A 55,666-nucleotide genomic window follows, 5' to 3' on the forward strand; every position below is an offset into this window, starting at 1 on the left:
CTATGCATCGCTTGGAAATCATGATAAGCATGATGGGACTATGCAGGAACTAATCAAGGCATTGGAAAAAGGCGGAATCACTATTCTCTATGACGAGAAGGTAGACGTTCAAGGGCAATTCACGCTCATCGGCCGCAAAGACCGAACCGACCGCAACAGGCTGCCTTTAGACTCACTGATGGAAGGTGTAAACCTTGCGAAACCTACTATTTTATTGGAGCATCAACCATATGAACTGGAGATAGCACAGCAGGAAGGCGTTGACTTGATGGTTTCTGGACATACCCATGGAGGGCAAGTCTTCCCGGGTAACCTCATTACTGATGCGATATATGAAAATGATTGGGGCTATTTCAGAAAGGAACAGATGCAGTCGATTGTGACATGTGGTTTTGGTTTTTGGGGTCCGCCTATCCGGATTGGTACACGCTCTGAAATTGTTTCGATTCAAGTCCAGTTCGAATAGGGGAGTCTAGCACTAACAAACCTATGCTATAGTCTAGATTTCAGAGAGAAGAAACCCAGTAACATCATTCAAGGTTACTGGGTTTTCTAATGTGCGAAATCATCTCTTAAGTTACAGGTAAGTAGTCCATCTTTATCGGATTTTATTGTTCATGAGAAGTAATTGCTCGCTTAAAAATTCAGGCGTTTCTTGAAAACCGCGGGACACCCATTCGATGATCATTCCCAAGATGGCATTGGCCTGATAGCTTGCGGTGTAATCTGGGTGCAAGGAGGATATAGCAGGTGTATTTTCTTCAATGGAATGCTTTAAGTAATCGCGGATGATGTCAAACAAATTATAATAATACATCAGTGGAGCTTTTCTGTTGAAAACAATGGAGTAGAAGGTGTCGAAAGTCTTTACATGATGAAAAATACGGACCATATGCGGCTCTAAATGGGAGAGGTGATTATTCGTTAAATGAAGGGGCTCATAATAGGCCTTCTTCAAATCAATCGTGATTTCTTTAAAATACATTTCGAATAACTCAGGTACATCCTGAAAGTGTAAATAAAACGTACCCCGATTTACGTTGGCTTCTCTGCAAAGCTCCGAAATGGACACCTTTTCAAGCGGTTTTTCTTTCAGCAAGGTTAATAAAGCGGTTTGTAAATTCTTTTTCGTTTTGATTACCCTTAAATCTTTTTTCATAATTTTCTCCTTTATCGGACACAATAGGATGAATCTGTTCATTTATGAACACTTACATCTTTTTTTGTCGATTGCACATACCTTTAGATTCATTATAATTTTTATTGAACAAGTGTTCAATAATTGACACTATTAAAGGGGGATTTTTCATGAAATTACAAGATAAAGTAGCGATCATTACTGGTGCAGCCTCAGGTATGGGGAAAGCCATTGCCGAAGGATATGCAACTGAAGGGGCAAAAGTAGTAGTTTCGGATATGAACTTAGAGGGTGCTAAAGCCGTTGCTGAAGCCATCGTGGCTAATGGTGGAACGGCATTTGCAATCGATACGAATGTAACAAAAGACGAAGATCTAGAGCGCCTATTCGATGAAACGGTAAAAACATACGGCAAACTAGATATTTTAGTGAATAACGCTGGCATCATGGACGGAATGGAACCTGTTAACGAAATCGCAGACAATCGTTGGGATATGATTTTTGCTGTAAACACAACGGCCGTCATGAAATCCATGCGCATCGCGACAAAATTATTCCTGGAACAAGGAAATGGCGTCATCGTAAATAATATTTCTGCAGGCGGTCTACATGGTGGACGTGCAGGCGCAGCATATACAGCTTCTAAACACGCGGTTGTTGGTTTGACTAAAAACACGGCATTCATGTTTGCTGACAAAAACATTCGCTGTAATGGTATCGCACCTGGTGCTGTCATGACGAACATTGGTTCATCGATGACTAGCGTTTCCGAAGTGGGTATGGCTCGTCAAGGTTTAGGTATGGCACTTAACCCACGTATCGGCCAATCAGAAGAAATTGCTAAATTGGCGATCTTCTTAGGATCTGAAGACGCAAGCTTCATTAATGGCCAAGTCGTGACTGCTGATGGCGGTTGGACAACTTATTGATTCAATCTTTATCATCCTTTAGCTTCTTGCAGAGCATCTTAGAGCCCACAAAGCTTTAAGGTGCTTTTTGATTTGTTGGGCTCTGTTAAAAGTTAATGTTGATATTTCAAAAGAAAAGAACCCATATATGAGTTCTTCTCAACCCCTAGCAGATAATGACGAGGGTATTAACTTTGTAGAATCATATCGACGTGAGGGATATTATCTTCTAAATATGTTTCGGAAATAGGTTGAAAACCAAAGGAATTATAGAATTTTCTTAAATGATCTTGGGCTTGAATTTTAACCTTAGTTTCTTTTAATTCGTTTTGGATAAAATCTAATCCTTTCTTTAAGAGTTCCTCTGCGATTCCATCTCCTCTGTATTCTTTTTTTACTAAGACCCTTCCAATAGAAGCTTCTTGATAAGAAACGCCAGCGGGTAGAATTCTTAAATAAGCAACGATTTCTCCATTGTCTTCTTTATAAAGATGATAGGAAAAAGGATCTTTACCATCAACTTCAAGATATGTACAATCTTGTTCCACCACAAAAACTAAAGTTCTTTCTTTTAAAATTTTATATAGTTCCATGTTTGTTAATTCATCAAATTTTTTGAGTTTCCAATTCATAGTATTTCACTATTTCACCTCTTATTTAATATACATACAATACTATCCCGGATTTAACATAAGTAAAAGGCTTCCTTTTTAAATAAATGTGAAGGATGGTGGATGTGATGGTTCTAAACAATAAAATTTTCCAGATAATTTAAGGAGCTTATATTGTATTTTGAACAATATCCGGATAACGGACACACATAAAAAAGTGTCCCTTATCCGGGTTTTTTTTATGTTTCAATAGATGTAATGAGTATGGACGGAGGGTTTATATGAGTAAAAATATATATACTGAATTTCAGATTAAAGAACTTGAAAAGAATCCAAATATCATAAGTGCTTCGGAGCAATCTATCTCCTATCATCCTGCATTTAAAACAAAAGCTGTTAAGGAATATAAAAAGGGGGAAATCCCCCTCACAAATTTTCAAGGGAAACTGTTGGGATAATGCGCCGATGGAAAGTTTTTTTGGCCACTTTAAGTATTTAGCAGAATATAAAACTTGTAGTAATTTAACGGATGTGAAGGAAGAAGTTGATCGAGTTATAGAAGAATGCAATGTGTTTCGATACCAATGGGGATTAAAAAAAATGGCCCCGGTACAATACCGGGACCACCTATTAGCCGTTTAGGCACTTTTTTATACTGTCCGAAAAGTGGGGCATAGTTCACCCAGGGTTTTGAGGTGTTTTTTTGTTTTCTAATGATTTTTAATCTTGTTTAAAGCGCCATGGATAGCGGAGGAAACCCAAGATTGACCAAGGGGGGAGGCTTGCATAAAGAAGAACGGTTTCGAACAGAATAGGAAAAGATAAGAAAAGAAAGGTACCGTTGCCATGTTTTCATTTGTAAAAGGGAATAAGCGCCATTCAGGGATTGACGAACAACAGAAACACAGTCAGAGTCCTTCTAGTGATAATTCACCAGACAATTTGGACACATCAATGAGTGCAAACCTAAAAATTTTGAAAGACAAAACGGGGAACAGTTCGGAAATAGTGATTCGGTCAGTATCTGGACAAAATTTCAAGGTTAAAATATCGATTGTTTATATTAAAGGATTAGTTGACACTCAATCTGTAAATGATTTTTTAATTGAATCCATTCTGAATAATCCTTTGTTACACGAAAAGGACATTCCAAAAGAGGTTATTAAGTTCATCAGTGGAGAGGTAATTGCTCTTGGAGAGATTAAAGAAGTGGGTGACTGGGATTCTTTATTCACGGATTTGATGTCAGGCAACACCATCATTTTTGTAGATGGGATAAGTAAAGCCCTCAGTGCCAGCACGCAAGGTGGAGAGAGGCGTTCCATTCAAGAATCAACAACAAGTATTGCTATTCGTGGTTCAAAAGAGTCCTTTACTGAGTCGATTGAGACCAATATAGCAATGGTTCGTAGAATAATTAACACTCCTGACTTGTGGAGTGAGTCCATGAAGATAGGAAAAAAGACGAAAACAGATGTTTCATTACTGTACATAAATGGCATTGCAAAAAATGAAATCATTGAAGAAGTGCGTAAACGACTAAAAAGAATTACCATCGATAGCATCCTTGAGTCGGGATATATTGAACAGTTAATTGAAGATGAGACAAACACCACTTTTCCGACAATCATTCATACAGATAGGCCAGATAAGATTGCTGGTAATCTACTCGAAGGGAAAATAGCTATATTCATTAATGGTACTCCCTTTGTATTGCTTGTCCCCGCCTTATTTATTAATTTCTTTCATTCTGTTGAAGATTACTATGAACGATTTGACATAGCAACGGCAATCCGCTTTTTACGTATTGCCATTTTCTCGATTTCACTTGTCGGACCTGCCATCTATATTGCTGCTACGACCTCTCATCAGGAGATGATTCCGACAAAACTAGTCATAATCATTGCAGCACAACGGGAAACCGTTCCTTTTCCGGCATTTATAGAAGCACTCATTATGGAAATCACCTTTGAAATTTTAAGAGAAGCTGGTCTACGAATGCCTAAGGCGATAGGTTCGACTATATCCATAGTGGGGGCGCTTGTCATTGGACAGGCAGCTGTTCAAGCAGGCATTGTTTCACCTGCAATGGTCATTGTCGTATCCATAACAGCGATTGCCAGTTTCGCTACACCTTCGTATGAAGTGGCCATATCTGCGCGTATGATCAGATTTATATTTATGATAAGTGCTGCAATATTCGGTTTCTATGGAATTACCTTAGCGTTTATCGTTTTAATTGCTCACTTATGCAGCTTGCGCTCATTCGGCGTTCCTTATATGTCCCCCCTTGCCCCATTCATAAAAGAGGAAGTAGGGGATACTATTTTTCGTAGACCCATATGGGCTTTCAAGAAGAAGCCAAAATTAATAAGCGAACCAAATACCGTACAAGGTGAAAATCAGAAACCTAAACCTCCAGGACCTCGAAACATGGTGAATTCTACTGTAAGAAAAGGTGGTCGCAATGAATCATAAAGCGGTTTTTCTTTATATGATATTAATCACCATATTTCTATCAGGTTGTTGGAATCAGAAAGAGTTAAACGATTTAGCCATAATTTCTGCTATGGCCATCGATAAGAATGATGATGGAACATATACCAAGACAATACAAATAATTAATCCCGGTAACGTAGCAGGAGGGCTCCAGGGGGGCGGTGGCGGGCAAAGTCCCGCTGTTTCCGTATACAGCGCAACGGGACAGAGTGTCCTAGATGCTCATTTCAACGCAACATCCAAGGTATCTCGCAGACTCTATCACTCGCATGCAAACCTACTAGTCATTAGTGAAGAGCTGGCAAAGGAAGAAGGGATTACTACCATTTTAGATGCATTTGAAAGGGATCCGGAAATCAGGACAACATTAAAAGTTGTGATTGCACATGATACAAAGGCAGGAGATTTGCTTAAAACATTGACAGCCATTGATAAAATTCCTGCAGAGAAAGTGAACGGCACATTGAGAATTACTGAAATAGCAAAAGGAGAACAAATAGAGGTAAAGCTTCAGGACCTCATTTCTACACTTACTTCTGACGGACAGGAACCGGTTCTCAGCGGCTTTCGAATGAAGGGTAAGGTTAAACAGGGGAAAGACATGAAGAATGTTCAAAAATCAGAACTCGATACAACCCTGGAGGCGGATGGACTAGCTGTTTTTAGAGAAGGGAAGTTGATTGATTGGTACCAAGGTGAAACGTCCAGAGGGGTGGTTTGGATATTAGACAAAATTAAAGAAACAAATGTGAAACTGGATTGGGGAGGGGAGAGAAATAGTCTTGCATATACTGTTATTCGTCAAAAAGCAAAAGTCTCAGCTAACACAAACAAGCCCCTTCCCGTCATTACGATTCGAATCCGTGCGGAAGGAGACATTCGTGAAGTAAGGAAACCTATAAACCTAGATGATCCTACTATTATCTTGGATTTAGAAAAAGAATTGAGAAAAGAAATCAAAATGGAGTTGGAAAAGGCGGTTAAGAAGACCCAGCAAAATAAAACGGATATTTTTGGATTCGGCGAAGTCATTCATCGGTCGAACCCTAAACAATGGGAAAGACTGAAGAGTGATTGGAATGAAAATTACTTCCCAAAATTAACCGTGCAAGTGGAGGTAGAGGCATTTATAAGACGTAGTGGCCTAAGAAAAAATTCGTATCTTTCAGATATGTAAAAGTCTATGAGCTAATGGAATGGGGTGTGCATTTATTGGAAAAGGCAAAAATTAGTACACATCAGCTGTTCGTGCTTATTGTGTTGTTTGAATTTGGAAGTGCGATATTGGTCCCCCTCGCGATTGAAGCGAAACAAAATGCTTGGCTGGCTATTCTACTTGGTTTGTTAGGCGGATTTTGCATATTTTTGATATACCATGCTTTATATTCCTATTATCCAGATATCCCTTTAACTGAATATCTACAAAAAATACTGGGCAGCTTTATGGGGAAAATATTAGCCTTCTTATACATCCTCTACTTTCTTTATATTTCGGCTAGAGTACTGAGGGATTTTGGAGAACTTCTGATTACAGCATTTTATCCAGAAAGCCCATTATTTCTTATGAATGCACTAATGCTCGTAGTCGTTGTGTATACAGTGAGAAAGGGTATTGAGGTCTTGGCCCGAACCGGTGAACTGATTTTCATTTTAATCGCTTTACTGGGCATCATCGGCTTCATACTAATTAGCATTTCTGGCAGCATCCATATTTCTAATTTACAACCTGTATTGGAAGAGGGACTAAGGCCAGTCCTAAAAACGGCTTTTACTACTCTATACTTTCCTTTCGGAGAAATGATCGTGTTTACCATGATTTTTCCCTTTTTGAACAATCCTAAAAAGGCTAAGAAAACCGGTTTACTCGCAATAGGATTAAGTGGGATGATATTGGCCTTGATTATGGCATTAAATGTAAGTGTTCTTGGTGTGAGTCTACTTTTACGCACACAATTCCCCCTTCTTACTACTATCCAGACAATTGAGTTAGCTGGTTTTTTGGAACGGTTGGATATTACTTTCATGCTATCCTCCGTTTTTGCAGGCTTCTTTAAAGTAGGTGTCTTTTTCTATGCATCTGTGGAAGGTACGGCAAGTTTGTTCAAAATTAAAGAATCAACTTTGTTGGTTTATCCTCTGGGATTCATAGTCTTACTACTATCCATATTAATTGCCAGCAATTTTTCAGAACATGTATATAAAGGACTACAGGTTGTCCCTGTTTATATACATCTTCCTTTTCAGGTAGTTATTCCTGCTTTCCTTCTACTCATTGCTTTTATCAAGAACAAGAAGAGTAAGGATCAGGAGGAATGTGTCTGAAAATTTAGGGGGTCAAAATATATGGGGGAGCGTGAACAGGTTTGAAAGTACTAGGTATCTCGATTTTGATATTTGTATGTTTGATTTTGTTTTCGTTAGGAGTAGATATACTCACAGGATTTGATATACCTACTTCTATCGTACATACGTTTAGTCCATTTCTTGTCGTGGAGATAGCGGAAGTTGTTGTTTTCTCTCTTTTTATTATATATATGGTCTTTATTTCTATTTTGGCCATTTATCGAAAAAAAGAAGCAAGGAACAACAAAAGATAAGCAAACAAAAACGCTCTTAGAGTTATTGAGAAGAAGTGCTTATAAAATTTCATTGGTTACTATTCTTCATCGAGCCAAGTGAATGAAAGAATCATGATAATGGTAGTACTTAAGGTACTGAGATAACTGTTTTTATCTAGATAATATGTAAAAAAATGCATGTTAAGTAGTATAATAAATGCAGACCAATCGAATGGAGGAAAGGTATGATACTACATACATCTATTTCAGGTGAAGGATTTCCACTTGTTCTGGTTCATTCAGGTGGAATGACAGGAGTGAAGGAGTATGAAGAACAATGCGAATTTTTTTCGCAGAGGAATTTTAAAGTGGTACGTCCTGATTTAAGGGGGCACGGTCAATCGGAAGGACCGATTGATCAGTATTTCAGTCACTGTGCAGAAGATTTACATGACACATTAAAGGACCTGCAGATTGAGAAATGTCATATTGCCGGTGTTTCCATTGGTGGAATAGCCGCACTGTTGTTTGCTAAGAAATATCCTGATAAAGTGGCATCCCTAACTTTCTCCGGAATCTTTCCGCATGAGCCAGCTAATTGGGAGGACCTCACGAAACAAGAAACGGAAAATTTTGAACAGCTATTCGAAAATGAAGAAGTGGTTTCAATTTTGGATGAGATTCATGGGAAAAATGACTGGAAAGCGTTACTCCGTTCTTTTCAAGAAGATGATTTTTATCCGTTCGACGAAACGGGGGATGTTTCCAACCTTCGCGTTCCAACTTTATGCCTGTTCGGTGAAGCAGAGGAGAACGAACGGTCAGCTGCCATATCCTATAAACAGCTGAAACCGGATGTCCATGTGTCTATTATTCCTTTGGCCGGTCATTTGGTGCATAGAGATCAGCCAGAATTGTATTCGCAAACTCTTTATACCTTTATCGAATCACTAGATAAAGAGATTATTAGTTAGGAGTGATTTAATGAAGAGTTGGAAGAATCCGATTCTATTGCTTTCGGGAATTGGGGTTTCGTATTTAGGGAATTGGATTTATTTAATTGCACTTAATGTTTCTATTTTGAACTTGACCGGCTCTGCAGCGGCCGTCGCTGGACTGTACATCATACGTCCAATAGCGACATTGATCACGAATACCTGGTCCGGGAGTGTCATTGATCGGGTGAATAAACGTAGATTGATGATAACTATTGATATAGTAAGAGGAGTCTTCATATTCATAATCCCTTTTATCTCATCATTATGGTCTATATATGCGCTGCTTTTATTGATTAATATCGCGGGCTCCTTTTTTGGTCCCAGTTCATCGGTCTACATAACGAAGCTGGTTCCACCTGAAAACCGAAAACGATTCAATTCGATGATGAGTCTGACCAGTTCAGGTGCGTTCTTATTAGGGCCAGCCATTTCAGGGCTTCTCATCATGTCGGTAGGGACGGATTTATGTATTGTGATTAATGCAATTACGTTCTTCGTTTGTGCAGGTTTTATCTACCTTCTTCCTGATGTGGATGGAGATTTAGAAATAGCAGAAGGAAAATCTGTTTCCATGAAAACGCTTTTGAATGATTGGAAAGCAGTCAGGGAATTTACAAAGACAGCCAAGTTCTTCATAACCATATACATACTGTTTCAAAGTGCCGTGCTCATCGGATATTCTTTGGATTCACAAGAAGTCACGTTCATTAAACAGCATTTAGATTTGACGGATAAGGAGTATGGCTTCATTACAAGCCTCACGGGTGCCGGGGCATTGGGAGGAGCGGCCGTTGCGGCTGCACTGTCTAGGAAACTGCCACTTGCATTTTTCGTAGGAGGAGGATTGTTACTCTCGACGATCGGATACCTATTATTTTATGCCTCGGTGGACTTTATAACGGCAACATCCGCCTTTGTGTTTTTAGGTTTCGTGATGTCCTTTGCGAACGCAGGGTACGCTACCTTTTTTCAAAACAATGTACCGGTTGCCATCATGGGGAGGTTCGGCAGTATCGCAGAAATGGTTCAAGGCATGGTTCAAATTGTTTTAACGTTACTACTAGGCTTAATGGCCGATTGGTTTTCATTACAAACCGTTTGTATCGCCTTTTGTATAATTGGAATTATATTTGCAGCCGTCCTAATGATGACCATATTCACCCCTTCCAAGGCCCAGTATTTTAAAGAAAATGAAAAAAGCATGACGGGTTGATGAAAGGATTAGCCTTGTTTACTTAACCCTTGCCTTAAAACTTTAATTCCCGACCAAAGGAACACGGTCATTAAGGCACTTTCACATACACTTATGCCACATACAAATAAGAGCCTTCCGAAATCTTCGAGCTCATTGAAGCCATAGAGCGGAAGTTCCCAATTGTTAAAGATGTTATTATAGCTCCTTATTACAAGTATTATAGGGAACAAAGACCAATAAAATGTATGAATACGTTTAGGCAGATGTAGTTCCATAGCAGTCACCTCCTTTGAGTCATTTTACTATAAAAAGCCGATATGGACTAAGAGAAAACAGGGAGGGGCTATATGAAGGAAATTAGAAAAGCAACAAGTGAGGATATGGAATCAGTATATATGATGGGGTACGATGTTTGGGGAGAAAACATGCCTTCTGACGAATATATAAAGATGTGTAACTGTTCAGTAAAGTACAAGAAGGGAACATGGTACGTGCTAGAAGATTTAGATACAAAAGAGCTAGTCAGTTCTCTTATCGTCTACGAGCTACCTTCATCTGAAAATAGAAGCAGTAGAGGAATTGGTTCGATTGCGACTCCCCTTACACTAAGAAAAAGAGGCTATGCGTCTACCCTAATTGAACAAGTCATACAGGATTTAGAGAGAACTGAAACGTGTACGGACTTTTTCCTATACAGCGATATTGGAACAGCATTCTATCACAATTTTAACTTTATTGAGATGCCTCCTGCTAAGCAAAAATATAAAGATAGCATTTGTATGCACTACTCAAAAGACAAGGATAGTCACATCCCTATTGAAATCCCGGATTACTTTTAAAAACCAAAGTATGAAGGAGGTTAGATATGAATAATAAGAAAAGGCATATGGTAGCTTCGGTATTCGTGACGCTTCTCATTGTCCTCATATGGGCGAATCCATTTAAAGAGGAGGTTTGGGATGCGAATGCAAAGCTGCTAGAAGATAAGATTCTGACGATGGAGATACCGGACGGATCCGTGAATTTGACTGGGTTTACCCCGTTTGAATGGGATAAAGTCTATTCATTTCCCCCTTATTATGCAAAAGAAGATGTCTATGAAACGGTCGGATATAAGTGGGATAGAATTAGCGAAACCGTCAATGAGAGCATGAATCAAATCGTGTTCTTGAAAGAGGGAAAAGTCGTTTGTTACATATATGGCTATCCGGAAAATAATAAATTCGGAATTTCCTTTGACCATGTGTTATATGCAAAGGATAACGAAAAGTTCACGGTGGTCAAAAAAGGAGACGTCACCTATTTGACCTTAGAGGATGAAGAGTGAGTGAATACTAAAAAGGAGCTAGATAGATGCTGAACTACGATGGACGGACCTTTGTATCGATTGATAATACAGCAAACGGAGAGGTTTCGTCGAAAACAATCTTTGAATATAAACAAGAAGAGAATATCCTTTTTGCGACCTATAGTGGAGGGGAAATCGTTAAAGGGACGATGATTGGGATTGTACAGGAAAACGGCTGTTTACAGTTCAATTATAACCATGTAAATAGTAAGCATGAGATCAGGGGCGGGCAATGCTTCTCCACACCTGAAATCCTATCTGATGGGAGAATCAGGTTGCAGGAAAAGTGGAAGTGGTCAGATCATGAACAAAGTGAGGGAGAATCGGTTGTTGAAGAAGTCATTAGCCACAAAAATCCCTAATCCTGCAATAAACTTAACTTTTAATCTGTAACCAATTCAAATAACTCAACTATCAAAATGGTATCATCCTTTAAATCAGTACGGATATCTTTCCAAGCTAATCGGTGATCCTCTTGAAACTTGCTTACGTCATCTCCGTTTCCTTCTCCACGGACCAGTCTTAAATCGGGGGTGCCGAAAGTCGTTTCAAATACTTCCTTTAGTCGCACATTACATCTGGGGTTATTGTTTTTATCATAGACAGTAACCGGTTTGCCGACAGGTTCATAGGTTTCCACCAATTCTGTTTCTGAATATTCCTCTTTGGGCGCACATGTTGCCGTTTTTTCTCCCCTAAGTATTTGTTGAAGTAGCATTTCTCCTATTCCATTATCATTTTCCCAGCCAAAGATCATTTTATGATCTTGTTCTTTTCCTTTAAACATTTGAATGCCTCCGTATCTATTAAAAACGGTTTCTTTTAAGTATGTATACTGTTTCTCATTAGTATCGAGATGGGCTTCATCCCTGTTGGAAGGGATATCCGTATATTCGATGTCCTCTTTAAATTGAGAATGCGTGAAGTCCAATCTTACGCCATTGATCACATTGTAAAAATGCCAGCCGTCAGCTAGCTTGGTTTTCTTAATGGCCCCACCGAATAGGTCATGCATAACCAGCGCCGTTACCCCACATTGCCCTTTTGCCGGGTTATCGCTAGACCATTTTGTACTTGATTCCAATGACCAAGATGTCATCAATATAGTTGTAATCGTTTCAATTTGTAATGGGTTCATTTTTTTCACAATCCCAACTTTTCTATTAAAGTTCTGACCTAAGACGTTATTTATTTTAACATAAATACCCATTTAAAAGAGGGGGAATGGCTAAACATTAACATCACATAAAAATAAGAGAATTATCAGAAAAAAAGGTTGACAACCTGAAGGAAAATACATATATTAATCCTATAAACTTTATTGGAATTAAATGATGTTGGCTTACTGGATAACCGGAGGCTCCTAAATTCACCAGATGGGTGAAGGTGGGGGCCTCTTTTGTTTAAAAAAAGGGGGAGATATACGATTTCGTTAGATATCCTAAAAGCAAGATGAAATAGTGTGGCTGACTAGACTACTGGAGGCCTTCGTTTAATTGAAAAATTAATCGAGGGCCTTTTGTGTGTGATAGCCCCGTTACTAAAGGAGCGTAAAAAAATGAAAAAGACTCGACAGGCCTTATTTTTAGCATGGATTGGTGCATTACTTGTTCTAGTTGGTTGCTCTTCAGGGAAGGAAGTGGAGAAAAACGAGGATGGCTATGAAAAAGTGGAACTGAAGTATCAGGGATACGCAGGAACGGTACTCTATCCAGAACTGGCGGAGGATTTAGGCTATTTAGATCCGATTAAGTTGGATTGGGTGGGAAATGTGAATGGCGGACCGCAGGATATTCAAACGGCTGCGACGGGTCAAACGGATTTCGGTGGAGCCTTTAATGGGGCCATCATCAAATTGAAATCAAGCGGAGCCCCCATTAAATCGGTCATTGGCTATTACGGGAGTGATGAAGACACCTACGTCGGCTATTACACGTTAAAAGGTAGCCCGATAAAAGAAGCACGTGATTTAATCGGTAAAAAAGTCGGGGTGAATACGCTTGGTGCGCATTTAGAATTGGCTCTAAAAGAATATCTGAAACAAAATGGCCTCACGGATGATGAAATCAAACAGGTTACGTTAGTGGTGGTTCCTGCAAGTAATGCTGAACAAACATTACGTCAAAAACAGATCGATGTCGTGGCCCTAAATGGAGCAGCACGTGACAGGGCTCTGGATAATGGAGGCATCAGTAAACTATTTAGTGATTATGATCTATTTGGAACCTTTACGGCAGGAAGCTATGTCTTTACGGATAAGTTCATCAAGGAAAATCCAAATACCGTGAAAAAATTTGTAGAGGCAACAGCAAAAGCGATTGAATGGTCACGTACAACTCCCCGTGAAGAGGTGATAGCCCGTTTTACATCGATTATTGAGAAACGAGATCGAAAAGAAGATTCAGAAACGGTTCAATACTGGAAAAGTCCTGGTGTCGCTGCAAAAGGTGGCTATATTCTAGAATCGGAATTCCAAGTATGGATGGATTGGCTTGAGGATAACGGCGAAATCAAAAAGGGCCAAGTGAAGTTGGATGACGTATACACGAATGAATTTAATCCATATACGAAAGAGCTTGAGACTAAATAAACGGGGTGTGGATATGGCGGATAAAATTCGATTTGATCAAGTGACAAAGGTGTTTACGGTACGGGATACCGAAAAGGGTAAGGGCTCCAAGAAGGAGTTCACGGCCGTAAAGGACTTGAACTTCTCTGTGAAAGATGGCGAATTCTTAACGTTGGTCGGGCCAAGTGGCTGCGGTAAATCCACTTTACTGGATTTACTTGGCGGATTGACGAAGCCGACTGCCGGAAGGATTCTTCTTGATGGGAGAGAAATCACGGGTCCCGGATTGGACCGCGGAATCGTGTTCCAGCAATACGCCTTGTTTCCGTGGAAGACAGCGCGAGGGAATGTCGAGTTTGGTCTAGAAGCCAAGGGAGTCTCGAAGAAAGAACGGAAAGAGTTGGCACAATACTACTTATCTTTAGTGAGTTTAGAGGGTTTTGAAGATCGGTTTCCTCATGAATTGTCAGGCGGGATGAAGCAGCGCGTCGCCATCGCTAGGAGTCTCGCCTATAATCCGGATGTGCTACTCATGGATGAACCGTTTGCTGCGCTGGATGCACAGACAAGGGAAACTCTGCAGAGTGAATTAGTACGGATTTGGGAGAAGACGAAGAAAACGATCATCTTCATTACACATGGCATTGATGAGGCGGTGTACTTAGGGCAACGAGTGGCGGTCATGTCCACCAATCCTGGGACGGTCAAGTATATGGTGGATATCCCATTGGATTCACGGTTGAACGAGGTAGACATCCGGTCACATACAGAGTTTGTAAAAGCGCGACATCATATTTGGAGCCTGCTTCATGAAAAGGTTTATCAGGCGGCTTCCATTTGATATTTTTAAAAGGAGTGATTCATAGATGTCCAGTTTAGAAAAAGCTATAACTGTCCCCATTGAGAGAAAGCGGCCCATCTCTTTATCGTTTACCTGGCTGCGAAAACTTGTGAAGCAGACAGCCGTGATCGTCCTATTACTGGTTCTTTGGGAGATTGCACCAAGAATCGGGTTGGTTGATTCGGTATTCTTCCCACCTTTTTCATCAGTGGTAGTAGGATGGTGGGGGTTGGTGACATCAGGAGAATTATTTGCCCATTTTCAAGCAAGTTTCATGCGTTCGTTCATCGGGTTTGGTCTGGCCCTTTTGATTGCAATCCCCTTAGGTTTGATGATTGGATGGTTTCCCTTGGCCAAGGATCTGTTGAATCCTGTACTAGAATTATTCCGGAATACGGCGGCGTTGGCATTATTGCCTGTTTTTATCCTCCTTCTCGGAATCGGTGAAATATCCAAGATAGCGATCGTCCTGTTCGCCTGTACGTTTCCCGTCCTTTTGAATACCATCAATGCTGTTCAGAATGTGGATCCATTGCTCATCAAGTCAGCACAATCGATGGGATTATCTTCTCGTAAACTATTCTATAAGGTCATTTTGCCGGCTTCTATTCCGACTATTTTTACCGGAATACGCATGGCGGGAACGGCGTCGATTCTCGTGCTGATTGCAGCTGAAATGGTAGGCGCCAAGGAAGGCTTGGGGTATTTAATCAATTACGCACAAATGAATTTCCAAATCGCTGAAATGTATGCAGGTATTATAACGATTTCATTACTTGGTTTGTTACTGAATTATGGGCTAGTGTCCCTGGAAAAGAAATTCTCCGCTTGGAAGATTAATCAATAAATAATATAAGAAAGAAGGAATAGATGATGACAAATAATAAACGCGAAATGAAGTTAGGTGCATTTTTCATGATCCCTGGTCACCATGTGGCAGGTTGGCGACATCCAGAGGCAGAAGTGCACAATATATTGAACTTTGATTTTCTTAAAAGGCTGGCCCAAACAGCTGAACGCGGAAAGTTCGATATGCTGTTTGTTGCCGATATCAATGCGTTTCAGCATAACGGTTCTAAAAACGTTCAAAGGGCGGACATTAGTTTTGAACCGTTCACGCTGTTATCGGCCCTTTCAGCGGTGACGGAAAAAATCGGGCTCGTTGGCACGGTGTCCACGACGTATAACGAACCCTACCATGTAGCGCGTAAGTTTGCTTCGCTCGACCATTTAAGCAATGGGCGTGCCGGCTGGAATGTCGTCACATCCAATACGGATGCCGAAGCAAAGAACTTCAATTCTGATCATCATCTTTTACATGAAAGACGCTATGAACGTGCCGAGGAATTTGTGGATCTTGTAGAAAATCTTTGGGATAGTTGGGAAGACGAGGCGTTAGTCATGGATAAGGAATCAGCACAATTTGCCGATGGTTCGAAAATCCATAGCGTCAATCATAAAGGGGAATGGTTCTCCGTTGAAGGCCCACTGAATATTTCCCGTCCGGTCCAAGGCCATCCCGTTGTCGTTCAAGCGGGTTCATCCGAAGCGGGGAAAGAGCTTGCGGCGCGTACGGCAGAAGTGATTTTCACAGCGTGGCAAACATTAGAAGAAGCGCAAGGCTTCTATGCGGACGTGAAAGGAAGGATGGCGAAATATGGCCGCTCTCCTGAGGAACTGAAAATCATGCCGGGTGTGTTCCCAATCATTGGGGCAACAGAAGAAGAAGCGGAAAAGAAAAAGCAGCTATTCCAAGAATTGATCCCAGAGGAAGCCGGCGTTGCTCTTTTATCGGCCATGATCTCTGTGGATTTAAGCGGATACCCCGTTGATGGGCCACTGCCTGACCTGCCGGAAGTGGAGCAAGTCAATGGAGGGAAAAGCCGTTTTACCCTATTGAAGGATCTTGCTGAACGCGAAAACCTGACCATACGCCAGTTATACCAAAGAACAGCCGGTGCCAGAGGACATCGAGAAATCAAAGGAACACCGGAGCAAATCGCAGACCAACTGCAGGAATGGTTTGAAAATGGAGCAGCGGATGGATTCAACGTCATGCCTCCATATTTGCCAGGCGGCCTTGAAGATTTCGTCGATCACGTCATCCCGGAATTGCAAAAACGTGGACTGTTCCGTACCGAATACACAGAAGATACATTACGCGGGAATTTAGGACTAAGTCGACCAGCCAACACGCTCGTGAAGTCTGTCAAAGAAATAGTGTAACGGTAGGTGTTTCAAGACCGGGCGCTTTATGCTCGGTTTTTTTGTTTGCCTCCTAGTCATCCACTAATAGTTCACCCCAACCATTGATTATAGTAAGCTATTATTCCTAATATCGCCCCAATCGTCGAACCCAATACTAAACCAAATACTGCCCATTTTACTTTGCTTTTTTCCATAGAGAGTGCCTCCTAATTTACATGAGTTTATAACTTTTTTTATATACATTTTTCGCAAACTCAATAATAATTTAACATAAAAATCCAGTTTTGCTGAAACTTGTTTTTTTGACTTCGCAAAGATTACATAAGGAAAGACTTTTATCTACATAGACAAGTTAAATAGTGCACAGTTGGAGAGTATAGGAGTTTTCATTTATATATAAAATATCCCATTAATACCTTTTGTAGGATACAATACTATTATCGTTTGCTGCAGGAATAAAAGGAGCTGAAGTACATTGATAAATCGACAAGCATGTGTACCGGAGTTGTCAGTGTCGGATATAAACCATAGTCTTTCATTCTATTTGGACATTCTTTTGTTCAAGGTGGACTATCAACGTCCAGAAGATAAATTCGCCATGATTTCATTAGATGATTGTCAATTGATGTTGGAAGAAACGAATGAACACTGGAAGACGGGAGAGTTGGTTTACCCATTTGGGAGAGGAATTAATTTTCAAATACAAGTCAGGGAAATCGATGAATTATATCAGCGTATAAAGGAACATCAGTATCCCATTAAGGCGGAGATTCAGGAGAACTGGTACCGGGCAGATCATGTAGCAATCGGACAAAAAGAATTTCTCATCATGGATCCTGACGGTTATTTATTAAGGTTCGCGAAACATCTTGGGATTAGGAAATTGGAGGATAATTCAGTTATGAAGAATTTGGATGAAAATTAAATCAAGTTATTGACAAATACACCTAATTCCTTGTATTATATATTTATCTTGAATTAAAGATAACTTAAATAAAAATATTCAATACGAGGAGATTTTATATAATGAATGTATTAGTAGTAAAAGCAAACAACCGTCCAGCAACAGAAGGAATCTCAAGCAAAATGTACGAAACGTTCATGGCTTCATTAGAAGGCAAAGACCTAAACGTAACAACTTACGATGTATATGAAGAAGATACACCATACTTCGGGCAAGAGCTTTTCAACGCTTTCGGTAAAGTACAAACAGGCGAAGAATTAACAGACATTGAATCCCGTCTATTAGCTGCCAAACAAAAAGCAATGGATGCAATTACAGCTGCAGATGTAGTAGTATTCGCATTCCCATTATGGAACTTAACAATCCCTGCTAAATTGCAAACGTTCATTGATTATGTTTATGCAGCAGGATTCGCATTCAAATATGATGCAAATGGTAACATGGTTCAATTAATGACAGACAAAAAAGCGATCTTCCTAAGCGCTCGCGGCGGAATTTACTCAACACCAGAAGCGGCACCAATGGAAATGGCTGTTAACTACATGCGCAACGTATTCGGTGGCGTATTCGGAATGAAAATCATCGATGAAGTCATCATCGAAGGCCACAATGCAATGCCTGATAAAGCGCAAGAAATCATCTCTTCAGGTCTAGAAGAAGTAAAAGCTTCTGCTCAACGTTTAGTAGAACTATCTGTACAAGCATAAAACAGACACGGCCCACGAAGCTTTTAGCTCGTGGGCCGTTTTTTTTATCGTTCCGCTAAGTCTTTAATTTCCTGGAGTAGGTTTGGGTGTTTTTCTTTTGAAAGGTATAGATTCATTTTTTGTTTCTTTTTATCAGTAAATTGATATTGAATACTTCCGTCTCTGAAAAAGATCATATCAAACTGTTTGTGAGACGTATATTCGGTTCTAGATACAGAAACCAGAAAATTTTGTTGCTGATTTAATTTCTCTATCCTCTTGTTAAACGATTTACTAGGCGACTGGAAAACCTCTTGTGCATTAAGTTTTTGCATCAACTCAGGAATCTTTTTCTTATCATTTATGAATATTGCATTGGTTTCGGAAATTCCTCCGTTTTCATCAATTGGTTGTATATAGATAAATGCATACTCATTAACATTTGGTATATTCAATACGATACTTTCGCTGTTTTCTTGCTTGTTTACACAACCACTTAAAAAAACTAGGCTAATGATTATATAGAGCAAAGTTCTCCTACCAGTCATACTAACCACCCTTATAAACACCAATTTTTATTGTTTGAAATTAATGGTAAATCACATTCTGGTATTTTACAAACAAAATTTAAGAGGTCTAAAAAAGACCAGCCATTTACTGTACATATTCCTTTATGAAAGAACAGGCTGTAAATGAAGAAGATCAACCTTTATAATTACAAGTACTATCCATGAAGGGGTGTTCCATTTGTTCTTAAAACTTACAAAAGACCAACAGCAATTAATGATTTCTGATATTCAATATTTCTTTTCACAAGAAAGAGATGAAGAAATCACGGAGTTTGCAGCAGAAAGAGTATTGGATTTCGTTAAAGAGTCACTTGCTCCTCATTTCTATAACGCTGCCGTCCATGACGTTAAACATGTAGTGGAACAACAATTTTCTTCCGTAGAAGATGAAATTTTATCGTTAGAACGCCCGATAAAAAGATAAAGGTATGCCAAGAGTGAATCTAAAAACAGGTTCACTCTTTTTTTGTGTGTTTGTTTTTGAATTTGGTCCTGAGCCAAGAATGAAATGCCGACTCCTGGATATTCTATGAACGAAAGGGGTGTAGCCCATGAAAAAGCGCGACAAACATGAAGAAGAACCGATTGTAGCCGATGGAATTACCACGCAAGAGGAGCTGGATGAAAGCGCCACTCCGGAAGAAGTTGCAAAAGGTGACTACACAAAAGTTGTCACACTGTCACTCGATGAAAATGATCCGAGCTAAAAGGAAAGTCAGCAGGCCCTGTGGGTTTGTTGGCTTTCTGTCTAGGTCCATTAGAAAATGAGCTTGGAAATGTTTCTCCAAGCTCATTTTCAATTCGTCCATTTTAAAAAAACATATCAACTCAAAGAAGAGTGTTGATCATCATAGGCTTTTGACCAGTGAAATGGTTGTATTTCTTTGAGGGTTTTATATACTAGCCTCTCATCTGGATGAGTAATAGCTGCTTTTAGATCAGGACCCCAATAAAGGAGTCTTTCTTGACATACCCCACAAGGAGTTAGAACTTTGAATTCAGCCTTTTCGTCATCTCTTACAACACAAATAGAATGTGTGATTTTTGTATTAAGCTTATGTGCTTCAAGGATTGCACCAGTTTCCATACACAATTCTGTCGATGCATTAATGACCTCTGGAGCAACACTTGTTAAGATCTTACCATCTTCCGTATACATAGCTGCTGCACCGCCCCAACCAGAAGGGTATCTCTTTGTAATCAGTTCTATAGCAGCTTGATACAATCTTTCCTCAATGTTCATTGTTGTTCCCCCATTACCATCGCCAAATTACCACGAATGACTTACCCCTTTGATTTAAATGAGGGGCTTATATAATTTTATACTATTTTAACATAAATACCCAATAATTTTTTGCGTGTTTTTTTAAAACCTTCAAGTAGATTCATTCAATACGTCCGATGGTTTCGTTTAACTTCTGACGGTATTTATCCTTCCAAGTTTGCTCATCCTTGACTAGTTCGTCACAGAAAGAAGCCACGTCCTCACCTGTAAGATCAGTGACTTTCTTGCTTTCCGCTGCACCTTCTTCGAAGAGGTCGAGAATACTGGAAAAGATACGATGAGTACCTTCCCAGTCGATTGGACTGTCGCCAGCGGTCCACATATACTTTTGGATGGCTTTGTAAGCGTTGCGGTACTCACTTGGAAGAGCCTTTGCCCGGGCCTCCAGCGCTTTCCATTCCCTCTTGTCATCGAAACTTCCCACTATCTTTTCTAAAAAACTCATTTTACTTCGCCCCTTTCAATCTGTTTAATTTCATTCATTTTATTCGAAAGGAATTCCCATTTTGTCCAGAAGACTTGAAGTTTTTCTTGTCCAGCTGTATTGAGGGTGTAAAACTTCCTAGGTGGTCCCATCGTGGATGGCTTTTTTTCGATGTCTACCAGATTGTTTTTCTCAAGCCTCATCGTAATCGTATAAACAGTGCCTTCCACTACATCAACGAAGCCAAGTTTTTGTAGTTGTTGTGTAATTTCGTAGCCATACGTTTCGCCCCGGCTGATGATTTCGAGTACACAACCTTCAAGCACCCCTTTCAGCATTTCTGTCAGATTTTCCATAAGGATTCACCTCATATGTTGGTTGTTTTACGAATTGCTAATTAGTATTACTTACTACCAGTATATAGTATCACATAGTAGTCATATGTCAAGTTATTCCAATTGCATATTGAATGTAGTTAAATAAAATGGAATGGAAAAAAATCTTAAAATCCATATTGACAGCTAAAGTGTATTACGGGTATAGTACAGATATAAGGTGTATGAACCACTTAATACATACACTTGAGACCAAGTGTGAAATCAGATTTTTATAAAATTTAGGGGTGGTTTAATGAACGTTTCGTTTAATGCCCGAGAGCCAGTTTATTTGCAAGTGGTGAGGCATTTCAAAGAACAAATCGCCATTGGTGAGTTAGTTGCGGGACAGGAAATCCCTTCGCGCCGGGAATTGGCGGCAACTTTGAATATTAATCCGAATACGGCTCAAAAGGCGTATAAAGAAATGGAGGAACAAGGTTTGATTCATACAGAAAGAAATTTCCCAAGCCGCATCACTACGAATGAAGAGATGCTCCACGATGTCCGTCAGGAACTGATCTTTGCTGCCGTAGATTCTTTTGTAGAGGCCATTCGTCCCATAAATGTACCAGTTGATGAGCTGCTTCAGGTCGTGAAAGAAAAATATGCAAAAGAGGGGGAAGAGAAATGATCGAAGTGAAGCAAATCTCTAAGAAATACGGCCGAAAGAAAATCCTGGATGGTATGTCTTTTACCGCGAACAAAGGGGAAATCACCTGCCTGATTGGAATAAATGGGGTAGGGAAAACGACGACACTGAAGGCGATTATGGGTTTGACGCCGTATCGTGGGGAAATTCTGATTGATAATGAAAAAATTGATAATAGAAGTTACGAGAAGATTACCTTCATTCCGGACGCTCCCATTATGCTTCCGCAAATGACCATCAAGCAGGCAATGGTTTTCATGAGCGATTTCTATACGACTTGGAATCAATCAAGAGCCAATGAGTTGCTGGATTTTTTCAAATTAGAGGAAAGCACAAGGATTTCAGATTTATCAAAAGGGAACACCGCAAAGGTTAACCTGATGTTGGGTCTATCCCTTGATGTGGATTACATATTGATGGATGAACCATTTTCCGGCATTGATATATTTAGCCGGGAGCAAATTGCCGATGTCTTTGCCAGTCACCTGATCGAGGACAGGGGTGTCATCATCACGACCCATGAAATCGGTGATATTGAACATCTAATCGATAAGGTCATCTTACTTGGAAACGGAAATGTATTGAAGGAGTTCAATACGGAAGAAATGCGGGAAGAGGAAGGAAAATCAGTAGTCGATGTGATGAGAGAGGTGTATCAAGGATGATGCGTTATATGAAGCTAGTCAATTTTGAAATCAACCGTTTTAGTAAAATCTATCTTTCGCTGTTGTTGATGACGATCCTTTCACAATTTGCGGCAGTGATCATTAAGGTACAAGGGTTTTTGAACAATGCTGACCAAACCATGTTGGAAGAAAAATTAACCGAAGCTGCTTATATAGAAACTTTTGGGGGAGTAAACTTTAACTTGGTATCCGGATCGCTCTGGTTTTTAGGACCGATTGCTCTCTGTGCCGTTGCCCTTATTTTCTACATCTTCCTTATTTGGTACCGTGATTGGTTCGGGAAAAACACCTTTATTTATCGTCTGTTGATGCTTCCGACTACGAGACTATCCCTTTACCTTTCAAAAGCGACAGCAATTTTCTTGATGGTTCTAGGGTTGATTGCCTTACAATTGATCATTCTGCCGATGGAAAATGCCCTGTTCAATTCGATGATGCCTGAAGTTTACTTAACAGCAAAAATGAGTGTGATGACCATCACTGAATCGAAACCAGTTTTAGCGCTTATCATGCCAAGCTCGTTCACTCAATTTATTATTTCCTATGGAATTGGGTTAATGATTATGTTTGTCTTATTTACAGCAATCTTGCTTGAAAGAAGTTACCCAATCAAAGGGATTGTGCTGGGAATTGTGTATTGCGGACTGGCAGGAGCATTGCTTATATCCCCAATTATGATTGATGAGTTTAGCAAACTCTCTCTCTATCCGTCAGAAACCTTTGGTAGTATATTCGCTTTAGGGCTTGTCATTACAGGTGTGTCTATCTGGTTTGGATCTTGGTTATTAAAAAAACGTGTAACCGTATAAAATTCCATCTAACAATTAAAGGAGAGTGAGCAGGGTGAAACGATATATCAGCAGCATCGTCATCGTCGTCGTTATCTTATTAAGCATCGGAACGTATTATGTTAAAGTGGCTTCTTCCGCTTCAAACCTACCGAAACTTACATTTAAAACGGTAGAAGGAGATGAAAAGGAGTTACAATCGGTCGTCATGGAAGGATATTATGATGAGGGAAGTCTAAGTGAACCTTTTCATGTAGAATCCAATAAAGTGAAATATGAAAAAGAGCAGTCTTATTTTGAAAATCGCTTTAATTTCTATGACCCTAACTATGAGCGGTTAGTGAAGGAGTATCGTTCCTTCATGCGTGGTAAAAAATATATCGAAACGTATTATGAAGATCAAGATAATCTGACGTTCGGAACGGTGAATATTGACTATAAGGACAGAAAGTACAGTTCGAATTTCAATATTGATAGTTTAGAAAAGCGAAATAAAGAAGAAAAGTCTTTTGAAATAGACGTGCCAGAACAAGAAAAATATGAGGATATCACAGTAAGAGATATACAATTCATTCAATCCAAGTTACAGATCATCACCCAAAATGATGTCGTTTCAAATGATGGAAAAAACACAGGTGAAATTCATCTCTATACCATCGATTTAGCCGGTAAAAAAGTAGTCAGCGATGAAACCATTCTATCCGAAACGTTTGATTCATCGAATCAAGGACATTTTGCCATGCCGTCAAAAGTTGTTGGGAAACCCAATAACGTGTTTATAATAGCGCTAGTGAAAGGAAGCTATTCCGATGAAGGAGAATTCAAGGAAAAAGTGGGTGAAAGTTCTCTATTCTCCTACCATTATGACACGAAGAAGCTACAAGAAATCAAACCGCCCAAGGAAGAAAATTTCACATTTGAAGTGGCGGAAAAGGACTATTCATACGATGAGAAAAATCTTTACATGATGGAATGGGGTGATGAGAAGACCCGAATCTGGAGCTTTGATCTGGATAAACAAAAGATTATAAATGACTATACTTTAGACTCTGCAGAATTTACTAGGGTAGTAGATGGTCGTATCTTTGCCATTAGCAGAGGTAAACTGCTGATTGCAGATGCGGAATCAGGAAAAACACTGTATAAAGGGAAATTGGTAATCAATTCTGATGATCAAAAGAAAGATACTGTGCAAAGAATTCAATTTCGGGATGTTTACATCAAATAAAAAGCTTAATGAAAACTCCCCTTTTTTATGAGGGGAGTTTTGTTTGGAGGTCTTCTATTTTGTTATGAATCTCTCAACCTCATCTGATAAAAGATCGGTATCCCATGGAATCCAAAACCATTGTTCTCCATCGTAAAATAAAGGATAGAGATAGGCAATCGGTTCTTCGGTATAAAATGCTAGTCGATAGGTGATAGGATCTCCTTGAGTGGTATTCGGGTTAAAGCTGGAGTTCGTTTTTCCTTCGTTAAGTATTTGGGTTAAGCCTTGAATCTCCTGCTTTTCCGAAAGTGTACGGAGGAGTACAGGATGATTGTCTTTATCCTCTTTGTATATTTCTATTTGACGGATAGCTTTATCGATGTCTTGGTACTTGCCCTGAAATGTTTGGTCTTTTGAAACTTTATGATAGATTGCATACCCATTGATTTCGTCTTTTGCTTTTATAGCGGCGAATTCCGGCTTCCCTTTTATGGAAAAGACCTTCGTTCCCTTTTCCCAGAATGAGGCGTCACCTTCTTTCGTCTTGTAATTGGCATCGTTAACATGACCAGCGACTTTGAATTTCACCTCTCCTATTTTTTCACCGATAGAAGCAGAGTCAGCAAGGATACCAGTATGTATCCTATCATAATGATTGCCGTTAATCTTAACGAAATCGACCCACTCAATGATTGATTCTTGAGCATTACAAGAGACAAGGAATAGACTGCATGCCAACAACCATATCCATTTTTTCATCAAGACCCCTCCGTTTGTAGGAATGCCTGCTTTGGCCGATAACATGCTGATTTAGACCGATAAATATAGGCAATTGACCGATATATTCCGATTTAGACCGATAAATGTGCAAAACTGACTGATATAAGGAGAAATCCAATAAGTTTAGTCGTTCGCGCGAACCAATGGCCACATCCGGACTTCTAATTTTTTAGCAAAATGTAAGATTGGCTCGTCGTTTTCAACTGAAATGCCTTGTTTGGTCAGCATCGTATTCACGTTGATTTCCGCTTCGGCATGTTGAAGCGGCCAAGGGCGATGGAGGATATCGCAACGAAGTGGTGCCCCATTTTTGTTGAGCGTATATAAGCAATAGCGCTCAGTGAGCCATTGATCGAAAGAACCCTTTTCGGCAAGATACGGTTCTGAGGTTGGTTTATATGTACACTCGAATGCCTGACTTCCACTTCTTCTCTTGCTTTTATAATCGATGACATCACCATTACGTTCCACGTTCATATCTGCATGCTTGTACGGCAAGTGGTATACAGTTTGAGCAGTTCTCACCGCAAGCAAATTGGACGCATCCAGACTAAAAAAGTACACCCCAGGTTTTCCATCAACGGTGACATAAGTCCGAACGTTGAGCTCGGGAAATCGGTCCGTGCCTGGAACGGGAGGAAGGCACCGTAACCGAATGTCTGTCATATGAAACGGAACGACGCCTATCCATCCCATGCCGTCAAAAGAATCTATGGGCAGTACATGAGGTACCAGCTTCTCTAAGACTTCGATTTTTATCGGATAATGGGCAAATAATAAATCATTCCACGTCTGCATCATCGTCCATGGCAAACGTGGCAGCGGCCATTGACGATGGCTATCGTCCCAATTGTTTTCGTTGAAGTGCTTAGGTTCTTTCATGTTGGTTTCCTCCCTATTCACGACTGATTGAGGCCTGTTGCAAGTATTTGTTCATATTCTTTATGCTAGATATACCAGTTACTGGTATTATATCAAGGTAACCTGGTTTTCGAAACATAATAAAAGGAGGAAGACTCATGACCAAGGGGTTCATTCACCATATTGAGATAAATGTATCCAACTTAAAGCGGACAGTGGAATTCTGGAGTTGGTTTTGGAGGAGCTCGGTTATCGTCCCTTTCAGGAATGGGATGGCGGGGCAAGCTGGAAAATCGATGAGTTGTATATTGTTTTCGTCCAAGCAGAGAAACGGTTTCTTGATATAGACTTTCACAGGGGGAGAGTGGGGCTTAACCATCTCGCTTTTCATGCAAGTTCACGTCAAGAGGTGGACGAGATGACGCGTAAATTGAAGGAAGAGGGAATGAGCATTCTCTATTCCGACAAGCATCCGTTTGCTGGAGGCAAGGATCACTATGCTGTTTTCTTCGAGGACCCAGATAGATTGAAAGTGGAATTGGTGGCTCCTACTGAATCCATTTAGGGATGAGCAAAATGATAGTGGTGATACGAATAAGGATTACCACCCTCATGTTCAGGGGCTGATAAAGACTCCACCTCAATCATGATGGCAATAATCAGCACAAAGGCACCAATCACTTGGATCCAGCCACCCACCAATAAGATCATTTCACCGATGTCTGTTTGTTCCTGTAAAATGAAGATATTGCCGATTGCCACTAGGAAAGAGCCCAATGATATGAGACTGTTTCCCGTTATGTTGAGGGACTTGAAAGAGGAGTCTTCTGCAATGTATCCCCCGAATGCTTCAAAAGCGGCGCCAGTTCCTTGGACTCCGCTTCCAAGTGTATCAATTATCGTGCCTTCTTCCTCTTCTCCACTCAGTTCAATGCTGATTCCGATTGAATTTCCCGTGTTCCCTGCAGCTTCAAGCCATGCCCCGAAGATCGAATAAATTTGCGATAGTTGTTGCTCTTCTGGGTTGAACAGTTTTGTTCTCCCGATGGCCTGCAGTGAATTACCAAAGGCCTCGATACCATTGCCCTTAACAATTAAATCCTTTCCCAAATCAGAACTTGTCAAAGATTGCTGGGTCTGGCCAATGGCTTCAATAACCGATCCGATTCCTAATATCCAGGCTCCTGTAATAAGGAGGTCTTTTCCACTTGTACTCATAGTTAGAATGCTCCTCACAAGAAGTTACATTATGTTATTCATGGCAGTGTAGTTATGTACATGTAGCCTTCTGATAATGGATAATATCATAATATTTGGATGTTTATGTTAAAATGGATTGAGCGTTACTTACCATAAAAAAATGTTATTAACCATGTAGGCGGGGGTTCAAATGGGGCTATTTTTTATAAAGAGAGGAAATGCGAAAAGAACAAAAGCGAATATGATTCTTCATACGATGATTGCGATGATTGCGGTACTGATGATCATCCTTTTACTGATGGCAGTAATCAATGGAAAAGAACTCTTTTACTTGAAGCTGATTTTCCTATTAGCGGGTATAAGTTCGATAATAGATGGACTGGAAAGCTATTTGCAAAAAGAGAAAAGGAAAGTCTATCTGCTTGATTTTGGATATGCGTTGGTTTGGCTCTTGTTAGTTTATATGAATACGACGGTGTAAGAGGGGAAAGGGGACTTATCAATGAAGTTTGCCTTACAAGGAATAGTAGCCATGTTGTTTCTATTACTATTCACGTTTTGTGCGTGGTATGAAGGAAGTGAAATATTGGATAATCATTGGGAATGGAAGTATTCCACACCTTTTTCAGAGAAGGTGGATGATACGACGGATATTTCCAACCTCGACTATTTTGTATACGCGGCCAAGTTCAGACCGATGTTCCCGGCACTTATGATGGGGACGCTTCTATATCTAATCATGCTAACTGGTCTAAGAGTATGTAAAGGGAGCGATACAAGAAAGACTTTCTTTCTTACTGGTTTGGGAATGCTAGTATTGCTGCTAAGCGGTTTGGTCTGGAATTCACCGACAGTAGGAGGAAATCTCTTCAAGGGCATGTGCCTGATCATTGGATGGGTGTCCATATTGATTGGAGCGTTATATTATTTTAAAATTCCAATCATATTCAAAAAAGCTGGTTAATACACGGAAAAAGGAACTGTCCTGGATGGGACAGTTCCTTTTAGATTTTCCCCTACTATATAATAGGAAGAAACTCGAAATAGATTAAAGTTTTTCAGAGACTGATTTCGATTGCATGTGCAAGGTTAGGAAGTCAGGACCGCCTGCTTTTGAACAGGTTCCAGACATGTTGTACCCTCCGAATGGTTGGTAACCCACGATAGCTCCTGTACAGCCACGGTTAAAGTATAGGTTCCCCACGAAAAAGTCTTCGCGTGCTTGTTCGATATGGTCACGGTTTGTTGAAATGACTGCACCCGTTAACCCGTATTCTGTGTTATTGGCAATTTCTAATGCTTCGTCAAAGTCTTTTGCTTTTGATATGGCGACGATTGGCCCGAAGATTTCTTCTTGCATCAAGCGTGCTCTTGGTGCTACATCTGCCACAACAGTTGGTTGAATGAAATAACCTGTTGAATCATCTGCTTCACCACCGGCTACGATGCGTCCTTCTTCTTTTGCCACTTCAAAGTAACTTGTCACTTTTTTGAAGGCATTCTCATCAATGACCGTAGCCATGAAGTTGTTATGGTCAGTTGGATCTCCCACCGTTAATTCGTTTGTTAATTCAACGACACGATCCAATACGCTATCGTAAACATCTTCGACGATGATGGCACGTGAGCATGCGGAGCATTTTTGACCACTGAATCCAAAAGCGGATTTAACGATGGATTGTGCAGCTAATTCAAGATCGGCTTCTTTGTCGACCACAATTGTATCTTTTCCGCCCATTTCGGCAATGACGCGTTTAATCCAAATTTGACCTTCATTGACGGCTGCTGCCCGTTGGTTAATGCGCAAACCGACATCGCGTGAACCGGTGAAGCTTATGAAGCGTGTACGTGGGTGGTCGACTAAATAATCGCCAACCTCGCCGCCAGGTCCTGGAATGTAGTTCACGACACCAGCTGGAAGACCGGCCTCTTCAAGGATTTCAATGAATTTATACGCGATGATTGGTGTTGTGGAAGCTGGTTTCAGCAAAATAGTATTCCCTGTTACGATTGCTGCAACAGCCGTACCTGCCATGATGGCAAAAGGGAAGTTCCATGGTGAAATGATGACGCCCACACCTAATGGGATATAACCGAATTTATTGTATTCGCCCGGAAGACTTTGTACTGGTTTACCATCTTTCAATTCAAGCATTTGTCGCGCATAGTATTCCATGAAATCAATGGCTTCTGCTGTGTCGGCATCCGCCTCAACCCATGGTTTACCCGCTTCAAGGGTCATGACTGCAGACATTTCATGACGACGGCGTTTAGTTATCGCAGCTGCTTTAAATAGGATGTCAGCCCGTACTTCCGGTTTAACTTTGCTCCATGTCTTAAAGGTTTCATCGGCCACTTGCATTGCTTTTTCAGCAAGTTCTTTGTTTGCTTTGGATACAGTGCCTACGACCTCGGTCTTTTTAGCTGGATTGTAAGAAGTGATCTTATCTTGAGTTGTAATCCGTTCCCCACCAATAACTAATGGATAATCTTTTCCAAGCTCACTTTGGACCTTTTGGATCGCCTCTGTGTATGCTTGTTGGTTCTCTTTTATTGAAAAGTCAGTTAGTTGTTCAGTTGTGTATGGAATCAATTTAATATCCTCCTTATAATCACGGGTGCCAAATAATTGTGCACTTATGTTATTGTTAATATATATATAATGCAACATTTTTTGGCATATTTCAATATCTTTTCAGAAAATTTATAACAATCAAAAAGGGGTGATCTGATGAAACAGCAAGATTTACATGAAATCTATAAGTATATTACGGACAACATTTCTGCTGGGATACACGCCGTGGATTCTCAAGGGAAAACAGTGATTTATAATGCTAAAATGCGAGAGTTAAAAGGGATTAGTTCGGTAGAGGATGATTGTTTCGAGCAGGAAATGATCGCTAAAATAAATGATAGTCATCTATATCGAGTTTTAAAAACATGCGAGCCCATCAAGAATTACAAAAAGAATTTTTGGAATAGTGTGGGTCAAGAATTTGTGACGATATCCGATATCCTCCCGATAGTAAAGGACGATGAATTAATTGGAGCTGTCGAAATTTCAAAAGATATTACGGGTAGGGAATTAATGGCCTATCAACCTATGCGACGTTACGGACAACCTTTGACATTCGATATCATAACGGCTGTTTCGCCGCTCATGGCCGGTGTAATCGAACGGGCAAAGATGGCCGCCAAAAATAGAATGCCTGTTTTGCTTTACGGGGAGTCCGGAACGGGGAAAGATATGATTGCAGAAGGGATCCACCATGATTTAAATCCTGGTAATCGTCAATTCATTACGCTGATCTGCCGGAATGATGAACAAGCGTTGATTGATCAGTTACAGCAGCAAATTGACAAAAATGAACAGGTGACGATTTTTTGCGAGCGTGTGGAATATCTGTCTCTTGAGGGCCAGGAAAGAATCTTACAGTTGTTTAAAGAACATCTGGAGAGTCATGTTTTTATAGCAAGCGTCGGAAAAGATCCGATTGACTTAATTGCCAAAGGACAGCTTTCCAAAGATTTATATTATTTCTTTGCCTCCGTCTGTATAAATGTCCCTGCACTATGTGACCGAAAAGAAGACATCAAGCCCTTTATATCGGACTATTTCAAGCGCTATCGCAATACTACCGGAAGCCGAATCCAGGGCCTATCGGCTAAAGTGGAACAGATTTTTCTCGATTACGATTGGCCAGGGAATTTAAAAGAGCTGGAAGTATTGCTAGATGATATTACAAGCACGATGACGAATGAAACGCTCATAGACTTTGATAGTCTACCGATTTATTTCAGGTGGAAGGTCCAAAGCGAAGGGCTTTCCGATGAGACGGGGAGCATGTTTTTAGCGGAAGATGAAAAAGACATCCGCCCATTAAGCGTATTCATGAACGAAGTCGAAGAGTACTATATCCAAAATGCGCTGAAGATGTTCGATGGCAACGTGTCAAAGACCGCAAAAGCTCTCGGCCTGCGAAGGCAAAGTCTGCAATACCGCCTCAAAAAATTCAATGATTAACATGAATGGAGCACAGAAAAAAATGATTCCCGTATTAGATGGGAATCATTCCGTGTACCTTATAGGTTTTCTTATTTGACCAAACGTCTTTTCGAAAGCCGTCCTAGTAGGAAGGCCCCTGTCGCTACGCCGATCCCGATATTCGTTTTCTTGTTGAAGACTTGCTTTGTGACCAGTGTTAGATTCTGTGGTCTTTCCGCTAAGCGTCTCATGAAATATCCATACCAGTCGGCGCCAAAAGGTACATATGTACAGAAATTATATCCTTCTTTAGCTAACTCTAGCTGCAATTCTTTACGGAACCCAAACAGCATTTGGAATTCGAACTTGTCTTTAGAGATATTATTTTTCATGACGAACTGTTTGACATGGTTAATGACACGGTGATCATGTGTCGCTATAGATGTGAATTTCCCGTGCAGTAAGTGATATTCAATCAAGTCAATATAATGTTTATCAATCTGTTCTTTACTTTGATAAGCGATATTTTCGGGCTCTTTATAGGCTCCTTTAACAATTCGTAAACGGTAATCTTTGAATCTCTCGATATTCTCCATCGACTCATGGAAATACGCTTGAATGACGGTCCCTACATTTTCGTACTGTTCTTGCACCGCTTCCATCAATTTGAAAGAGGGGTGTAAGCGTTTGTAATTTTCCATATCGAAGTTAATGAAAATATTATATTCCTTCGCTTTCGCAGCGATTTCTATTAAATTCTGAAGACAAAATTCATAGTCAATATCCAAACCAAGCTGTGAGGGTTTTAGGGAGATGTGTGCATCTGCTTGGTTTTCATGAATGGCTTCGATAACCTTGATGATTTGTTCCTTTGCGGCGGTTGCTTCACTTTTCTCGAAAACAAATTCCCCAAGGTTATCGACTGTACAGGAAATACCTTGTTGGTTCAATGTCTTGATGGTATGAATCGTTTCTTCAATGTTCGTTCCTGCGACTACACTCTGTGCACCAAGCTTTAGCCCGTACCTTTGTGCAGCACTATTCAAGGTTTTGTTTTCTGACAGATGAATAAAAAAATCACGTAAAATCATGTGATTGCCCCCTAATAAAATATGAAATTATTTGAAGATTATAATATTTTTGTAAGAAAATCAAACCCTTTTATCTTTTTTTTATTTGGAATTTTTTAAGAATCCTTTGGTAACAAAGGATTTTGATGAAGAAATAATTATTTTCATAGAATAAATGACTCACCATCATATTTCTGCTTAGTCGAGGACCTTTTCTTTCGTTAACTTTTCTGATTTTACTTTTTTAGAATAGTGATTGTGCAGGGCTTAGGGAGAAGGAAAATGGTAGGTGAGTCGAGGGAATACGGTATGAATGGCATGAGTAAACGTTCCATGAATTGTCATTTGAGCAGATTCTATAAAGAAAGGGAAAAGGTAGTGGAGAAATAGTATTGAATTATAGGTATTTATAAACGAGGATATTGACCAAACATCTTACAAAGAGGAATTTATGAGAAAAATGATCCTCTGGCTAAAAGAGGGAGGACCATTTTGGGTTTTAGTTTTTCTGAAATAATTTAAGGAGAATGGTACTATGGGAGATGGATAAACTCTATCCCGCACAAACCGTGCTAGCGATTAGGATAGAGTTTTTTAGGCACTGGAGCTAATCTTTTTTGTTAGTTATGAATTCTCCTAATTTAACGAATACATATAATGTGAAAATAATCATCAACGTTCGTGCCACCACTAAACCATCAACGGCTAAATCATATCCACCTCTTAGTAATGCTTCCGGATTGATGCTAAAATAAATGGATACGGCAAGGGAAATTAAGTGCAAAATTAAAGCTAGTTGGGTTTTATTATCCATTAGTATTTCCTCCTGTATCATGGATTTGCATATCATAGCAAGATATAGTCCTGGTATTAATCATCATTTAATCGGAGAATATAAGCGATGACCCATAGTTAGAATTTGAACAATGAAGCAATTACCTATATATTTATCACTGAGTAACTTAAGTTACCTAAGCTATTTTTATAAAAGCTCGGAGGAGAATAATATGAAGACGATCAGTACAGAACAAGAATATCGCGAACAAATCAAACAAGATGAATTGACGGTCGGGATTTTCACGACAACATGGTGCCCGGATTGCAAGCGCCTGGATATGTTCATTGATGATATCACAGCTGAACATCAAGATAAGAAATGGTTCACCATCGATAAAGATGAATTCCCGGAAATTGCTGAAGAACAAACAGTTATGGGAATCCCTTCATTATTGGTGTTCAAAAATGGTGAGAAAATCGCCCATTTACACAGTGCAAACGCTAAAACTCCAGATCAAGTGAATGAGTTTTTAAATAACCTATAATAAGTCCTTTTCGTAACCCCACTTGTAGTACATGTGGGGTTATTTGTTGTGGAATGATTACTTTCATTCTTATAACTCATCAATCTTACGGAAGAGATTCGTATAAAGATCGTTCGTATCCTTTTTATCGTCTAAATAAAAAAACCAAGCATCGTCTTTATTTGCGGAATCATCATGTAAATAAACGGTCGTATGAGAACCGTTAGTTAAAGAATCATGGGCCGTTTCATAAGTAATGCCTTCGGTAACAAAGGGATAGTGCCTTTTACTAGAATTCAGAAAAACAATGGGGATTTCCGAATTATTATATACGTCGATAAATTTATCATCTGATGCTGCCTCGAAAGCGTCTTCTGTTAGCATGACGGCATCGAATTTTGCTGAAACTTGTGTGGAATCTTCAATGAAGTTGTCTAATGTTACCGATTCGACTCGAATGTTTTTATTTTGAAATGGAGGAATCTCGCCGATTACGGCAATCTTCAAAGGTGTTCCATCATATTTCACCTCACCATTTGAACAAGCAGCCAACAATACCAGACTTAATACCATAATTATTCTTTTCATTAACCCTTTACCCCTCTTTTTTAGGACTTCGCGCTCTCATACTTGTTCATTATTCGTCAAAAAAAACCAAATTCCTTGTGGCTTCATAAAATGATCGTCCGTAATCAACCAAGGATGTGTTGGTCTATCGATTATTTCAATTAATTCAATATCTTTACTAATGTAGTAATTATTTTACTATTTGATTAAAGTTTCTGGTCAGAAGTATTAATCTAGTATAAATACACATTTATGTCACGAATATGGTTGTAAATACCTATATCAGAATACTATTTTCAACCGATATTTAAGTTAATATGAAAAAACCAATACTTTAGTAGGGAGAATGATATGAAGAAATTAATTATACCGACTTTATGTTTTGCCGTAATGAGCACGGTTGCTTTTGAAGAACATATATCTGCGGCTCCTCTATCAGTTGAACAAAAAAATATAGAAACAACAAAATATGTAAATGTAAGTTCGGGAACATTGAATATGCGAAAAAGCGGCAAGGCAAGTGCTGCTGTGGTAGCGAATCTGAGTAATGGCACAAAGGTAATGGTGTATTCTGAATCCAAGGGCTGGGCGAAAATCAAAGCGAATGGAAAAGAAGGCTATGTGAGTACGACATACCTTTCTACGAAAAAGCCTGGAGCAGTTAAACAGGCAGTGGTTACCCCCGTTAAGACGACAACGAAATATGTAAATGTAAGTTCGGGATCGCTGAATATGCGCAAAAGCGGTAAGGCAAGTGCTGCCGTAGTAGCGAATCTGAATAAAGGCACAAAGGTAACGGTGTATTCGGAATCCAAGGGCTGGGCAAAAATCAAGGCGAATGGAAAAGAAGGCTATGTGAATTCAACATACCTTTCTACGAAAAAGCCTGGAGCAGTCAAACAGGCAGTGATTCCCCCCGCCAAAACGACGACGAAATATGTGAATGTGAGTACAGGCACGCTGAATATGCGCAAGAGCGGATCAGCTAGCGCGAAAATTGTCACCGAGCTAACCAAGGGCACGAAGGTAACGGTGTATTCAGAGTCCAAGGGCTGGGCAAAAATTAAAGCGAACAATAAGGAAGGGTATGTGAATAGCCAGTATCTTTCTGCCACGAAGCCGGTCACGGCCAAACCAGCGTCCACTCCGGTTAAAACGACGACGAAATATGTGAATGTAAGTTCTGGTACACTGAATATGCGCAAAAACGGTTCGGCCAGTGCGAAAATTGTCACCGAGCTAACGAAGGGCACCAAGGTAACGGTGTATTCAGAGTCCAAGGGCTGGGCAAAAATCAAAGCGAACAATAAGGAAGGGTATGTGAATAGCCAGTATCTTTCTGCCACGAAGCCGGTCACGGCCAAACCAGCGTCCACTCCGGTCAAAACGACGACGAAGTATGTGAATACTGGGGCACTGAATATGAGGCAAAGTGGTTCGGCAAGTGCAAAAATTGTCACAGAAATAACCACGGGCACCAAAGTAACGGTGTACTCGGAGTCCAATGGCTGGTCAAAAATCAAAGCGAATAACAAGGATGGGTATGTGAATACCAAATACCTTTCTGCCACGAAGCCGGTCACGGCCAAACCGGCGTCCACTCCGGTCAAAACGACGACGAAGTATGTAGATGTGAGTACAGGCACGCTGAATATGAGGCAAAGTGGTTCGGCCAGTGCGAAAATTGTCACGGAATTAACCAAAGGCACGAAGGTAACGGTGTACTCGGAGTCCAACGGCTGGGCGAAAATTAAAGCGAACAACCAGGAAGGATATGTGAATACCAACTATCTTTCCACAACAAAGCCTGTAATGGATACGGTGAAACCCGTCAAAGTGACAAAATATGTGAACGTCACCTCGGGTTCGCTCAATGTGCGGAATAAACCGACAGAATCCGCCTCCATCATTGTCAAATTGGCGAAGGATGTAGAGGTTACAGTTCTTTCTGAAGAGAATGGCTGGTCACTTATTGAGGTATATGGTGGAGAAGGGTATGTGAACTCCCAGTATCTTACATCCGTTAATCCAAATTCAAAAGAGGAAAAGCCGGAACCTACTCCTCCAATTGAAGAAAACACGCTCATTAAATTCGTGAAAGTGAATGATGGATCTAATTTGAATATACGATCGGCTGCTTCAGCTTCGGCATCTATCGTTGGAATGCTTGCCAATAACACAGCGGTCACCGTGTATTCTGAATCGGATGGTTGGTCTAAAGTATCTGCAAATGGGCAAACAGGATATGTGAATTCACAATATTTAGTGGACACGGCTGCAGAAACTCCGGGTAATGCGACAGGAATCATCATTAAGAATTATAACGAGTATAACTTGACGATCGATAAGATGGTAGACCTGCAGATGACCGCGGATGCACAAACAGATAAAAGCTACCAAACTTATATACGTGAGGACGGCATTATCTTGACCTCTGCCACTAAAGGTACGGTCAATGGTTCAGGGTGGAGACTCAGGGGAGGAGCCGGCCCGGATAATTGGATAGTCGGCTCAGTTAGCAATAACCAGTCACTGACGGTTAAATCGAAAGTGAAGGGATCTGACGGTTATTACTGGTATGAAGTGGATATCAACAAAACGTGGGTCAATGCCAGTCCAACAGATGTGAAATATCATCTCAATCCAGATAATTTTGTAGATGATCCAGTGAACACGTTCCAGTTTGTTAAACTCTCTCAAAGTGCGAACCTGAACGCTGCCGAAGTGAATAGTAGAATACTATCCGGCAAAGGAATCTTAGAAGGACAAGCCGCAACCTTCATGGCGGCAGGGGATAAATATGGGGTCAATGATATTTATCTTATCTCACATGCATTATTGGAAACCGGCAAAGGGACTTCACCATTGGCAACAGGTGTGAAGGTGAACGGAAAGACGGTCTATAATATGTATGGAATCGGCGCTTATGACGGAACGGCAGTAAGCAGTGGTGCGCAATATGCCTACAATGCAGGATGGTTCACTCCTGAAGCTGCGATCATTGGCGGTGCAGAATTCATTGCCAAAGGGTATATCTCCGCCGGACAGGATACTTTATATAAAATGAGATGGAATCCAGCTGGGGCAAGCAATTATGGATATGCCACCCATCAGTATGCAACGGATATCGGCTGGGCCATAAAACAAGTGAAACAAATTTATAATTTATATAGCTTGCTAGATTCCTATAATCTAAACATGGATATTCCTAAATATAAATAAAACCAGAAAACCACATGAAGCTACATCATGTGGTTTTCCATTTCATCATTTATCTACGAAAAGGCATTTTTATCTTCGTCATTGTCCCATTTATCTTTGGAAAGAACGTTTTTATCTTCGGGATTTGCCATTATATCGATTTTTCGACAAAATCCTTCTCTCTCTCAAGAAATATACTAGAATAGACGGACGAAGACAGCCACACCGAAAACGTCATAATGGGTATTCGTTACTCTCACAAATCCATTGTCTAGCAAACAGTTTACAGCCTTCCGGTAGCACCTACCTGTTGATAGCTTACAGGGTTCAGCACTGCCAATGACGGAAGCTTCTACAATTCTACGAGATGATTGTGGCTTTAACGGATTTCTTTCCCATAATATAGTCACTACATCTGGAGGCCTTGGAATGGACACAGAATTAGACATGTATTTCACCTCGTTTCTAAAGGATTATATAGTTAATGCTATTTCGGACAAGTTAGCTTATCTATTTGTCATAGTTTTCAACAAAAGGCTCAGGGTTCACTGATTTACTAGCTGAGGCGTACTGGATTTTAGGGTATAATAATCATGTTAATATATGTAAAAAGTGGGAGGAGAAGCATATCCAAGATAAAATTCTGTTAGTGGAAGATGATGCATCCATTCAGGAAATGGTAGAAAGCTATTTAATAAAAGAGGGTTTTGTTGTGGTGACAGCTTGTGATGGAGAAGAAGCTATAAAAAAATTCACGCAAGATTCGTTCGTGTTCATCATTCTTGATATTATGATGCCAAAGATAGATGGGTTAGAAGTGATGAAATGGATTCGTGAAAGAAGTGCAATTCCTATTTTAATGATGTCTGCTAAGGATACGGATGTGGATAAGGCAATTGGGTTGGGGCTCGGTGCAGATGATTACATTTGTAAGCCATTTTCCATGATTGAACTGTCCGCACGGGTGAAGGCTGGGATTAGGCGTTCGACTACTTATTCTGCTCCTCAAAAGATACAAGATGAACTTATTCATATTGGTGATTTGAAAATAGATACGATTAATTTTACCGTCTGGAAGAACGACGAGGTCATTAAACTAACCTCAAAAGAATTCGAGTTATTGAAATTATTTGCGAAGAATGGCAACCGCGTGTTCACGAAATCTCAAATTTATAATCTACTGTGGGATGAAGAATATTTTGGCGATGAAAATGTTATTAATGTTCATATGAGAAGGCTGCGAGAGAAGATTGAGGATGATCCATCAAACCCAAAATTCATTAAAACACTATGGGGCATCGGTTATAAGCTGGAAGTGATGTAAATGGTGCTTTTTTTAACGATGATCATTTTCCTATTACTAGGCATTGTTTTCTTTCAATATCGCGTTCAGAAAAATAAAGATAAAAACTTACGATACATATATTCGAAGCTAGAGGATATTTTAGAAAAACAAACAGGTGAGAAACTATTAGTGGTAACAGATGATAAAGAATTACAAAAGTTATTAGTCGCCATTAATCATATATTAGTAGCCAATCAGATCACGAATGCCGAGCATGCCAAGGTGGAGCTGTCCATGCGAAAGATGCTCTCTAATGTCTCCCATGATTTAAAAACGCCACTGACGGTTGTTCTGGGCTATGTAGAAATATTGCATACTGATCCTACGATGAAGGAGGATGAGCGACAGGCTTTACTGAAAAAGCTGCATGTGAAAACGCTCGAAGTGACGGAGCTCATTCATAAGTTCTTTGATTTGGCGAAACTGGAGTCCGGAGATCAAGAAATCGAGCTAACTAGAATGAATTTGAATGAAGTCTGTCAGAACAATATATTATCGTTCTATGATTTACTCACGTCAAAAGGCTTTTCTGTTCAAATCGATATCCCAGATGAAAATCTTTATGCCCTTGGTAACGTAGATGTGCTAAGCAGGGTGTTAAATAATTTAATCTCGAATGCGATTACGTATGGGGAGGATGGGAAAACGCTGGGTATGACTTTAAGAGGGGATGAACAGGTGGTATGCATTGATATATGGGATAAAGGAAAGGGAATTTCCCATTCCCATATCGATAAAGTTTTTGAGCGTATGTATACATTGGAGGATTCAAGAAATCACCTTTATCAAGGAAGCGGACTTGGCCTGACCATCACCAAGCGGCTTGTGGAAGCATTGGGTGGGGAGATTCATCTTTCGAGTACGCCATTTGAAAAAACGGTATTTACAATCGTGTTAAAACGTATGATATTTTAGCTTGTAGAGGAAGGAATTCTACAGGCTATTTTTATGCCCGACTTAGAGGGCCTTTTTGTTAAGGCGGATCTGTTTACAAACTTGATGTAAGTGATTTCCTTCAACTTAAGGAATTTGTAAGAATTGAGTAAGAAAAAAGAGAAGTTCGTTTCGTAAAATGAAAGTAAGCAGCGAAAGGAGATAATAAAATGACTTATATAGTAAAAACAAATCAACTGACAAAAGTATATGAAGGGAGAGAAGTTGTTGCAGGGGTCAATATGCATGTAAAGCAAGGAGAGGTCTACGGTTTTCTAGGACCCAACGGTGCTGGTAAAACAACGGTCTTGAAAATGATTACAAATTTAATCAAACCTACAAGCGGTGATATTGAAATCTTTGGGGAGAAGTTAACGAATACATCCTATGAGGTTCTAAAACGAATGGGTTCCATTGTTGAATATCCTATTTTCTATGAAAAACTAACAGCCAAGGAGAATCTATATTTGCATTGTGAATACATGGGCCATTATGACAAGAAGTCCATTGACCAGGCGTTGGACCTTGTGAAATTGCATAATATCGATGACAAAAAAGTAAAAGACTTTTCTCTTGGAATGAAACAAAGGTTAGGAATAGCCAGAGCGATTACGACAAAACCGGAGCTGTTGATTTTAGATGAACCTATTAATGGCTTAGATCCCATTGGCATTAAAGAGTTGCGCGAGCTATTTAGAATGCTGTGTAAAGAATTTGGCATTACTTTATTGGTGTCTAGCCACATTTTAGCTGAAATGGAACAAATGGCAGATACCATCGGGGTCATTCGCAATGGGAAGCTAATAAAGGAAGTGTCCATGAAGAGTATCGTTATGGAACAAACGGATTATATGGAGGTGACAGTTCAAGATATTAAAAAGGCAGCTTATATAGTAGAGAATCATATCGGCATAAAAAACTTCAAAATCATGAGTGAACAGACGATACGCATTTATGAAATGACCGCAACGCAGCAAGAAATATCAAAGGCACTCATTATGAACGATGTTGAAATTGAAAGCATTAACAAGAAAAATAGCTCATTGGAAGAATATTTTCTTAATCTAATCGAAGGAGAGGAAACGCATGCTTAATTTAATGAGGTTAGAACTGATGAAGATGAAACTTGGCTGGTATGTTAAAGGAGCGGTTATGGCAAACGTTATTATAATTGCCTTACTTAGTTTCGCCATGTATACAGCACAAGTGGAAGGCGATTTATTCGTTGCTTCGCATCAAGAAGCCTTTATACTAATCGGGGCAATTGTAAGAGCTACATTTATCATATTCGCGGCAGTACTGATTGCGAAAATGATCATCGAAGAATATTCAAACAAGACGATTCTGATTCTGTTCTCCTATCCCATCAATCGAAGGAAAATCATTGCTAGCAAACTGCTAATTATAGGGGCCCTGACATTCATCACGATGTTATTGTCTAACATCATCGTTGTGGGTTCATTTTCTATCATCCATCAATATGTTCCTCTTGTAACATTCCAAATCACTATGCAACAGTATATGGGAGAAGTCATAAAAATGGTCCCATATTCGATTGCTACAGCGGGAATAAGCTTAATTCCATTGTATTTTGGGATGCGAAAGTATTCTGTTCCAGCCACAATCTGTTCCTCTATTATAGTGGTGATGATTGCTTGTGCCTCCTACCCATCATTCTCATTGGTTACTTTCATTCCTCTTCAATTAGGGCTCGCGGCCGTCGGGGTGGCCGTTGCTTACTTTTCAATTCGAACGATCGAGAAAGAAGATTTGGTTTAATGTAAAGGACTGTCATCCTTTGGTAGCTGCCTTTGAAGCTAACAAGGGATATTTTCTTTGTTTAATAAGTTTAAAGGTCTCTATACAACTAGATGCCCAATCGTGACGCAACCTGAAGATATGGAAATTATTGTAGTTCTTGAAGGCTAAAAATGGTAATATTATACTGCTGTGATGGTTTAATGATTATAAAGTTAGAGGGACTTTGGTTGAAATCAAACATAGGATTCATAACTGCATATTTACCAACCGTTTTGACTGTATTTATCATTTCTTTTATAGGAGGGGTGTACCTATGGGGGTAAGTCGCTATACACTTCTGTTAATCGTATTGGCAGTGGAATCGAATTTGGTTCTTACAGGTGTTTTAAAACAAGGGTTGCTAGGAAACCTACTTGCCATTCTATTCTTAATATTAGCCGCAATAAGTACGGGAAAACGTAAGGCACAGAAATGAAAGGTCGGTGGGGATCGTGGAAAATGTGAAAGCAAAGAATAAAATGGCAGCTATTTCATTGATACTACCGGTCATCTTACTTATAGGCCTTTTGCTTCTTTTTCTAGAATCAGTGGTTTTAGCTGACAAAGTGTACATAGGATTGTTATGGATCATTGATCTAGGATTTTTAGTAGCCATATTTTTAGCTATACGGACAAAACAAGTGGGGATTATCGTGCTTAGCAGCATTTCTAATGGGTTATTTTTCATTGCGTTAACGATGTATTGTCTACTCATGATGTTTGCCCTGGGTTTTTCAGAACCCTAAGAATGAGAGAATGATAGGTAGAAAAGGGATTGCTATAATGCTGAAAAATCATACTTAGTAAACGGGGATAAAGGAGGGACATGTAATGATAAAGGGACTGTATGAAGCACATTTACCAGTCAGTAATCTTGCGAAATCCATTGAATTTTATGAGAAGCTAGAATTGAAGATCGCTTATAGAAGCGCGCGGGTCACGTTTTTCTGGATAGAGGAAGGAAAGAGTTGGCTAGGTCTTTGGGAATCGGATACGGTGAAAACTCCTTATCACCCAGCATTAAGACATGTTGCTTTCCACGTTTCCCTAGAAGATATCCAAAAAGCGAAAGGCTGGTTAACTGAAAAAGGGATAGAAGTGGTTACTTCTTTTGAAGACTTTACACCAGAAAGGCAACCTTTGGTTTTGGACAATAATCCACAAGCTCACGCTGCAATCTATTTTAAAGACCCCGATGGAAACTCCTTGGAACTCATTGCGCCCCTACGATTGAATTTCGAAGAACGGTTTGAAATGATGTCTTTAGAGGAGTGGAATGCATCTAACAGATAATTTGAGGGAAAGGAGAGTTCCATGCAAAAAAAAGCAGATCGAAAGCTATTTCATTTATTTACCGGTGAGTTAACGGCTACCATCCTTTTTGCCGCTATGTGGCTGTTATACATTCAGCAACAGATATGGATAGCTCACTTCACGTCATTTCCACCTATATATGCATTCGTATTATTGGAATTCATCTTGCTTCAAGGGAGCCTCTATTGGTTTTTGAAATGGAAGCGAGCTAAACAGAAGAAGTATGGACCATTACCACCTTCCCACCTGCGCATGTTTCTGCTGTTTAAAAAGATCAATTTTGTTCTGATCTTGATAGGAGCACTCGTTTCGGTTTATCAAATCATAAAGTTTCCGGATGGTCATTATTGGTTCGCCTTTCTTTATGCATTCGCCATTATAGAACATATCAATTACTATCACATCAGGCTTTCCTATCAAACTCCGGATGAGATAAAGGAGTTTCTCCGTCAAAAGAAATTTCGCAGTTCCATCTTGGCAAAGGAATTGGCTATGTTAAAGGTAAAGGTGGATTAAAGATGGTCAAGAATAAAAAAACTATATTCGAGCGTTCATTAGACTTAGCTTCCTTGATTCTGCTTATCATTATTTTTATCTATATATGTATCCAATGGTCTGCCCTACCGGATAGCATTCCCATGAGATTCGATTCAGCTGGTGTTGTTTCCCAATGGGGAGATAAGAAAAGTATTTTAGGTCTACCTTTCATTGGGCTAGTCGCATTTGGTGTGTTTAGTCTGGTTGAAAAGTTTCCTGATAACATCAACTTACGAATCTATAAAAGCGACAATAAAGCGAAAGAATTACAATACAATCGGACAATGGTCAACGTCATCAAAAATGCCATCGTCATTGTTCTGGTCCTCGCTAATTGGCGAATAATTGAAGCAGCTTTATAAGATCAATGGGTGATTCTTCTTTAAGAAGGATTGCCTTTTTTGTTCCCTGCTTAAGGCATGTTGTAGAAAAATGTGGAACAATGGAAGGTAAATCAATCAATTCGATTAATTTTGTAAATATTTCGTGAAATTAGCATTTCCCTGTTTTTAATTTGGATTATTTTGTTGTATTATAGGTTGTACACATAACGATAGGGGAAAAGACATAGGTCGATTTATGTGAAAATTAAGATAGCTTAAACTGAGATGGTTTATTGTATATTTTTACAATACTATTATTCAGTATAGTAAAGGGAGGCACTACTTTAATGGGGAAAAAGAAAATGATTCAGTTTGCATCAGCTACCGTACTGGCTGCATCAACAATCGTCGCAGTGGCACCGGTACCAACCGATGCGGCAACAACTAGCTTAAACAGTAAAATCAAAACAGCCAAGGTCACCATCAAAAAGCCATTCGACACATACTTCTACTCTTCTAAACTAGCTTCTGTATCCACCATCAAGAAACAAATCAAAGCAGCCAAACAGGCTAAAAAAGACATAATTACCTCCATAAAAAAATCAACGTTACCTAAAAAACAAAAAGACGAAAAACTAAAAGAAATTAAAGCCTATGATAAATATATTACACGGGCTGAGGGCTATGTTAAAGGCCATCAAAAGGCAGAAAAAGCGAAAACAGCCCATAATAAAATTCTAAAATCACTTACTAATTCGGTCATCGCACAAAAACCAACAGAAGTTAAGAAGAAATATAATGAGTTGGATTCAGCTGTGAAAAAGACTGAAAAAGATATTAAGGATACGGTGTACGGGGCCAAAATCGAAGCCCTTCTCTATGATAAATTCACTAAAGGAACGAAAAAATCCTTAAACGGCGACCTTAAAGTGCCGTACTACTATGAAAAGGCCGAAAATTGGATCGATAAAGGGGATTTGAAAACGGCAGCCAAACGGATGGATTCCGTTTCTGCCCAGCTGAAAAAGGTAAGCAAAACATCCAAACTCGGTAAGGCCATCCATGTTTACGTGAAGAAAGTAAACGGAAAATATGAAGCGGCAGTCTATGCCGAAAAGAAAGAAGCAGTCGAAAAGAAACTACGTGCTTACGAAGAACTAGCAGGTGGAGAGCTTAAGACAAGAGTTCAAATCGACGCGGCTAAAAAAGCGAAAGCGTCCATTAATCTAAAAGGAATCAATAAAGCAGATACAAAAGCTTTCCAAAAAAGAATCGCAGCAGCGGATAAAACGGTGTGGAAGGCGGAAGAAGGGCTTCAATTCACCTTGTCTTTAATGCACACAAATGACACACACGCCCACTTAGATAATGTGGCCAAACGGGTGACTGCCGTTAAGGAAGTAAGGGAAAGCAAGCCAAAAGCTCTCTTGATCGATGCGGGGGATGTTTTCTCGGGTACCTTGTATTTCAATGAATTCAAGGGACAAGCCGATCTTCAATTCATGAACTTGATGAAGTACGACGTGATGACATTTGGAAACCATGAGTTCGATTTAGGCTCAAGTGATGAAGGACATAAAGCACTAGCTGACTTTATTAAAGGCGCCCAGTTCCCATTCGTCAGTTCAAATGTAGACTTTTCCAAAGACGCTACATTCAAAGGGTTATTTTCGGATTTATATTCGAGTAAGCCTGAACAAGGGAAAATCTACAATGGCATCGTGAAGGATATCGATGGTGAAAAGGTCGGGTTCTTTGGGCTTACGACAGCAGAAACGAAAGATATTTCCAGCCCCGGAAGTGTCGCATTCGAGAACTACCTGGAAGAAGCAAACAAAGCCGTGAAAGCATTCGAAGGAATGGGAATCAATAAAATCGTCGCCATTTCCCACCTTGGTTATGATGACAATGCCGAATATGATAATGATTTAACACTGGCGGCTAAAGTTAAAGGAATTGATGTAATTGTTGGTGGACATAGCCATACGCAGTTAGATGCTCCAGTTGTAATCAGTGAGGATGATAAAGGCGTAACGAAGGATCCGACCCTTATTGTTCAAGCCTATCAATATAGTGATTACCTAGGTACGCTTGATGTGGAATTTGACAGTAAAGGGAAAGTAATAGGACAAGCGGGTCAACTGATCAAGCTAGCCGACAAACAAGATGATGCAGAAGCTGCCAAAGAGTTGGAAACCTACTCCAAGAAAATCCAGGAAGTAAAAGAAAGCAAAACGGGCGCAACCGCAGTGAAGGCAATGCCAAGTCCGCGTGATTCAGGCGACGTCACGAAACCAAGTGTCCGTAAAAATGAAACGGAATTGGGGAATCTAATTACCGATGCCATGCTGACGAAAGCTAAAGAATATAATAAAGACACGGTCATCGCCTTCCAAAATGGTGGAGGTATCCGTGCAGGTATCGATCAAGGTGACATCACCTTAGGGGATATTTTGACTGTGTTACCGTTTGGCAATACATTGGCGACAATGAAGCTAACAGGTGAGGAAATAACGCAAGCATTGGAGCATAGCGTGAGCCAAGCACCGAGAGAAAGTGGCGGTTTCCTACATGTAGCTGGCATGAAGTTCACCTACGACAGCAAAAAGGACGCGGGTCAACGCGTACAAAAGGTTGAAGTGAAAGGGCAAGATGGAACGTATACCGAACTGGATAAAACCAAGCAATATACAGTAGCCACCAATGCCTTTACAGCCAAAGGTGGAGACGGCTTTACGGTCTTTGCAAAGGCCTATGAAGAAGGAAGAGTAACGGACATCGGACTTCCTGATTGGGAGAATCTAAGGGATTATGTAAGCGAGTTGAAGACAGTCGATCCAATCATAGAGGGACGGATTAAAGATGTTTCTGGAATCACTCCAAATCCCTAATACAGGTAAACCTGTTGTACCGAAAGATTCAACCAAAACATACGAGGGCGATGCCACTTTACATGTCACGAATCTTTCTTCCTTTAAGTAGTCGATGCTGATTCCCCTTGACTGGAATTCCTTCAGAGACCTTACCTATTTATGGGGCAAGCGTAAATCTGAATGGCGTCCCAGTCTAAGGAGACACCATTCTTTAGTAGATAGGAAGATGAAATATCTGACTCACTGACAGGTAACATCGCCAAGGTTTAATAATAAACTGGAGGGGTTGAGTACTTGAAGAAGAATGGGATAAGTAAGATTTTCTTTGCCATATTATTAGTTCTATCAACGATTTTGCCATATGCAGCGGTCGCAAAAGCGGAAGAGTTCTTGTCTGTAGCAGAAGCCATTGCGAATAATAGTGGGAAGGGTAAAACGGTGAAAGGATATATCGTAGGAACAGCTTCTAGTGGTACAAGCTATGTCCAAAAAGCGCCTTTTACCGTGAATACCAATATAGGAATCGCGGATAGTCCGGATGAAACCGACAGTAAAAAAGTTATGCCGGTTCAGCTACCCAGCGGTAACATTCGGGCAGCCTTGAATTTAGTGGAACACCCGGAGCTACTTAAGAAACAGGTGACTATTACCGGTTCACTGGAAGCCTACTTCAGCGTTCCAGGTCTTAAATCTCCAACTGCTTACACAATCATTAGCGATGGTGGCACACCGCCAGAGCAACCTGATGTGAAGGTTATGGATTCCCTCGCAGAAGCACGCACGAATACCACGGATGTCGTGCAAATCGAAGGAATCGTTACGACAGGAGTTGGCTATTGGGGAGGAAAAGGCTTTTACATCCAAGACGAAACTGCTGGACTTTATGTGTATGGAACTTCATGGAATACGGATGTGAAGCAAGGAGATAAGGTTCGATTAATCGGAAAAGTCTCTGCTTATAGTAATGAATTACAAATCCAACCTACATCCCTTGATGTGGTTTCTTCTGGGAATGCCCTTCCCAAAACACAAATAATCGGTGCGGCAGGAGTCAATGATGCCACACAGGGAGAGCTAGTCAAAATCGAAAAGGCGACCATCACTGACTTGGCAGCATCCGGTACGTACGGAACATTCGAATTCAAAGCAAAAGATGAGGATGGTAAGTCCGTTCTTGTTCGCCATGATAACCGGAATGGTTCGAGTTATGAGGATTTCCTGAAGAGCTTTAAAGAGGGAGACCTTATTTCTGTCACGGGAATCGCGTCACAATTCAATGAGGGGTTTCAGCTTAAGCCAAGAGGACTTGAAGATTATGAGCTGGTGAACAAACCAGCTGTATATACGGATATTTTCCCTGGTACAGTCAGTGAAAATACGAAAGTGTCTCTTGAAACTGGGTGGAAGGATGCCAAGATTTATTATACGTTAGATGATTCTGTCCCAACCTCTGCAAGCACGTTATACACAGGGCCGATTACATTAACGGAAGATACAGTCATCAAGGCAATCGCCGTGAATGACAACACCTCGGAAGTATTTTCATTTTCCTATATGGTTACGAAAACGAATGACTTGAAGATTCGTGACATCCAAGGGGTGAATCATTTTTCACCGTATGAAAATCAGCTAGTTTCAAATGTGGAAGGTGTCGTCACGTATGTAAAGGATGCCAATAACTTTTACATGCAAGACCCTAATCCGGACGATGATTTGACGACGTCAGAAGGAGTCCTCGTCTACAACAAAGCGCATGGGTTGAAGGCAGGAGATTCCGTCTCGGTGGATGGTAAAGTTTTGGAATGGTATGTCGAAGGCTACGCTGAAATGAAAACGACAGATTTGCCAACGACTGAATTGACCAATACGACCATTAAAAAGACGGGTACTCTAGCCATTCCGAAGCCGATAGTTATAGGCAAAGATGTCATCCCACCTTCTGAAAACATCGATGATGATCAATTGACGGATTTTGAACCGACAGAAGACGGAATTGATTTTTATGAGAGTTTAGAAGGAATGCTCGTAGAAGTCTATCAACCGAAAGTGGTAGCTCCCCAATATTATGGTGAACTGGTCGTAATTCCGGGAGATATGGCAACAACCACGGCGGTGGGCGGAGTCAAAACTACGGAAGAAGACAGCAATCCAGAAAGAATCATCCTGGACATGGATGATGAAAAACTTGTCGCAAAAACAGGAGATTTCTTTACAAGTAATGTTACGGGAGTCATCAGCTACGGTTATAGCAACTATAGAGTGCTGACGGACAAAAACAAGCTGCCAGCATTACAGGATGGCAAAACAGCCAGAGAAGTGACGTCGTTACCAGTAGAGTCTGATAAACTATCGATCGCATCTTATAACATCGAAAATTTCTCAACGAAAACGGCTGACTCGAAGGTTACGACAATAGCAAATTCCATCATTACGAATCTAAAAGCGCCGGATATTATCGGCGTGACGGAAATGCAGGATAATGACGGGGCAACGGATAGCGGAACGACGGAAGCTAATCAAAGTGCACAGAAAGTAATCGATAAAATCAAGGAATTAGACGGACCAGCCTATCAATATATTGATATTGCGCCAGAAGATAAAGCGGATGGCGGGGCACCTGGTGGAAATATCCGGGTAGGCTTTTTGTATAATACAGACCGTGTGAAATTAGTTGAGGGAACAAAAGGAAATTCGACGGAATCTGTTGCTTATAAAAGTGATAAACTCACCTTGAATCCTGGGAGAATCGATCCGACGAATGCCGCTTTTGCATCAAGCAGGAAGCCATTGGCTGCTCAGTTTGAATTTAACGGGGAAAGCGTAGTCGTCGTCGCCAATCATTTCAATTCCAAGGGCGGTGACCAACCTTTATTCGGGAAAAATCAGCCACCTGTACTATCAAGTGAGGTTCAAAGGTTACAAATTGCTTCTATCGTCAATCAATTTGTCAAAGGTATCAAGGATGAAAACCCTGATGAACATGTTGTCCTGCTTGGAGATTTTAATGATTTTGAATTCTCAGCTCCACTTAAAGAGTTAAAGGGTAAAGAATTAACCAATATGATTGAGAAAGTACCGTTTGAACAACGTTACTCTTACACATACCAAGGAAACTCCCAAGTGCTTGATCATATTCTTGTATCCAACAATATGGCAGAATCCACAAAAGTGGACATCGTTCATATTAACTCCTCCTTCATGGAAACACATGGACGGGCAAGTGATCATGACCCTGTATTGATTCAGACGGATATATCAGCACCTGAGGAATATGAACCCATCGTTCCGAAAAAAACATATTATTTGAAAAGCTTTAAAAAGAAACAACTGATGGTTGCTGTACCTAGCGCTTTGATTGATGTCGATGAGTTCTCTACCATTGAAGAGGGCATTTACATCAAAAGTGAATATGCAAAACTGCAGGGGCCAGGCTTAAAGAACACGAGGGTGATCCTTCAGCCGAACAAACAGGCTTCCATTATTGATTTCAGTGGTGCTATGGTGAAAGAAGTCATCATCGAAAACGCGAATATCAAAGAAATCCGTGGCGCTGAAAATGTTCAGAAATGGACGACTAAAAAAGGGGTCAATACATCGTCAATCAAGTTTTTGAATGCGAAAGGGAAAGCGATTGCCTCTCCTTTTGCACCAAAGGAGAATAAAGCCCCAATTGTAAAGAAGACAATAGAAAATGTAGATGTGAAAGTGGGCTCGACGGTCACTCTTAATCTACGTGAGTACTTTGAAGATCCTGATAACGATTCACTAACTTTTTCGTCTACAATCGGTACAATAGCAGGCTCCACGTTGACTCTTCCAACCGATAAAGTCGGAAATTATCTTGTCGCTGTAACAGCAAAGGACAAGTCGTCAGAAGTGATTGCTCGTTTCAGCCTGAAAGTATCAGAGGAAAAGCAACTTGAAGCATATTATCAGAATGCGTCCGGCAAGACCGGCCAAGAATTAAAAACGACGCTACACAGCATCATTAAAAATCAGACAAAGTTAACATACGCTCAAGTATGGGATGGCATAAAGGACGCGGATGAAGATCCGAACAATTCTAATAATGTCATCTTGCTGTACTCTGGAAAATCCATTTCGAAATCTTCGAATGGAGGGAACACTGGACAATGGAATCGTGAGCATGTATGGGCTAAATCCCATGGTAATTTTGGAACGAGCGTAGGTCCCGGGACTGATCTTCATCACCTTCGTCCTGAAGATGTGTCGGTGAATAGTAAACGAGGACATCTGGATTTTGACAATGGAGGCCAAAGCTATAGCGGCTGTGATTGTAAGGTGGATTCAGATTCATGGGAGCCACCTAACAATGTTAAAGGCGATGTCGCCCGCATGTTATTTTATATGGCAGTTCGCTATGAAGGGAATGGTGAGGTTGACTTGGAAATGTCCGATACGGTCAATACGTATCCAAAGCCGCTTCATGGAAAGCTATCAACGCTTTTGAAGTGGAATGAACTCGATCCGGTCGATGCATTTGAGAGCAACCGCAATGAAGTCATTTATGAAAAATGGCAGCACAACCGCAATCCATTCATTGACCATCCTGAGTGGGCCAACGAGATTTGGGGTTCAGCCAAGGATTTGAAAAAGGCGAGTTAATTCTTAACATACTAGTGAACGACGAAAAGAGCATGTATGTTACCATGCTCTTTTCGTCGTTATAAAACTACTAGATTATTAGTCTACTATCGTCACTTTGACTTGTTTTTTACCCCAAATTAAAGCGTCCGATTGTTTAGGAATGAATACATCGATTCTATTACCTTTGATTGCCCCTCCCGTATCGACTGCAAGGGCTTTTCCGTAGCCTTCCACTTCGACTGTAGAGCCTAAAGGAATCACATTTGGATCGACGGCAATCACTTTAGCGTCTTCGTATTTCTTTATATTGACACCCATTCTCGTAATTCCGGAACAGCCTTCACAGCTTGCTGTGTAAGCTGTGCTTGAGACGGTCAACGTCTTCGAAGTGTTACTAACTGAATTGGCTTTCGTCTCTAGCTTACTCATGGTTTTTGCCCCGGCAATTCCGTCGGCGGTCAATCCCTTTTGTTTTTGAAAGGTAGAGACAGCTTGTTTTGTACCGCTGCCGAAAATGCCATCAACCGTTGATGTGTAAACATCCCACACCTTCAATAATTTCTGCAAATCAGCAACATGCTTACCGATATCACCGGTACGTAATACTTGTATTTTTTGGTTCGTTTTTAGGCCTGCTATTCCATCGGCTGTCAGGTTCGATTCCTTCTGGAAATCCTTCACGGCTTCCTTTGTTATCGAACCGTAGTAACCGGTGGCCTCATAATAGGGATAGTCCCCTTTTGTCATCAATAATTCTTGTAGTTCTTTAACATCACTATGGCTTGTACCTTTTGATAGTGTACGATCTCCAAGGGCAGCTTCACCTTTAGTAGGCATCGCCATTCCTATCATGAAAATAGAAACCGTAATGATCAAGCATATAATTTTCTTCATGTTTGTCCTCCTTGTTGTAACTGCACGTATACAATTCGTTTGGATAGCGATTCTTACGTGCAGGGGAAGGAAAAACACCGCCAAGGGACTAAAGAACTGTTAATACATGTAACGGAAAATGTGAGAAAAGGGAGGTTCGATGTGATTACAAATCCTTTGTTACAAGGGATTTGTATGTTTTTGTCATGTGTTTTCAAGACCACATATGTAATGGTTCGTTCATATAGGGTTCATATTTGTGCCTTATAATGATAGCGAAATAAACTTTTAAATGGAGTGGGGGATAAACGAATGTTTTCTACAGCCATGGGCTGGTTCAGGTTTGTCACAATCATGGAAGGAATCTCCTATGTTCTATTACTCGGAGTGGGCCTACCAACTAAATTCATCATGGGTAATGGGGAGATTACGAGAATATTAGGCAGCATACATGGAGGGCTTTTCATCGCATTTGGACTTTTACTATTATATGTAGGCTTGAGGATGAAATGGTCCTTTTTCAAAATGGCCCTTATCTTCATCGCATCCTTCATTCCAATAGGGAACTTCGTCATCGATCGAAAAATATTGAAACAAGCTTAAATCCAAAAGGGACGTGCTGATTAAATAGGCGCGCCCTTTGTGTAAGCTGGATTCATCAAGGACAGAGCATTAGACTGATAAATAGGCAAGTTAGACCGATATAATGCCCAAACTGACCGATATATAGGCAGGCTAGACCGATAAAACCGCCAAACTGACCGATAAATGAATGAAATGAAGATTGAGAGACTTTGCATTCTAAGTGCCAAGACATAAAAACGAGCTAGGAAATGTATCTCCGAGCTCGTTGTATTTTAATGTCTGTTTTTCCTAGAGAATCCGTTAGCAAACAGTTTTTATTTTTCACTTCCACGAGACCATATCACCACTGGAATTAGTAATAAGGATAAAATCCCTCCAATCAATGATAATGTTAGATAACTTGAACCTGCCACAATCATTCCAGACGATGCTCCGCCAGCAGCTCCTGACAACGCAATCAAAACATCCACTGAACCTTGTGTTTTAGCCCTTGTGGAAGTTTTGGTTGAATCAACAATAAGTGCAGTCCCACTTATCAATCCAAAATTCCATCCTAATCCAAGTAAAGAAAGAGCAATTATTAGAAGAACTATGGAATCTCCTGGTGCAAATGCTGATAGTAAACCTGCCAGAAGCAACGTAGTTCCTGAAGCAATAGCCATCGTAGTACGCCCCAACTTATCAACCAGAAAACCTGTAATCAGGGAAGGGAGATACATGGCACCTATATGAAAACCGATAACAAGACCTACTGCACCCAAGCTATGTCCATGATGTCTCATATGAACGGGTGTCATTGTCATAATAGCCACCATTACAATTTGAGTAAGTACCATAATCGTTGCCCCAACCATTATGCCCTTTTTGTCTTCTGTATGTTCAGTTGCTGTCAAATGTCCTTTATCAATAGGTTCTTGGTTCGTTGCTTCTAACATTCTTGCTATAACGAGTGGATCTGGACGAAGCATGATGAAAAGGACAACACCTGCTAAGATATATGCTGTTGCCGCTAAAATAAATGGACCAGCAAGAGAGGGAACACCAATAGATAGAGCGAAATTCCCCATCACATTGACTAAATTTGGACCTGCCACGGCACCAAATGTTGTGAAAACCATTGTCATACTAATGGCAGTCGCTCGCTGTTTACTATTCGCTAAGTCCGTACCTGCATAACGAGCTTGTAAATTAGTTGCTGTCCCGGCACCATAAACAAGAAGGGAAGGAAATAATAGGTATGCACTATTTATTATTGCTGCAATGATGACTCCTATTGCTCCAAGTCCACCGACGATAAAACCGGCTGACAGACCTGTACGACGCCCATAACGTTGAGAAAGTTTCCCTACAAATAATGCTGCTACTGCTGACCCTAAAGTGAGTATAGCTGAAGGGAGTCCAGCGAAAGCTTCTGTGCCGAGCATTTGCTGTGCAAGTAGTGCCCCCACAGTTACTCCTGCGGCTAACCCTGCACCACCAAAGATTTGTGAAATACTTACAACAAATAATGTACGCTTGTATAACGACTTTTGTTTTTCTGGAGAACAAATGTAACTTTGTAACGTAGCTGTTTGTTCGTCTAACGCTTTTACACTTTCTTTCTGTAACACGATCGAACCCCTTTCTAGAAAACTAATTATTCTATTTTCTTATACTCCAACTAGTTTTGAATCATCATAACATGCACAAAAAAACCAAACAATATTATAATTGTATGGCAAACAATAGTAGCTAAGATCGTTTAGCAAACGTCTAAGGACGATCAATCCTTTCTCAAGTTCTTCATTGTTTTTGGTGCACAGACAGAAACCCTTACAGCCCTTTCTGGAGAACTTCTCTTTTAACCGTGTGAAATTAAAGCTGGGTTTGCGGAGGTATAGAGTTTTATGGAATTTAATTACTAAAAATACGTATTAAACCTTATAATGTAATAAAAATGAATAGTAGTGGAGGTAATGATGTATACATACGAGTCATTTGAAACAGATGGTGTTTTTACTTTATTAAGACCCATTCTGTTTACGTTTGTCATCCTGGGCTTTCTTTTATTTATAGGGATTATTTTGCCAAAAGCATTAAATACATTTCTCCATGCCACGACTGTTATCAGCATGTCCCTACTGTCCATCATTGTATCTGCCCAAGTTGTCTTCTACGACGCGATCATTGTCGATGAGCTTAGTTTGGGTGGAGATGCGATGGCTACCTCCATGTATTTGATCATTATAGTATTTGGCATAGTAAACCCACTTATTTATTTTTTTCGGCAGAATCGTGTAAGAAAACAACAATAATTGTTAGGAGAAAATGATGGATGGAGAAAAAACTTCAAAAATGGGCATTTTACGGATTCTTATTTGGTTTAGCGGTATCTATCTTATTAGTAAGTAATAAAGAGGTAACGAAAGTGGAGGGAGGAAGTATTACACAGACTAAACCTGTGTTTGACTACATGCTCTCTTTGCTAAGATATAGTATTAGTTCTATGTTTATATTTCTATTTTTTGGTTGGAGAATGAGTGAGGGGAAAAAAGATAAAAAAGAGAAAGGATATTATCTTCAGTTCTTTCTTATCGTTTTTATCCTTGCAATTATTTCGAGTTTTATATTTGAATGGTAATCCTATAGATTACAACCACATAGTCAACCTGAAATTAAATTTATGAAGGAATATACTTAAACTATATGTATTCGTACTGTGTGGGAAGAAAGGCTCGGTGTGCTTAGTCAATCTGAAGGTGGGAACGATTATGACTTTTAATGGCGGCGATGCAATATTTTCAATAGTTTTCCTTATTTTTATATTTGGAATATTCTCTGGTGTGTTTTTTCTTGTATGGTCACTTCTTACTAAAAAGCCAAGCAAGTCAGATCGTATTGAACAAAAATTTGATAGAATCATTGTGTTACTTGATAAGGATAAGAAAGAATAATCATCAACAAAAAAAGGACTCCCTGATTAGTAGATCAGGGAGATTCTTCTTTGTTATGAATTACTT

General features: G+C 40.1%; 62 protein-coding genes and 3 pseudogenes (2 of these 65 running past the window's edge). 45 read left to right on the forward strand and 20 right to left on the reverse strand.

Annotation, left to right across the window (positions count from 1 at the left end; all coding sequences use genetic code 11):
- Positions 1–466: the 3' portion of a metallophosphoesterase gene (locus ACQKL5_RS13260; protein ID WP_427609348.1), read on the forward strand. It extends 635 nt beyond the left edge of the window; 466 of the gene's 1,101 nt are visible here — the last part of the coding sequence; the start codon falls outside the window, past its left edge; the stop codon is at positions 464–466.
- A gap of 132 nt (positions 467–598) precedes the next feature.
- Here ACQKL5_RS13260 and ACQKL5_RS13265 read toward each other — a convergent pair whose 3' ends face one another.
- Entirely contained in the window at positions 599–1,159 is a 561-nt protein-coding gene (locus tag ACQKL5_RS13265) for a TetR/AcrR family transcriptional regulator (protein WP_427609350.1), read from the reverse strand.
- A 149-nt stretch (positions 1,160–1,308) separates the two neighbouring features.
- Between ACQKL5_RS13265 and ACQKL5_RS13270 the strand changes: the two genes are divergently transcribed.
- Positions 1,309–2,067, forward strand: coding sequence for an SDR family oxidoreductase (locus ACQKL5_RS13270; RefSeq protein WP_427609352.1), 759 nt, complete (start codon positions 1,309–1,311; stop codon positions 2,065–2,067).
- Positions 2,068–2,234: 167 nt separating this feature from the next.
- On the opposite strand, the gene ACQKL5_RS13275 is transcribed toward ACQKL5_RS13270, so the two are convergent.
- The gene (locus ACQKL5_RS13275; RefSeq protein WP_427609354.1) at positions 2,235–2,678 is read right to left on the reverse strand and encodes a GNAT family N-acetyltransferase; all 444 of its coding nucleotides are present in this window, start codon (positions 2,676–2,678) and stop codon (positions 2,235–2,237) included.
- A 260-nt stretch (positions 2,679–2,938) separates the two neighbouring features.
- Between ACQKL5_RS13275 and ACQKL5_RS13280 the strand changes: the two genes are divergently transcribed.
- From ACQKL5_RS13280 to ACQKL5_RS13325, 10 genes are all read left to right on the forward strand, one after another.
- Positions 2,939–3,115 (forward strand): hypothetical protein, encoded by a 177-nt coding sequence (locus ACQKL5_RS13280; RefSeq protein WP_427609355.1) that lies wholly within the window; start codon positions 2,939–2,941, stop codon positions 3,113–3,115.
- 7 nt (positions 3,116–3,122) lie between these two features.
- Positions 3,123–3,299 (forward strand): IS3 family transposase, encoded by a 177-nt coding sequence (locus ACQKL5_RS13285; RefSeq protein ID WP_427609357.1) that lies wholly within the window; start codon positions 3,123–3,125, stop codon positions 3,297–3,299.
- Positions 3,300–3,503: 204 nt separating this feature from the next.
- On the forward strand, positions 3,504–5,135 hold the full coding sequence (locus tag ACQKL5_RS13290; protein ID WP_427609359.1) for a spore germination protein: 1,632 nt from the start codon (positions 3,504–3,506) through the stop codon (positions 5,133–5,135).
- A complete protein-coding gene (locus ACQKL5_RS13295) occupies positions 5,125–6,333 on the forward strand; it encodes a Ger(x)C family spore germination protein (RefSeq protein ID WP_427609361.1) in 1,209 nt (402 codons plus the stop codon). The genes ACQKL5_RS13290 and ACQKL5_RS13295 overlap by 11 nt, the downstream gene beginning before the upstream one ends.
- 35 nt (positions 6,334–6,368) lie before the next feature.
- Positions 6,369–7,478, forward strand: a complete 1,110-nt coding sequence (locus ACQKL5_RS13300) for a GerAB/ArcD/ProY family transporter (protein ID WP_427609363.1) — start codon at positions 6,369–6,371, stop codon at positions 7,476–7,478.
- 481 nt (positions 7,479–7,959) lie between these two features.
- Positions 7,960–8,688, forward strand: coding sequence for an alpha/beta fold hydrolase (locus ACQKL5_RS13305; RefSeq protein WP_427609364.1), 729 nt, complete (start codon positions 7,960–7,962; stop codon positions 8,686–8,688).
- A 10-nt stretch (positions 8,689–8,698) separates the two neighbouring features.
- Positions 8,699–9,925, forward strand: coding sequence for an MFS transporter (locus ACQKL5_RS13310; protein ID WP_427609366.1), 1,227 nt, complete (start codon positions 8,699–8,701; stop codon positions 9,923–9,925).
- A gap of 329 nt (positions 9,926–10,254) precedes the next feature.
- Entirely contained in the window at positions 10,255–10,746 is a 492-nt protein-coding gene (locus ACQKL5_RS13315) for a GNAT family N-acetyltransferase (RefSeq protein ID WP_427609368.1), read from the forward strand.
- A 26-nt stretch (positions 10,747–10,772) separates the two neighbouring features.
- Positions 10,773–11,234: a hypothetical protein gene (locus ACQKL5_RS13320; RefSeq protein ID WP_427609369.1), complete on the forward strand. Its 462-nt coding sequence runs from the start codon at positions 10,773–10,775 to the stop codon at positions 11,232–11,234.
- A 26-nt stretch (positions 11,235–11,260) separates the two neighbouring features.
- Entirely contained in the window at positions 11,261–11,617 is a 357-nt protein-coding gene (locus ACQKL5_RS13325) for a n-acetylglutamate synthase (protein WP_427609370.1), read from the forward strand.
- 20 nt (positions 11,618–11,637) lie between these two features.
- Here ACQKL5_RS13325 and ACQKL5_RS13330 read toward each other — a convergent pair whose 3' ends face one another.
- Positions 11,638–12,042, reverse strand: coding sequence for a hypothetical protein (locus ACQKL5_RS13330; RefSeq protein ID WP_427609497.1), 405 nt, complete (start codon positions 12,040–12,042; stop codon positions 11,638–11,640).
- 24 nt (positions 12,043–12,066) lie between these two features.
- Positions 12,067–12,393, reverse strand: a pseudogene (locus tag ACQKL5_RS13335) (YunG family protein); the annotation flags it as partial.
- A gap of 420 nt (positions 12,394–12,813) precedes the next feature.
- Here ACQKL5_RS13335 and ACQKL5_RS13340 point away from each other — a divergent pair.
- The 6 genes from ACQKL5_RS13340 (at position 12,814) to ACQKL5_RS13365 (ending at position 18,544) form a co-directional block, all read left to right on the forward strand.
- The gene (locus ACQKL5_RS13340) at positions 12,814–13,845 is read left to right on the forward strand and encodes an ABC transporter substrate-binding protein (protein ID WP_427609371.1); all 1,032 of its coding nucleotides are present in this window, start codon (positions 12,814–12,816) and stop codon (positions 13,843–13,845) included.
- Positions 13,846–13,858: 13 nt separating this feature from the next.
- Positions 13,859–14,665 carry an ABC transporter ATP-binding protein gene (locus ACQKL5_RS13345; RefSeq protein ID WP_427609372.1) on the forward strand — a complete coding sequence of 269 codons (807 nt, stop codon included), beginning with the start codon at positions 13,859–13,861 and terminating at the stop codon, positions 14,663–14,665.
- Positions 14,666–14,690: 25 nt separating this feature from the next.
- On the forward strand, positions 14,691–15,512 hold the full coding sequence (locus tag ACQKL5_RS13350) for an ABC transporter permease (protein WP_427609373.1): 822 nt from the start codon (positions 14,691–14,693) through the stop codon (positions 15,510–15,512).
- 26 nt (positions 15,513–15,538) lie between these two features.
- Positions 15,539–16,891, forward strand: coding sequence for an LLM class flavin-dependent oxidoreductase (locus ACQKL5_RS13355; RefSeq protein ID WP_427609374.1), 1,353 nt, complete (start codon positions 15,539–15,541; stop codon positions 16,889–16,891).
- Positions 16,892–17,348: 457 nt separating this feature from the next.
- Complete coding sequence (locus tag ACQKL5_RS13360; protein WP_427609375.1) at positions 17,349–17,798, forward strand: bleomycin resistance protein; 450 nt, start codon at positions 17,349–17,351, stop codon at positions 17,796–17,798.
- A 101-nt stretch (positions 17,799–17,899) separates the two neighbouring features.
- A complete protein-coding gene (locus ACQKL5_RS13365; RefSeq protein ID WP_427609376.1) occupies positions 17,900–18,544 on the forward strand; it encodes an FMN-dependent NADH-azoreductase in 645 nt (214 codons plus the stop codon).
- Between the two features lie 44 nt (positions 18,545–18,588).
- Here the strand turns inward: ACQKL5_RS13365 and ACQKL5_RS13370 are convergent, their stop codons facing one another.
- Entirely contained in the window at positions 18,589–19,071 is a 483-nt protein-coding gene (locus ACQKL5_RS13370) for a hypothetical protein (RefSeq protein WP_427609377.1), read from the reverse strand.
- A 199-nt stretch (positions 19,072–19,270) separates the two neighbouring features.
- Here ACQKL5_RS13370 and ACQKL5_RS13375 point away from each other — a divergent pair, with 199 nt between their 5' ends.
- Positions 19,271–19,516: a DUF2164 domain-containing protein gene (locus tag ACQKL5_RS13375; protein WP_402967360.1), complete on the forward strand. Its 246-nt coding sequence runs from the start codon at positions 19,271–19,273 to the stop codon at positions 19,514–19,516.
- 127 nt (positions 19,517–19,643) lie between these two features.
- Complete coding sequence (locus tag ACQKL5_RS13380) at positions 19,644–19,799, forward strand: hypothetical protein (RefSeq protein ID WP_427609378.1); 156 nt, start codon at positions 19,644–19,646, stop codon at positions 19,797–19,799.
- A gap of 116 nt (positions 19,800–19,915) precedes the next feature.
- Here ACQKL5_RS13380 and ACQKL5_RS13385 read toward each other — a convergent pair whose 3' ends face one another.
- The 3 genes from ACQKL5_RS13385 to ACQKL5_RS13395 form a co-directional block, all read right to left on the reverse strand.
- Complete coding sequence (locus tag ACQKL5_RS13385; protein WP_427609379.1) at positions 19,916–20,335, reverse strand: cytidine deaminase; 420 nt, start codon at positions 20,333–20,335, stop codon at positions 19,916–19,918.
- Between the two features lie 142 nt (positions 20,336–20,477).
- Entirely contained in the window at positions 20,478–20,822 is a 345-nt protein-coding gene (locus tag ACQKL5_RS13390; RefSeq protein WP_427609380.1) for a DUF1048 domain-containing protein, read from the reverse strand.
- On the reverse strand, positions 20,819–21,157 hold the full coding sequence (locus ACQKL5_RS13395; RefSeq protein WP_427609381.1) for a PadR family transcriptional regulator: 339 nt from the start codon (positions 21,155–21,157) through the stop codon (positions 20,819–20,821). The genes ACQKL5_RS13390 and ACQKL5_RS13395 overlap by 4 nt, the downstream gene beginning before the upstream one ends.
- Before the next feature lie 274 nt (positions 21,158–21,431).
- Between ACQKL5_RS13395 and ACQKL5_RS13400 the strand changes: the two genes are divergently transcribed.
- From ACQKL5_RS13400 to ACQKL5_RS13415, 4 genes are read left to right on the forward strand one after another with little or no spacing between them, the layout of a single operon-like run.
- Entirely contained in the window at positions 21,432–21,809 is a 378-nt protein-coding gene (locus ACQKL5_RS13400; protein WP_427609382.1) for a GntR family transcriptional regulator, read from the forward strand.
- Positions 21,806–22,492 (forward strand): ABC transporter ATP-binding protein, encoded by a 687-nt coding sequence (locus ACQKL5_RS13405; RefSeq protein WP_427609383.1) that lies wholly within the window; start codon positions 21,806–21,808, stop codon positions 22,490–22,492. Before ACQKL5_RS13400 ends, ACQKL5_RS13405 begins: the two co-directional genes overlap by 4 nt.
- 8 nt (positions 22,493–22,500) lie before the next feature.
- The gene (locus ACQKL5_RS13410) at positions 22,501–23,322 is read left to right on the forward strand and encodes a hypothetical protein (protein ID WP_427609384.1); all 822 of its coding nucleotides are present in this window, start codon (positions 22,501–22,503) and stop codon (positions 23,320–23,322) included.
- Between the two features lie 34 nt (positions 23,323–23,356).
- Positions 23,357–24,529: a hypothetical protein gene (locus tag ACQKL5_RS13415; protein ID WP_427609385.1), complete on the forward strand. Its 1,173-nt coding sequence runs from the start codon at positions 23,357–23,359 to the stop codon at positions 24,527–24,529.
- Positions 24,530–24,583: 54 nt separating this feature from the next.
- On the opposite strand, the gene ACQKL5_RS13420 is transcribed toward ACQKL5_RS13415, so the two are convergent.
- Both ACQKL5_RS13420 and ACQKL5_RS13425 read right to left on the reverse strand, forming a co-directional pair.
- Positions 24,584–25,270: a hypothetical protein gene (locus tag ACQKL5_RS13420; protein ID WP_427609386.1), complete on the reverse strand. Its 687-nt coding sequence runs from the start codon at positions 25,268–25,270 to the stop codon at positions 24,584–24,586.
- 144 nt (positions 25,271–25,414) lie between these two features.
- Positions 25,415–26,173 carry a YqjF family protein gene (locus tag ACQKL5_RS13425; protein ID WP_427609387.1) on the reverse strand — a complete coding sequence of 253 codons (759 nt, stop codon included), beginning with the start codon at positions 26,171–26,173 and terminating at the stop codon, positions 25,415–25,417.
- Positions 26,174–26,310: 137 nt separating this feature from the next.
- On the opposite strand from ACQKL5_RS13425, the pseudogene ACQKL5_RS13430 reads away from it, so the two are divergent.
- A pseudogene (locus ACQKL5_RS13430) lies at positions 26,311–26,717 on the forward strand (VOC family protein).
- Here ACQKL5_RS13430 and ACQKL5_RS13435 read toward each other — a convergent pair.
- Positions 26,714–27,370: a DUF6944 family repetitive protein gene (locus ACQKL5_RS13435; RefSeq protein WP_427609388.1), complete on the reverse strand. Its 657-nt coding sequence runs from the start codon at positions 27,368–27,370 to the stop codon at positions 26,714–26,716. The pseudogene ACQKL5_RS13430 and the gene ACQKL5_RS13435 sit on opposite strands and share 4 nt — an antisense overlap.
- 172 nt (positions 27,371–27,542) lie before the next feature.
- On the opposite strand from ACQKL5_RS13435, the gene ACQKL5_RS13440 reads away from it, so the two are divergent.
- Positions 27,543–27,833 (forward strand): hypothetical protein, encoded by a 291-nt coding sequence (locus tag ACQKL5_RS13440; RefSeq protein WP_427609389.1) that lies wholly within the window; start codon positions 27,543–27,545, stop codon positions 27,831–27,833.
- 21 nt (positions 27,834–27,854) lie between these two features.
- Positions 27,855–28,316: a DUF4306 domain-containing protein gene (locus tag ACQKL5_RS13445; RefSeq protein ID WP_427609390.1), complete on the forward strand. Its 462-nt coding sequence runs from the start codon at positions 27,855–27,857 to the stop codon at positions 28,314–28,316.
- An 84-nt stretch (positions 28,317–28,400) separates the two neighbouring features.
- Here the strand turns inward: ACQKL5_RS13445 and pruA are convergent, their stop codons facing one another.
- Positions 28,401–29,945 (reverse strand): L-glutamate gamma-semialdehyde dehydrogenase, encoded by a 1,545-nt coding sequence (gene pruA / locus ACQKL5_RS13450; RefSeq protein ID WP_427609391.1) that lies wholly within the window; start codon positions 29,943–29,945, stop codon positions 28,401–28,403.
- 138 nt (positions 29,946–30,083) lie between these two features.
- On the opposite strand from pruA, the gene ACQKL5_RS13455 reads away from it, so the two are divergent.
- Positions 30,084–31,376, forward strand: coding sequence for a sigma 54-interacting transcriptional regulator (locus ACQKL5_RS13455; protein ID WP_427609392.1), 1,293 nt, complete (start codon positions 30,084–30,086; stop codon positions 31,374–31,376).
- A 71-nt stretch (positions 31,377–31,447) separates the two neighbouring features.
- Here ACQKL5_RS13455 and ACQKL5_RS13460 read toward each other — a convergent pair whose 3' ends face one another.
- Both ACQKL5_RS13460 and ACQKL5_RS13465 read right to left on the reverse strand, forming a co-directional pair.
- Positions 31,448–32,428 (reverse strand): proline dehydrogenase family protein, encoded by a 981-nt coding sequence (locus ACQKL5_RS13460; protein WP_427609393.1) that lies wholly within the window; start codon positions 32,426–32,428, stop codon positions 31,448–31,450.
- A gap of 586 nt (positions 32,429–33,014) precedes the next feature.
- On the reverse strand, positions 33,015–33,221 hold the full coding sequence (locus ACQKL5_RS13465; protein WP_427609394.1) for a hypothetical protein: 207 nt from the start codon (positions 33,219–33,221) through the stop codon (positions 33,015–33,017).
- A gap of 193 nt (positions 33,222–33,414) precedes the next feature.
- Here ACQKL5_RS13465 and ACQKL5_RS13470 point away from each other — a divergent pair, with 193 nt between their 5' ends.
- A complete protein-coding gene (locus ACQKL5_RS13470; protein WP_427609395.1) occupies positions 33,415–33,729 on the forward strand; it encodes a thioredoxin family protein in 315 nt (104 codons plus the stop codon).
- A gap of 69 nt (positions 33,730–33,798) precedes the next feature.
- On the opposite strand, the gene ACQKL5_RS13475 is transcribed toward ACQKL5_RS13470, so the two are convergent.
- On the reverse strand, positions 33,799–34,296 hold the full coding sequence (locus tag ACQKL5_RS13475; protein ID WP_427609396.1) for an amino acid oxidase: 498 nt from the start codon (positions 34,294–34,296) through the stop codon (positions 33,799–33,801).
- 330 nt (positions 34,297–34,626) lie between these two features.
- Here ACQKL5_RS13475 and ACQKL5_RS13480 point away from each other — a divergent pair, with 330 nt between their 5' ends.
- Entirely contained in the window at positions 34,627–37,497 is a 2,871-nt protein-coding gene (locus ACQKL5_RS13480; protein ID WP_427609397.1) for an SH3 domain-containing protein, read from the forward strand.
- Positions 37,498–37,673: 176 nt separating this feature from the next.
- On the opposite strand, the gene ACQKL5_RS13485 is transcribed toward ACQKL5_RS13480, so the two are convergent.
- A complete protein-coding gene (locus ACQKL5_RS13485) occupies positions 37,674–37,925 on the reverse strand; it encodes a hypothetical protein (RefSeq protein ID WP_427609398.1) in 252 nt (83 codons plus the stop codon).
- 179 nt (positions 37,926–38,104) lie between these two features.
- Between ACQKL5_RS13485 and ACQKL5_RS13490 the strand changes: the two genes are divergently transcribed.
- The 11 genes from ACQKL5_RS13490 to ACQKL5_RS13540 all read left to right on the forward strand — a co-directional run bounded on the left by ACQKL5_RS13490 (position 38,105) and on the right by ACQKL5_RS13540 (position 51,227).
- Positions 38,105–38,800 carry a response regulator transcription factor gene (locus ACQKL5_RS13490; RefSeq protein WP_427609498.1) on the forward strand — a complete coding sequence of 232 codons (696 nt, stop codon included), beginning with the start codon at positions 38,105–38,107 and terminating at the stop codon, positions 38,798–38,800.
- Positions 38,801–39,736, forward strand: coding sequence for a sensor histidine kinase (locus ACQKL5_RS13495; protein ID WP_427609399.1), 936 nt, complete (start codon positions 38,801–38,803; stop codon positions 39,734–39,736).
- A 188-nt stretch (positions 39,737–39,924) separates the two neighbouring features.
- On the forward strand, positions 39,925–40,848 hold the full coding sequence (locus ACQKL5_RS13500) for an ABC transporter ATP-binding protein (RefSeq protein WP_427609400.1): 924 nt from the start codon (positions 39,925–39,927) through the stop codon (positions 40,846–40,848).
- Positions 40,841–41,533 (forward strand): ABC transporter permease, encoded by a 693-nt coding sequence (locus tag ACQKL5_RS13505; RefSeq protein ID WP_427609401.1) that lies wholly within the window; start codon positions 40,841–40,843, stop codon positions 41,531–41,533. The genes ACQKL5_RS13500 and ACQKL5_RS13505 overlap by 8 nt, the downstream gene beginning before the upstream one ends.
- 295 nt (positions 41,534–41,828) lie before the next feature.
- A complete protein-coding gene (locus ACQKL5_RS13510) occupies positions 41,829–41,990 on the forward strand; it encodes a hypothetical protein (RefSeq protein ID WP_427609402.1) in 162 nt (53 codons plus the stop codon).
- Between the two features lie 16 nt (positions 41,991–42,006).
- Positions 42,007–42,300, forward strand: coding sequence for a hypothetical protein (locus ACQKL5_RS13515; RefSeq protein ID WP_427609403.1), 294 nt, complete (start codon positions 42,007–42,009; stop codon positions 42,298–42,300).
- An 85-nt stretch (positions 42,301–42,385) separates the two neighbouring features.
- Positions 42,386–42,847: a VOC family protein gene (locus tag ACQKL5_RS13520; protein WP_427609404.1), complete on the forward strand. Its 462-nt coding sequence runs from the start codon at positions 42,386–42,388 to the stop codon at positions 42,845–42,847.
- 21 nt (positions 42,848–42,868) lie between these two features.
- Complete coding sequence (locus tag ACQKL5_RS13525; protein WP_427609405.1) at positions 42,869–43,384, forward strand: hypothetical protein; 516 nt, start codon at positions 42,869–42,871, stop codon at positions 43,382–43,384.
- A 2-nt stretch (positions 43,385–43,386) separates the two neighbouring features.
- A complete protein-coding gene (locus ACQKL5_RS13530) occupies positions 43,387–43,767 on the forward strand; it encodes a DUF1648 domain-containing protein (RefSeq protein WP_427609406.1) in 381 nt (126 codons plus the stop codon).
- A 308-nt stretch (positions 43,768–44,075) separates the two neighbouring features.
- On the forward strand, positions 44,076–46,619 hold the full coding sequence (locus ACQKL5_RS13535; protein WP_427609407.1) for a 5'-nucleotidase C-terminal domain-containing protein: 2,544 nt from the start codon (positions 44,076–44,078) through the stop codon (positions 46,617–46,619).
- 276 nt (positions 46,620–46,895) lie between these two features.
- The gene (locus ACQKL5_RS13540) at positions 46,896–51,227 is read left to right on the forward strand and encodes an endonuclease (RefSeq protein WP_427609408.1); all 4,332 of its coding nucleotides are present in this window, start codon (positions 46,896–46,898) and stop codon (positions 51,225–51,227) included.
- Between the two features lie 78 nt (positions 51,228–51,305).
- Here ACQKL5_RS13540 and ACQKL5_RS13545 read toward each other — a convergent pair whose 3' ends face one another.
- Positions 51,306–52,103, reverse strand: coding sequence for a peptidoglycan-binding protein (locus ACQKL5_RS13545; RefSeq protein WP_427609409.1), 798 nt, complete (start codon positions 52,101–52,103; stop codon positions 51,306–51,308).
- A 291-nt stretch (positions 52,104–52,394) separates the two neighbouring features.
- Between ACQKL5_RS13545 and ACQKL5_RS13550 the strand changes: the two genes are divergently transcribed.
- On the forward strand, positions 52,395–52,685 hold the full coding sequence (locus ACQKL5_RS13550) for a DUF3817 domain-containing protein (RefSeq protein ID WP_427609410.1): 291 nt from the start codon (positions 52,395–52,397) through the stop codon (positions 52,683–52,685).
- Positions 52,686–52,981: 296 nt separating this feature from the next.
- Here ACQKL5_RS13550 and ACQKL5_RS13555 read toward each other — a convergent pair whose 3' ends face one another.
- Together ACQKL5_RS13555 and ACQKL5_RS13560 are read right to left on the reverse strand one after the other, a co-directional pair.
- The gene (locus tag ACQKL5_RS13555) at positions 52,982–54,280 is read right to left on the reverse strand and encodes an MFS transporter (protein WP_427609499.1); all 1,299 of its coding nucleotides are present in this window, start codon (positions 54,278–54,280) and stop codon (positions 52,982–52,984) included.
- 117 nt (positions 54,281–54,397) lie between these two features.
- A pseudogene (locus ACQKL5_RS13560) lies at positions 54,398–54,501 on the reverse strand (hypothetical protein); the annotation flags it as partial.
- 124 nt (positions 54,502–54,625) lie between these two features.
- Between ACQKL5_RS13560 and ACQKL5_RS13565 the strand changes: the two are divergent.
- The 3 genes from ACQKL5_RS13565 to ACQKL5_RS13575 all read left to right on the forward strand — a co-directional run bounded on the left by ACQKL5_RS13565 (position 54,626) and on the right by ACQKL5_RS13575 (position 55,600).
- On the forward strand, positions 54,626–54,961 hold the full coding sequence (locus ACQKL5_RS13565; protein ID WP_427609411.1) for a hypothetical protein: 336 nt from the start codon (positions 54,626–54,628) through the stop codon (positions 54,959–54,961).
- A gap of 20 nt (positions 54,962–54,981) precedes the next feature.
- Complete coding sequence (locus ACQKL5_RS13570; RefSeq protein ID WP_427609412.1) at positions 54,982–55,287, forward strand: hypothetical protein; 306 nt, start codon at positions 54,982–54,984, stop codon at positions 55,285–55,287.
- Positions 55,288–55,417: 130 nt separating this feature from the next.
- The gene (locus ACQKL5_RS13575; protein ID WP_427609413.1) at positions 55,418–55,600 is read left to right on the forward strand and encodes a DUF4083 family protein; all 183 of its coding nucleotides are present in this window, start codon (positions 55,418–55,420) and stop codon (positions 55,598–55,600) included.
- 53 nt (positions 55,601–55,653) lie between these two features.
- Here the strand turns inward: ACQKL5_RS13575 and ACQKL5_RS13580 are convergent, their stop codons facing one another.
- Positions 55,654–55,666 carry the final stretch of a hypothetical protein gene (locus ACQKL5_RS13580; RefSeq protein WP_427609414.1) on the reverse strand. 155 nt of this gene lie beyond the right edge of the window, so only the last 13 of its 168 coding nucleotides appear in the window; its start codon lies off the right edge, out of view; its stop codon occupies positions 55,654–55,656.

Source organism: Peribacillus sp. NPDC097675 (assembly GCF_050277655.1).
Classification (GTDB): Bacteria; Bacillota; Bacilli; order Bacillales; family DSM-1321; genus Peribacillus.

What these genes read in the sequence shown, in the direction of transcription:
- ACQKL5_RS13550 (WP_427609410.1), top strand. Translation starts at nt 52,395, where the DNA reads ATGTTTTCTACAGCCATGGGCTGGTTCAGGTTTGTCACAATCATGGAA.
- ACQKL5_RS13455 (WP_427609392.1), top strand. Translation starts at nt 30,084, where the DNA reads ATGAAACAGCAAGATTTACATGAAATCTATAAGTATATTACGGACAAC.
- ACQKL5_RS13525 (WP_427609405.1), top strand. Translation starts at nt 42,869, where the DNA reads ATGCAAAAAAAAGCAGATCGAAAGCTATTTCATTTATTTACCGGTGAG.
- ACQKL5_RS13355 (WP_427609374.1), top strand. Translation starts at nt 15,539, where the DNA reads ATGACAAATAATAAACGCGAAATGAAGTTAGGTGCATTTTTCATGATC.
- ACQKL5_RS13405 (WP_427609383.1), top strand. Translation starts at nt 21,806, where the DNA reads ATGATCGAAGTGAAGCAAATCTCTAAGAAATACGGCCGAAAGAAAATC.
- ACQKL5_RS13390 (WP_427609380.1), bottom strand. Translation starts at nt 20,822, where the DNA reads ATGAGTTTTTTAGAAAAGATAGTGGGAAGTTTCGATGACAAGAGGGAA.
- ACQKL5_RS13270 (WP_427609352.1), top strand. Translation starts at nt 1,309, where the DNA reads ATGAAATTACAAGATAAAGTAGCGATCATTACTGGTGCAGCCTCAGGT.
- ACQKL5_RS13530 (WP_427609406.1), top strand. Translation starts at nt 43,387, where the DNA reads ATGGTCAAGAATAAAAAAACTATATTCGAGCGTTCATTAGACTTAGCT.
- ACQKL5_RS13535 (WP_427609407.1), top strand. Translation starts at nt 44,076, where the DNA reads ATGGGGAAAAAGAAAATGATTCAGTTTGCATCAGCTACCGTACTGGCT.
- ACQKL5_RS13340 (WP_427609371.1), top strand. Translation starts at nt 12,814, where the DNA reads ATGAAAAAGACTCGACAGGCCTTATTTTTAGCATGGATTGGTGCATTA.
- ACQKL5_RS13325 (WP_427609370.1), top strand. Translation starts at nt 11,261, where the DNA reads ATGCTGAACTACGATGGACGGACCTTTGTATCGATTGATAATACAGCA.
- ACQKL5_RS13575 (WP_427609413.1), top strand. Translation starts at nt 55,418, where the DNA reads ATGACTTTTAATGGCGGCGATGCAATATTTTCAATAGTTTTCCTTATT.
- ACQKL5_RS13410 (WP_427609384.1), top strand. Translation starts at nt 22,501, where the DNA reads ATGAAGCTAGTCAATTTTGAAATCAACCGTTTTAGTAAAATCTATCTT.
- ACQKL5_RS13480 (WP_427609397.1), top strand. Translation starts at nt 34,627, where the DNA reads ATGAAGAAATTAATTATACCGACTTTATGTTTTGCCGTAATGAGCACG.
- ACQKL5_RS13265 (WP_427609350.1), bottom strand. Translation starts at nt 1,159, where the DNA reads ATGAAAAAAGATTTAAGGGTAATCAAAACGAAAAAGAATTTACAAACC.
- ACQKL5_RS13290 (WP_427609359.1), top strand. Translation starts at nt 3,504, where the DNA reads ATGTTTTCATTTGTAAAAGGGAATAAGCGCCATTCAGGGATTGACGAA.
- ACQKL5_RS13365 (WP_427609376.1), top strand. Translation starts at nt 17,900, where the DNA reads ATGAATGTATTAGTAGTAAAAGCAAACAACCGTCCAGCAACAGAAGGA.
- ACQKL5_RS13315 (WP_427609368.1), top strand. Translation starts at nt 10,255, where the DNA reads ATGAAGGAAATTAGAAAAGCAACAAGTGAGGATATGGAATCAGTATAT.
- ACQKL5_RS13385 (WP_427609379.1), bottom strand. Translation starts at nt 20,335, where the DNA reads ATGAACATTGAGGAAAGATTGTATCAAGCTGCTATAGAACTGATTACA.
- ACQKL5_RS13330 (WP_427609497.1), bottom strand. Translation starts at nt 12,042, where the DNA reads ATGTTTAAAGGAAAAGAACAAGATCATAAAATGATCTTTGGCTGGGAA.
- ACQKL5_RS13310 (WP_427609366.1), top strand. Translation starts at nt 8,699, where the DNA reads ATGAAGAGTTGGAAGAATCCGATTCTATTGCTTTCGGGAATTGGGGTT.
- ACQKL5_RS13505 (WP_427609401.1), top strand. Translation starts at nt 40,841, where the DNA reads ATGCTTAATTTAATGAGGTTAGAACTGATGAAGATGAAACTTGGCTGG.
- ACQKL5_RS13435 (WP_427609388.1), bottom strand. Translation starts at nt 27,370, where the DNA reads ATGAGTACAAGTGGAAAAGACCTCCTTATTACAGGAGCCTGGATATTA.
- ACQKL5_RS13275 (WP_427609354.1), bottom strand. Translation starts at nt 2,678, where the DNA reads ATGAATTGGAAACTCAAAAAATTTGATGAATTAACAAACATGGAACTA.
- ACQKL5_RS13495 (WP_427609399.1), top strand. Translation starts at nt 38,801, where the DNA reads ATGGTGCTTTTTTTAACGATGATCATTTTCCTATTACTAGGCATTGTT.
- ACQKL5_RS13500 (WP_427609400.1), top strand. Translation starts at nt 39,925, where the DNA reads ATGACTTATATAGTAAAAACAAATCAACTGACAAAAGTATATGAAGGG.
- ACQKL5_RS13345 (WP_427609372.1), top strand. Translation starts at nt 13,859, where the DNA reads ATGGCGGATAAAATTCGATTTGATCAAGTGACAAAGGTGTTTACGGTA.
- ACQKL5_RS13395 (WP_427609381.1), bottom strand. Translation starts at nt 21,157, where the DNA reads ATGGAAAATCTGACAGAAATGCTGAAAGGGGTGCTTGAAGGTTGTGTA.
- ACQKL5_RS13475 (WP_427609396.1), bottom strand. Translation starts at nt 34,296, where the DNA reads ATGAAAAGAATAATTATGGTATTAAGTCTGGTATTGTTGGCTGCTTGT.
- ACQKL5_RS13445 (WP_427609390.1), top strand. Translation starts at nt 27,855, where the DNA reads ATGAAGTTTGCCTTACAAGGAATAGTAGCCATGTTGTTTCTATTACTA.
- ACQKL5_RS13425 (WP_427609387.1), bottom strand. Translation starts at nt 26,173, where the DNA reads ATGAAAGAACCTAAGCACTTCAACGAAAACAATTGGGACGATAGCCAT.
- ACQKL5_RS13350 (WP_427609373.1), top strand. Translation starts at nt 14,691, where the DNA reads ATGTCCAGTTTAGAAAAAGCTATAACTGTCCCCATTGAGAGAAAGCGG.
- ACQKL5_RS13295 (WP_427609361.1), top strand. Translation starts at nt 5,125, where the DNA reads ATGAATCATAAAGCGGTTTTTCTTTATATGATATTAATCACCATATTT.
- ACQKL5_RS13520 (WP_427609404.1), top strand. Translation starts at nt 42,386, where the DNA reads ATGATAAAGGGACTGTATGAAGCACATTTACCAGTCAGTAATCTTGCG.
- ACQKL5_RS13570 (WP_427609412.1), top strand. Translation starts at nt 54,982, where the DNA reads ATGGAGAAAAAACTTCAAAAATGGGCATTTTACGGATTCTTATTTGGT.
- ACQKL5_RS13285 (WP_427609357.1), top strand. Translation starts at nt 3,123, where the DNA reads ATGGAAAGTTTTTTTGGCCACTTTAAGTATTTAGCAGAATATAAAACT.
- ACQKL5_RS13460 (WP_427609393.1), bottom strand. Translation starts at nt 32,428, where the DNA reads ATGATTTTACGTGATTTTTTTATTCATCTGTCAGAAAACAAAACCTTG.
- ACQKL5_RS13305 (WP_427609364.1), top strand. Translation starts at nt 7,960, where the DNA reads ATGATACTACATACATCTATTTCAGGTGAAGGATTTCCACTTGTTCTG.
- ACQKL5_RS13380 (WP_427609378.1), top strand. Translation starts at nt 19,644, where the DNA reads ATGAAAAAGCGCGACAAACATGAAGAAGAACCGATTGTAGCCGATGGA.
- ACQKL5_RS13485 (WP_427609398.1), bottom strand. Translation starts at nt 37,925, where the DNA reads ATGTCTAATTCTGTGTCCATTCCAAGGCCTCCAGATGTAGTGACTATA.
- ACQKL5_RS13565 (WP_427609411.1), top strand. Translation starts at nt 54,626, where the DNA reads ATGTATACATACGAGTCATTTGAAACAGATGGTGTTTTTACTTTATTA.
- ACQKL5_RS13280 (WP_427609355.1), top strand. Translation starts at nt 2,939, where the DNA reads ATGAGTAAAAATATATATACTGAATTTCAGATTAAAGAACTTGAAAAG.
- ACQKL5_RS13440 (WP_427609389.1), top strand. Translation starts at nt 27,543, where the DNA reads ATGGGGCTATTTTTTATAAAGAGAGGAAATGCGAAAAGAACAAAAGCG.
- ACQKL5_RS13470 (WP_427609395.1), top strand. Translation starts at nt 33,415, where the DNA reads ATGAAGACGATCAGTACAGAACAAGAATATCGCGAACAAATCAAACAA.
- ACQKL5_RS13320 (WP_427609369.1), top strand. Translation starts at nt 10,773, where the DNA reads ATGAATAATAAGAAAAGGCATATGGTAGCTTCGGTATTCGTGACGCTT.
- ACQKL5_RS13510 (WP_427609402.1), top strand. Translation starts at nt 41,829, where the DNA reads ATGGGGGTAAGTCGCTATACACTTCTGTTAATCGTATTGGCAGTGGAA.
- ACQKL5_RS13370 (WP_427609377.1), bottom strand. Translation starts at nt 19,071, where the DNA reads ATGACTGGTAGGAGAACTTTGCTCTATATAATCATTAGCCTAGTTTTT.
- ACQKL5_RS13420 (WP_427609386.1), bottom strand. Translation starts at nt 25,270, where the DNA reads ATGAAAAAATGGATATGGTTGTTGGCATGCAGTCTATTCCTTGTCTCT.
- ACQKL5_RS13400 (WP_427609382.1), top strand. Translation starts at nt 21,432, where the DNA reads ATGAACGTTTCGTTTAATGCCCGAGAGCCAGTTTATTTGCAAGTGGTG.
- ACQKL5_RS13545 (WP_427609409.1), bottom strand. Translation starts at nt 52,103, where the DNA reads ATGAAGAAAATTATATGCTTGATCATTACGGTTTCTATTTTCATGATA.
- ACQKL5_RS13465 (WP_427609394.1), bottom strand. Translation starts at nt 33,221, where the DNA reads ATGGATAATAAAACCCAACTAGCTTTAATTTTGCACTTAATTTCCCTT.